General features: G+C 55.5%; 54 protein-coding genes (1 of these 54 running past the window's edge). 28 read left to right on the top strand and 26 right to left on the bottom strand.

The annotated features are described in order from the left end of the window. Positions 1-170, bottom strand: the beginning of a protein-coding gene (locus EV681_RS09120; protein ID WP_128394409.1) for a hypothetical protein. It extends 367 nt beyond the left edge of the window; the window shows 170 of its 537 coding nt (coding positions 1-170); the start codon lies at positions 168-170; its stop codon lies off the left edge, out of view. 205 nt (positions 171-375) lie between these two features. Then, positions 376-939 carry a carboxypeptidase regulatory-like domain-containing protein gene (locus EV681_RS09115; protein WP_130303772.1) on the bottom strand — a complete coding sequence of 188 codons (564 nt, stop codon included), beginning with the start codon at positions 937-939 and terminating at the stop codon, positions 376-378. A 134-nt stretch (positions 940-1,073) separates the two neighbouring features. Between EV681_RS09115 and EV681_RS09110 the strand changes: the two genes are divergently transcribed. After that, positions 1,074-1,763, top strand: coding sequence for a cytochrome b/b6 domain-containing protein (locus EV681_RS09110; RefSeq protein ID WP_130303771.1), 690 nt, complete (start codon positions 1,074-1,076; stop codon positions 1,761-1,763). Between the two features lie 204 nt (positions 1,764-1,967). Here the strand turns inward: EV681_RS09110 and EV681_RS09105 are convergent, their stop codons facing one another. From EV681_RS09105 to EV681_RS09065, 9 genes are all read right to left on the bottom strand, one after another. Then, complete coding sequence (locus EV681_RS09105) at positions 1,968-2,414, bottom strand: c-type cytochrome (RefSeq protein ID WP_165392983.1); 447 nt, start codon at positions 2,412-2,414, stop codon at positions 1,968-1,970. 231 nt (positions 2,415-2,645) lie between these two features. Continuing rightward, positions 2,646-4,022: an adenylosuccinate lyase gene (gene purB / locus EV681_RS09100; protein ID WP_130303770.1), complete on the bottom strand. Its 1,377-nt coding sequence runs from the start codon at positions 4,020-4,022 to the stop codon at positions 2,646-2,648. A gap of 63 nt (positions 4,023-4,085) precedes the next feature. Next, complete coding sequence (mnmA, locus tag EV681_RS09095) at positions 4,086-5,204, bottom strand: tRNA 2-thiouridine(34) synthase MnmA (protein ID WP_130303769.1); 1,119 nt, start codon at positions 5,202-5,204, stop codon at positions 4,086-4,088. Between the two features lie 49 nt (positions 5,205-5,253). Further along, a complete protein-coding gene (gene glcF / locus EV681_RS09090; protein WP_130303768.1) occupies positions 5,254-6,480 on the bottom strand; it encodes a glycolate oxidase subunit GlcF in 1,227 nt (408 codons plus the stop codon). A 6-nt stretch (positions 6,481-6,486) separates the two neighbouring features. Then, on the bottom strand, positions 6,487-7,584 hold the full coding sequence (glcE, locus tag EV681_RS09085; protein WP_128394416.1) for a glycolate oxidase subunit GlcE: 1,098 nt from the start codon (positions 7,582-7,584) through the stop codon (positions 6,487-6,489). Between the two features lie 7 nt (positions 7,585-7,591). Beyond that, positions 7,592-9,097, bottom strand: coding sequence for an FAD-linked oxidase C-terminal domain-containing protein (locus EV681_RS09080; protein ID WP_130303767.1), 1,506 nt, complete (start codon positions 9,095-9,097; stop codon positions 7,592-7,594). A gap of 197 nt (positions 9,098-9,294) precedes the next feature. Further along, positions 9,295-10,368, bottom strand: a complete 1,074-nt coding sequence (aroG, locus tag EV681_RS09075; protein WP_128394418.1) for a 3-deoxy-7-phosphoheptulonate synthase AroG — start codon at positions 10,366-10,368, stop codon at positions 9,295-9,297. Between the two features lie 477 nt (positions 10,369-10,845). Continuing rightward, entirely contained in the window at positions 10,846-12,303 is a 1,458-nt protein-coding gene (gene tldD, locus EV681_RS09070; RefSeq protein WP_130303766.1) for a metalloprotease TldD, read from the bottom strand. Positions 12,304-12,316: 13 nt separating this feature from the next. After that, positions 12,317-13,009: a DUF4136 domain-containing protein gene (locus EV681_RS09065; RefSeq protein ID WP_130303765.1), complete on the bottom strand. Its 693-nt coding sequence runs from the start codon at positions 13,007-13,009 to the stop codon at positions 12,317-12,319. Positions 13,010-13,246: 237 nt separating this feature from the next. Between EV681_RS09065 and pepN the strand changes: the two genes are divergently transcribed. Both pepN and EV681_RS09055 read left to right on the top strand, forming a co-directional pair. Next, complete coding sequence (gene pepN / locus EV681_RS09060; protein ID WP_130304054.1) at positions 13,247-15,973, top strand: aminopeptidase N; 2,727 nt, start codon at positions 13,247-13,249, stop codon at positions 15,971-15,973. 18 nt (positions 15,974-15,991) lie between these two features. Then, positions 15,992-17,005, top strand: a complete 1,014-nt coding sequence (locus tag EV681_RS09055) for a class 1 fructose-bisphosphatase (protein WP_128394421.1) — start codon at positions 15,992-15,994, stop codon at positions 17,003-17,005. Here the strand turns inward: EV681_RS09055 and EV681_RS09050 are convergent. Next, a complete protein-coding gene (locus EV681_RS09050; RefSeq protein ID WP_130303764.1) occupies positions 16,984-18,048 on the bottom strand; it encodes an aldo/keto reductase in 1,065 nt (354 codons plus the stop codon). The two genes, EV681_RS09055 and EV681_RS09050, sit on opposite strands and share 22 nt — an antisense overlap. Positions 18,049-18,153: 105 nt before the next feature. On the opposite strand from EV681_RS09050, the gene EV681_RS09045 reads away from it, so the two are divergent. Beyond that, positions 18,154-19,101 (top strand): LysR family transcriptional regulator, encoded by a 948-nt coding sequence (locus EV681_RS09045; RefSeq protein ID WP_128394423.1) that lies wholly within the window; start codon positions 18,154-18,156, stop codon positions 19,099-19,101. Between the two features lie 72 nt (positions 19,102-19,173). Here the strand turns inward: EV681_RS09045 and EV681_RS09040 are convergent, their stop codons facing one another. Further along, positions 19,174-20,154: a quinone oxidoreductase family protein gene (locus tag EV681_RS09040; protein WP_128394424.1), complete on the bottom strand. Its 981-nt coding sequence runs from the start codon at positions 20,152-20,154 to the stop codon at positions 19,174-19,176. A gap of 145 nt (positions 20,155-20,299) precedes the next feature. Here EV681_RS09040 and EV681_RS09035 point away from each other — a divergent pair, with 145 nt between their 5' ends. Continuing rightward, positions 20,300-20,914: a MarR family winged helix-turn-helix transcriptional regulator gene (locus tag EV681_RS09035; protein WP_242612177.1), complete on the top strand. Its 615-nt coding sequence runs from the start codon at positions 20,300-20,302 to the stop codon at positions 20,912-20,914. 339 nt (positions 20,915-21,253) lie between these two features. Here EV681_RS09035 and EV681_RS09030 read toward each other — a convergent pair whose 3' ends face one another. Beyond that, the gene (locus tag EV681_RS09030; protein ID WP_130303763.1) at positions 21,254-22,747 is read right to left on the bottom strand and encodes a helicase HerA-like domain-containing protein; all 1,494 of its coding nucleotides are present in this window, start codon (positions 22,745-22,747) and stop codon (positions 21,254-21,256) included. A gap of 251 nt (positions 22,748-22,998) precedes the next feature. Here EV681_RS09030 and EV681_RS09025 point away from each other — a divergent pair, with 251 nt between their 5' ends. The 6 genes from EV681_RS09025 to EV681_RS09000 all read left to right on the top strand — a co-directional run bounded on the left by EV681_RS09025 (position 22,999) and on the right by EV681_RS09000 (position 27,252). Next, positions 22,999-23,736, top strand: a complete 738-nt coding sequence (locus EV681_RS09025; protein WP_128394426.1) for a YebC/PmpR family DNA-binding transcriptional regulator — start codon at positions 22,999-23,001, stop codon at positions 23,734-23,736. 8 nt (positions 23,737-23,744) lie between these two features. After that, positions 23,745-25,028, top strand: a complete 1,284-nt coding sequence (gene purD / locus EV681_RS09020) for a phosphoribosylamine--glycine ligase (RefSeq protein ID WP_128394427.1) — start codon at positions 23,745-23,747, stop codon at positions 25,026-25,028. After that, positions 25,025-25,612, top strand: coding sequence for a nicotinate-nucleotide adenylyltransferase (gene nadD / locus EV681_RS09015; RefSeq protein ID WP_130303762.1), 588 nt, complete (start codon positions 25,025-25,027; stop codon positions 25,610-25,612). Before purD ends, nadD begins: the two co-directional genes overlap by 4 nt. Before the next feature lie 50 nt (positions 25,613-25,662). Further along, positions 25,663-26,070, top strand: coding sequence for a ribosome silencing factor (rsfS, locus tag EV681_RS09010; RefSeq protein WP_128394429.1), 408 nt, complete (start codon positions 25,663-25,665; stop codon positions 26,068-26,070). Between the two features lie 8 nt (positions 26,071-26,078). After that, positions 26,079-26,549, top strand: coding sequence for a 23S rRNA (pseudouridine(1915)-N(3))-methyltransferase RlmH (rlmH, locus tag EV681_RS09005; RefSeq protein ID WP_130303761.1), 471 nt, complete (start codon positions 26,079-26,081; stop codon positions 26,547-26,549). A gap of 91 nt (positions 26,550-26,640) precedes the next feature. After that, on the top strand, positions 26,641-27,252 hold the full coding sequence (locus EV681_RS09000) for a Maf family protein (protein WP_165393029.1): 612 nt from the start codon (positions 26,641-26,643) through the stop codon (positions 27,250-27,252). Here the strand turns inward: EV681_RS09000 and maiA are convergent. Genes maiA through EV681_RS08985 form a run of 3 tightly spaced genes read right to left on the bottom strand, consistent with a single transcriptional unit; the run spans position 27,234 to position 29,292 of the window. Further along, positions 27,234-27,878 (bottom strand): maleylacetoacetate isomerase, encoded by a 645-nt coding sequence (gene maiA / locus EV681_RS08995; protein WP_128394585.1) that lies wholly within the window; start codon positions 27,876-27,878, stop codon positions 27,234-27,236. The genes EV681_RS09000 and maiA overlap by 19 nt on opposite strands. Before the next feature lie 5 nt (positions 27,879-27,883). After that, positions 27,884-28,837, bottom strand: coding sequence for a 4-hydroxy-3-methylbut-2-enyl diphosphate reductase (gene ispH, locus EV681_RS08990; protein WP_130303760.1), 954 nt, complete (start codon positions 28,835-28,837; stop codon positions 27,884-27,886). Continuing rightward, a complete protein-coding gene (locus EV681_RS08985; protein WP_128394587.1) occupies positions 28,837-29,292 on the bottom strand; it encodes an FKBP-type peptidyl-prolyl cis-trans isomerase in 456 nt (151 codons plus the stop codon). The genes ispH and EV681_RS08985 overlap by 1 nt, the downstream gene beginning before the upstream one ends. 69 nt (positions 29,293-29,361) lie before the next feature. Here EV681_RS08985 and radC point away from each other — a divergent pair, with 69 nt between their 5' ends. The 11 genes from radC (at position 29,362) to rpmG (ending at position 40,457) form a co-directional block, all read left to right on the top strand. Next, positions 29,362-30,087 (top strand): RadC family protein, encoded by a 726-nt coding sequence (gene radC, locus EV681_RS08980; RefSeq protein ID WP_242612176.1) that lies wholly within the window; start codon positions 29,362-29,364, stop codon positions 30,085-30,087. Between the two features lie 92 nt (positions 30,088-30,179). Beyond that, a complete protein-coding gene (gene kynB / locus EV681_RS08975) occupies positions 30,180-30,812 on the top strand; it encodes an arylformamidase (protein WP_128394432.1) in 633 nt (210 codons plus the stop codon). A gap of 142 nt (positions 30,813-30,954) precedes the next feature. Then, positions 30,955-32,211 (top strand): kynureninase, encoded by a 1,257-nt coding sequence (gene kynU / locus EV681_RS08970; RefSeq protein WP_130303759.1) that lies wholly within the window; start codon positions 30,955-30,957, stop codon positions 32,209-32,211. A gap of 257 nt (positions 32,212-32,468) precedes the next feature. Next, on the top strand, positions 32,469-33,323 hold the full coding sequence (kynA, locus tag EV681_RS08965) for a tryptophan 2,3-dioxygenase (RefSeq protein ID WP_130303758.1): 855 nt from the start codon (positions 32,469-32,471) through the stop codon (positions 33,321-33,323). A 404-nt stretch (positions 33,324-33,727) separates the two neighbouring features. Next, on the top strand, positions 33,728-33,985 hold the full coding sequence (locus tag EV681_RS08960) for a hypothetical protein (protein WP_242612175.1): 258 nt from the start codon (positions 33,728-33,730) through the stop codon (positions 33,983-33,985). A 339-nt stretch (positions 33,986-34,324) separates the two neighbouring features. Further along, on the top strand, positions 34,325-34,591 hold the full coding sequence (locus tag EV681_RS08955; protein ID WP_014750401.1) for a type B 50S ribosomal protein L31: 267 nt from the start codon (positions 34,325-34,327) through the stop codon (positions 34,589-34,591). 738 nt (positions 34,592-35,329) lie between these two features. Then, entirely contained in the window at positions 35,330-37,072 is a 1,743-nt protein-coding gene (locus EV681_RS08950; RefSeq protein ID WP_128394436.1) for an ArnT family glycosyltransferase, read from the top strand. 6 nt (positions 37,073-37,078) lie between these two features. Next, positions 37,079-38,476, top strand: a complete 1,398-nt coding sequence (locus tag EV681_RS08945) for an MATE family efflux transporter (protein WP_128394437.1) — start codon at positions 37,079-37,081, stop codon at positions 38,474-38,476. Continuing rightward, the gene (locus EV681_RS08940) at positions 38,460-39,698 is read left to right on the top strand and encodes a Bcr/CflA family multidrug efflux MFS transporter (protein WP_128394438.1); all 1,239 of its coding nucleotides are present in this window, start codon (positions 38,460-38,462) and stop codon (positions 39,696-39,698) included. Before EV681_RS08945 ends, EV681_RS08940 begins: the two co-directional genes overlap by 17 nt. Before the next feature lie 318 nt (positions 39,699-40,016). Beyond that, positions 40,017-40,253, top strand: coding sequence for a 50S ribosomal protein L28 (gene rpmB, locus EV681_RS08935; protein ID WP_128394439.1), 237 nt, complete (start codon positions 40,017-40,019; stop codon positions 40,251-40,253). A gap of 36 nt (positions 40,254-40,289) precedes the next feature. Further along, positions 40,290-40,457: a 50S ribosomal protein L33 gene (rpmG, locus tag EV681_RS08930; protein ID WP_014750397.1), complete on the top strand. Its 168-nt coding sequence runs from the start codon at positions 40,290-40,292 to the stop codon at positions 40,455-40,457. Positions 40,458-40,544: 87 nt separating this feature from the next. On the opposite strand, the gene EV681_RS08925 is transcribed toward rpmG, so the two are convergent. Further along, complete coding sequence (locus EV681_RS08925; RefSeq protein ID WP_128394440.1) at positions 40,545-41,444, bottom strand: LysR substrate-binding domain-containing protein; 900 nt, start codon at positions 41,442-41,444, stop codon at positions 40,545-40,547. 105 nt (positions 41,445-41,549) lie between these two features. On the opposite strand from EV681_RS08925, the gene EV681_RS08920 reads away from it, so the two are divergent. After that, a complete protein-coding gene (locus EV681_RS08920) occupies positions 41,550-42,638 on the top strand; it encodes a YeiH family protein (protein WP_130303757.1) in 1,089 nt (362 codons plus the stop codon). 166 nt (positions 42,639-42,804) lie between these two features. On the opposite strand, the gene EV681_RS08915 is transcribed toward EV681_RS08920, so the two are convergent. After that, a complete protein-coding gene (locus tag EV681_RS08915) occupies positions 42,805-44,592 on the bottom strand; it encodes an aminopeptidase P family protein (RefSeq protein ID WP_128394442.1) in 1,788 nt (595 codons plus the stop codon). 137 nt (positions 44,593-44,729) lie between these two features. Between EV681_RS08915 and EV681_RS08910 the strand changes: the two genes are divergently transcribed. Then, positions 44,730-45,113: a DUF423 domain-containing protein gene (locus tag EV681_RS08910; RefSeq protein WP_130303756.1), complete on the top strand. Its 384-nt coding sequence runs from the start codon at positions 44,730-44,732 to the stop codon at positions 45,111-45,113. A 172-nt stretch (positions 45,114-45,285) separates the two neighbouring features. Here EV681_RS08910 and EV681_RS08905 read toward each other — a convergent pair whose 3' ends face one another. Together EV681_RS08905 and EV681_RS08900 are read right to left on the bottom strand one after the other, a co-directional pair. Beyond that, positions 45,286-46,527 (bottom strand): MFS transporter, encoded by a 1,242-nt coding sequence (locus tag EV681_RS08905; RefSeq protein WP_242612174.1) that lies wholly within the window; start codon positions 46,525-46,527, stop codon positions 45,286-45,288. Position 46,528: 1 nt separating this feature from the next. Next, entirely contained in the window at positions 46,529-47,935 is a 1,407-nt protein-coding gene (locus tag EV681_RS08900) for an amidase (RefSeq protein WP_130303755.1), read from the bottom strand. Between the two features lie 157 nt (positions 47,936-48,092). Between EV681_RS08900 and gcvA the strand changes: the two genes are divergently transcribed. Next, positions 48,093-48,980, top strand: a complete 888-nt coding sequence (gene gcvA, locus EV681_RS08895) for a transcriptional regulator GcvA (RefSeq protein WP_128394445.1) — start codon at positions 48,093-48,095, stop codon at positions 48,978-48,980. Positions 48,981-49,035: 55 nt separating this feature from the next. Here gcvA and EV681_RS08890 read toward each other — a convergent pair whose 3' ends face one another. Then, positions 49,036-50,292 (bottom strand): MFS transporter, encoded by a 1,257-nt coding sequence (locus tag EV681_RS08890; protein WP_242612173.1) that lies wholly within the window; start codon positions 50,290-50,292, stop codon positions 49,036-49,038. Between the two features lie 118 nt (positions 50,293-50,410). Here EV681_RS08890 and EV681_RS08885 point away from each other — a divergent pair, with 118 nt between their 5' ends. Continuing rightward, positions 50,411-50,860 (top strand): winged helix-turn-helix transcriptional regulator, encoded by a 450-nt coding sequence (locus EV681_RS08885; RefSeq protein WP_130303754.1) that lies wholly within the window; start codon positions 50,411-50,413, stop codon positions 50,858-50,860. Positions 50,861-51,099: 239 nt separating this feature from the next. Here the strand turns inward: EV681_RS08885 and EV681_RS08880 are convergent, their stop codons facing one another. Genes EV681_RS08880 through EV681_RS08870 form a run of 3 tightly spaced genes read right to left on the bottom strand, consistent with a single transcriptional unit; the run spans position 51,100 to position 52,990 of the window. Continuing rightward, on the bottom strand, positions 51,100-51,753 hold the full coding sequence (locus EV681_RS08880; RefSeq protein WP_128394447.1) for a CoA transferase subunit B: 654 nt from the start codon (positions 51,751-51,753) through the stop codon (positions 51,100-51,102). A gap of 2 nt (positions 51,754-51,755) precedes the next feature. After that, complete coding sequence (locus tag EV681_RS08875; RefSeq protein ID WP_130303753.1) at positions 51,756-52,463, bottom strand: CoA transferase subunit A; 708 nt, start codon at positions 52,461-52,463, stop codon at positions 51,756-51,758. A 56-nt stretch (positions 52,464-52,519) separates the two neighbouring features. Continuing rightward, complete coding sequence (locus tag EV681_RS08870; protein ID WP_128394449.1) at positions 52,520-52,990, bottom strand: acyl-CoA thioesterase; 471 nt, start codon at positions 52,988-52,990, stop codon at positions 52,520-52,522. A gap of 550 nt (positions 52,991-53,540) precedes the next feature. Between EV681_RS08870 and EV681_RS08865 the strand changes: the two genes are divergently transcribed. Together EV681_RS08865 and EV681_RS08860 are read left to right on the top strand one after the other, a co-directional pair. After that, complete coding sequence (locus EV681_RS08865) at positions 53,541-55,187, top strand: electron transfer flavoprotein-ubiquinone oxidoreductase (RefSeq protein WP_165392982.1); 1,647 nt, start codon at positions 53,541-53,543, stop codon at positions 55,185-55,187. 120 nt (positions 55,188-55,307) lie between these two features. Then, complete coding sequence (locus tag EV681_RS08860) at positions 55,308-55,544, top strand: hypothetical protein (protein WP_130303752.1); 237 nt, start codon at positions 55,308-55,310, stop codon at positions 55,542-55,544. A gap of 106 nt (positions 55,545-55,650) precedes the next feature. Here EV681_RS08860 and acs read toward each other — a convergent pair whose 3' ends face one another. Further along, positions 55,651-57,630: an acetate--CoA ligase gene (gene acs, locus EV681_RS08855; RefSeq protein ID WP_128394450.1), complete on the bottom strand. Its 1,980-nt coding sequence runs from the start codon at positions 57,628-57,630 to the stop codon at positions 55,651-55,653. Positions 57,631-57,671: the final 41 nt, after the last annotated feature.

Below are 57,671 nucleotides of genomic sequence, written 5' to 3'. Positions count from 1 at the left end.
GAACCAACGTAAACTTCCAGATTACCGGCGCCGGTCGTCTGGACGGCAGTCGCTGAGGAGCCAGGACCCATTGGTGCTACGGTTGCGGATGTGGCCTTTTTCTCGAAAAAACTGCATCCGGCAACAGCGGTCGTCACTGCAACGACCGTAACAAGCGTAATTAATTTCATAGTTTGCCTTTCTAATAAAATGAAAAAAATGCTGCAAGAACACAAAACAGAACTTTTGCCTGCCTGAAATTTAATCATTAAAGCCGGGTAAATTCATTACATAATGTGAAATGAAGCAAGTTGTATGTGGAGAAAAAAGGGAAAAGCGTCGGATAACATGGACGATCCCGTCCGTTGCCACAGATCAGCCGGAAACCCCGCATGATCAATGAAAATAGCCCCGGCATTTGTCGCTGTCAGACAGATTGATCGTATTTGTTCCCGGAATAAGCCGTACTTTTTTGGCCAGCAATCCGCCATACTGGACGGCACCCGAGAAGGGTTTGGTATCCATCCAGTAGAGCCGCGTGGTAAGGTAATACTCGCCCGACGGCACGTTGGTGAAGGCAAACTGACCGAAAGAGTTGGTTTTGGACGCATAGGCCCTGGCGGCATAGCGCGGATCTGCTTTGCCCGCCAGCACATTACCACGACGACACACCTCGTTGAACCATTGGTCGCTCATGGCCGAAACGGGATTGAGCACGACATCGACATTTCCGCCGCTGCGTTCTCCGCCATTGATGGCATCGTAAATGAACGCGCGCCCCACCAGCATGGTAGGCTGCCCTATCGGCAGAGCGTAGGCGCTTTCGTCATACCCGATTCGCACCACTTGGTCTCGTGGAGAATGGCTGATCGAACGGTCCTTGCCTGTTTTGGTAGAGGAACACCCTGCCAGCACGGCCGCTGCAATGATCGCAAGAAGGACTTTGGTTGAACGCGACATGAGTACCTGTAAGCTGATTTGAATAGTTCGCTTATCATAGACTAACTCCGGGGCAAATACACTGCAAATGTTAAAATAACGGTAAAGTCGGGCAACGGAAATCAGCCTGAAAGCAACCTGCTGGAAAATGACAAATGAATAACATCAGAGTCTGGGATCTGCCTTTGCGACTGTTTCACTGGTTATTGGTTGTCTGCGTGTCGGGCGCTTATTTTTGCGTCAAGTCTGCCGGCATTACCGAGGGCTGGTTGTCGGAAACCGGCCTGGACTGGATGACCTGGCATTCGCGTTTCGGCTATGCCGTGCTGACCCTCATTCTTTTCCGTCTCGTCTGGGGCGTCATCGGCCCCTATTACGCGCGGTTTACACAGTTTGTCGTGGGTCCACGGAAAATTGCCGCCTATTTACGTACAACACAATGGACAGCGGGCCACAACCCACTGGGCGCCTGGTCTGTCATTGCCATGTTGCTGGCCTTTGGCGTGCAGGCAGCCAGCGGGCTCTTTGCCAGTGATGACATCCTTTTCGAAGGCCCGCTAAGCAGACTCAATCCGGTGGCCAGCGGCTTTCTCAACAGCGTTCACCACGCCAGCGAATGGGTGCTGGTCGCATTGGTAGCGCTGCATCTGTGTGCAATTGCCTATTACAGTGTGTTTCACCGTCAGCCCCTGATACGCGCCATGGTGACCGGCGACGCTCCGGCCCAGGGGCACGCGGATGCAAAAGCGCCAGTACGCAGCCAGGATAATGCAGCTACCGCCGTCCGCGCGTGCATCGTATTGCTAATCTGCGCCGCTTTGGTATTCTGGCTCTCGCAATGGTGAACTGGCCAGATCACGCATCACTGCCAGCGTGAACCGTTGACGGCGCCAGTCAGGCTGTCTGTGACGTTCCTTTACATCTGGAATATCCGTTTACGCCCAATGTGATCCGTCTGCCGGATGGGTGTTCCTTTAGCGCAACAATATACTATCGGCAGTGTGCCGGCAGCCGGAATCGCCAGCGGGCCGGCACAACCGTTTGACACTTTAATCGTCCTTGCGGTAATTGTCATGACAGGCCTTGCAGCTTTGGCCAACTCCGCCGAACGCCACCTTGATTTTTTTCATATCGCCAGATGGCGCTTCGGCGGCAAGCCGATCTACCGCAACCAGCATTTTATCTTTGGCCTTGTTAAAGCCCTCAGGGTCTGAAAACACCTCATCTTTTGCATCCCCGCCCTCGGTGCCTTTGTAGAAAGCTTCAAAAGGCAACGGCGCAAGCGTCTTGAGCAGATTCGCATATTTGATGAACGCTTCCTTGTCGTAAGGCTGCTCGCCCTTGACCATATGGCCCATGCGCTTGAAATTATCTCCAATAAATTCCATGCCGTGATGACGATAATCCTGCGCTTCCTTGGTTTTGAGAAACTGAGCATTTGCTGTCAGGGACAGCAAGGTCAAACAGGTAGCAGCAACTATAACCGATGTTTTCATTACATTGACTCCCGGATAAATGACTCGCCTATGATAGCGCAAATGCGTCATTGCTTGCCATCGCCAAAAAGCACAAGGGGCAGTCGAACATTCTGTCGACTGCCCCTTGCTGGCCCGCCTGATACGGATGTCCGGCCTGTCATCCAGCTGTCACGTCACATCATGCCTCGCCAGACCGGAACCAGTATCGGTTCAGTAACAGCTCACTGATGTAGCCATCTGATGTGGTGTTCAGATTTTGGCGGCCAGTTCTGCTGCCAGGCCGATGTAGCTGCGCGGCGTCATCTGCAGCAATCGCTGCTTTGCATCCTCAGGCAATTGCAGCCCCTGGACAAACGAGCGCAATGCTTCTTCGGTAATCCCGCGACCGCGCGTCAGTGCTTTCAACTGCTCGTAGGGTTCCGGCAGGCCATGACGACGCATCACGGTCTGCACCGGCTCAGCCAGCACTTCCCAGCATTGGTCAATATCGCGATCAATGACCTGCGGATTGAGTTCCAGTTTTCCCAGCCCCTTGCTGCATGAGTCCCAGGCAACCATGCAATAACCCAGGGCCACGCCCAGATTGCGCAACACGGTGGAATCGGTCAAGTCACGCTGCCAGCGGGACACCGGTAGTTTCTCGGACAAGTGTTTCAGGACCGCATTGGCAAGCCCGATATTGCCCTCGGAGTTCTCAAAGTCAATGGGGTTGACCTTGTGCGGCATGGTGGACGATCCGACTTCTCCTTCGCGCAAACGCTGTTTGAAATAGCCCAGCGCGATGTAACCCCAGATGTCGCGGTTCAAGTCAAGCAAAATGGTGTTGGCGCGCGCAATGGCATCAAACAGCGCAGCCATCCAGTCATGTGGTTCGATCTGGATGGTATAGGGATTCTGTGTGAGGGACAAATCGGCCAGCACTTTTTTGCTCAGCGCAGGCCAGTCCAGTTCCGGATAGGCCGAGTAGTGCGCGTTGTAGTTGCCGGTTGCGCCGTTAAGCTTGGCCAGAGGTTTAACCGCGCATATAGCGGCAATCGCTGTCTCCAGGCGCGCAGCCACATTGGCAAATTCCTTGCCCATGGTTGTGGGGCTGGCTGGCTGACCGTGCGTGCGAGCCAGCATGGGTTGCTGTGCAAACTGACGGGCATCATCCTTCAACATCGACAGCAGATTGCGCAACGCGGGCACAATAACCTGATCACGAGCACGTGTCAGCATCAGGGCGTGCGACGTATTATTGATATCTTCGGAAGTGCAGGCAAAATGGATGAACTCGGCAGCGACCGACAGTTCTTCATTACCCGCCGCTTTCTCTTTGAGCCAGTACTCCACGGCCTTGACGTCATGGTTGGTTTTTTTCTCGATATCCTTGATGCGCTGGGCATCGGCTTCGCTAAAATCCTGCACCCAGCTGCGCAAGGCGTTTTCGGCATCGGCAGAAAACGCCGGCAGCTCGCTCAGGCCAGCCTGCGACAGCGCGATAAGCCACGACACCTCGACTTCCACACGATGCGCCATGAAGCCGGCCTCTGACAGAAAGGGCCGCAAGGCGGCTGCACGAGAGGCATAACGACCGTCCAGCGGAGATAACGCATTGAGCGGAGTAATCGAATCTGAAATATTCATAATGAAATAAAAAAATAAAAGTGAGAATTACCGGCAGACGGTCGTTGCCCTGCCGGACGAACTTCAGGCAATAATGCCGCCACCCAGGCAAATATCGCCGTCGTATAAAACGCTGGACTGACCGGGTGTAACAGCCCATTGCGCCTGGGAAAATTTCAAATGTAATAGGCCCGGATCGCTGCCCGGGAGCAATTCGCACGGCGCGTCTGCCTGCCGATAACGTGTCTTGGCCCCGTACAGTCCTGCCACAGGCGCATGTCCGGCCACCCAGCTGACATCGTCGGCACGCACCTCGTGCTGCAGCAGCCACGGATGATCATGACCCGACACCACATACAGGGTATTGTTTTGCAAATCCTTGCGGGCCACATACCAGGCGTCGGCGATGCCGTCGTCATTTTGACGGCCCTTAATGCCGCCTATGCCCAATCCCTTGCGCTGGCCCAGGGTGTAGAAGGCAAGCCCGTGATGCTGCCCTACCTGCTGCCCATCATCAGTAAGAATCGGGCCGGGATTGGTAGGCAGATAACGATTCAGAAATTCCCGAAAGGGGCGCTCGCCGATAAAGCAAATACCTGTGGAATCCTTTTTCGCCGCATTGGGCAGTCCCAGCTTATGGGCCATCTGACGCACTTCGGTTTTGTCTATTTCACCCAGGGGAAACAAGGCCTTGGACAATTGCGCCTGATTAAGCCGGTGCAGGAAATAGCTCTGGTCCTTGCTGGCGTCCAGCCCCTTGAGCAGTTCATATTCAGTGGCGCCATCCCGTTGCACCGCCCGCACGCGAGCATAATGCCCGGTCGCGATGTAATCGGCTCCCAGGGTTAATGCGTGGTCCAAAAACGCCTTGAACTTGATCTCGGCATTGCACAGGACATCGGGATTGGGCGTGCGTCCGGCCGAATATTCCCGCAGGAACTCCGAAAATACGCGATCCTTATAGTCGGCGGAAAAATTGACCGCTTCGATGTCCACGCCGACCAGATCGGCAACGCTGGCCGCATCGAGCCAGTCCTGACGGGTTGAGCAGTATTCAGAATCATCGTCATCTTCCCAGTTTTTCATGAAAAGCCCGATGACTTCATAACCCTGCTCTTTGAGCAGCCAGGCGCTGACCGACGAATCTACGCCGCCGGACATGCCCACCACTACACGAGGTTTTACAGAGGTTTGTTCAGTCATGGACGATATTTTACCGTCCTGGCTGCCCAAACGGGGAAATCAGCGTCTTCTAAGCACTTAAGGCAGCATCAACCACTTCGACCCAATGGCGTACCGGTGTCTGCGTTCCGGTTTGCAAATGGGACATACAGCCCATATTGGAGGTAATGATGACTTCAGGCGAGGTCTTGCCGATGGCTTCCAGCTTGCGATCGCGCAGGCCAGTAGCAATTTCCGGCTGAAGCACCGAATACGTCCCTGCAGAACCGCAACACAGATTGGCCTCGCCAAAGGCCTTGAGGTCAAATCCCAGATCTGCCAGTAACGACTCGGTCAGTGGGCGCAGTCCCTGCCAGTGTTGAAGCGTACAGGGTGGATGAAATGCGGCTGAGGCCGGTAGCGGTTTTTTGAATTTGGCCTTCAGTGTCGCCGCTTCGGGCGCAATCACTTCGGCAATATCCTTTACATGCTGAACCAGGTAGCGCGCTTTTTCCACATACCCCGGTTCGTTACGAAGATAAAATGGATACTCTTTGACGAACGCACCGCAACCGGACGCGTTCATGATGACGGCCTCTACCTGGCCAGACTCCAGCAACGGCACCCAGGCGTCGATATTGCTTTTCATCTGGGCGATGCTGCTGTTTACTTTATCCAGGTGAAAATTGACGGCGCCGCAACATGTATTGCGACTGACATCCACAGATGAAATTCCCGCGGCATCCAGCACCCTTATGGTCGCCGCATCAATCGAAGGCATCAGCGCAGGCTGAACACACCCCAGCGGCACCAGCACCTGCCGTTGGTGGCGGCCGACCGGCAGCGCCCCGGCCGGGCGGGCCTCCGGCAGCTTGGCCGCCAGTGTGGCCGGCATGAAGGAGCGCAACATGCGGCCCAGTTTCACCGCAGGTGCAAAGGCTTGGGAGTTCAGCCCGGCCGCCAGCAGGGTGCGCCGAAAACGGTCGGTCGGCGTACGGGTAACGCGTTCTGCGACCAGTTCGCGGCCGATATCAACCAGATGGCCGTACTGCACACCCGACGGACAAGTGGTTTCGCAGTTGTGGCAAGTAAGGCACTGGTCCAGGTGCTTCTGGGTAATGCTGGTGGGCTCCTTGCCTTCGACGATTTCCTTGATCAGGTAAATGCGCCCACGCGGACTGTCGCGCTCATCGCCAAGTATCTGATAGCTGGGACAGGTGGCAGAACAGAAGCCGCAATGCACGCATTTGCGCAAGATTGCATCCACTTCTTCGCCATAGCTGCTGTTTTTTGCCCAGTCGGCAAGATTGGTCTGCATGATACGTTAGATATTCCTGAGTAACCGGCCTGAGTAAAATGTGCCCAACGGGTCAAGATTGCTCTTGAGACGGCGGGTAATGGCGGCAATCCCGCTGCTGAGCGGCTGGAACACACCATCGACGGGCTGACTGACACCTGCGCCGGCGCGAAACAATGTCGCATGACCACCGCGTTGCGCAGCGGCGTGACGAATGTTGGTCACATCGCTGACCTGTCGCAGCCAGCGCTGCGCGCCGCCCCACTCCAGTAGCGGCACCGATTCGTTCACCGTGTCGGCCAAAGGCGGCACCGATACGCGCCAGACAGTATCACCAAAAAACGGATGAGTATGCTCTCTGAGCGACAGCCATAAATCTTTAGCCGTCTGCTCATCTACCCGCTCGCCGCCCAGGACGCCGCATGCCTGTTTGACAGCAGGCTGCGCACCGGATACGCGCAGATAGAGCACGCCTTGCTGTGTATCGCCCTCCGGGATCCAGGCCGAGGCACTGATACCCAGCGCCTTGGCCTGCCACTGGCGGAAGCATTCGAACGCTTCCTTCAGGGTACATTGCCGCTGCAGTGTGACTTCGCAAATCGGCTTGGGCAGCACCTTGAACGAGACTTCCAGAATAGGGCCGAACACGCCCATGGATCCGGTGAGCAGCCGCGACATATCGTAGCCGGCCACATTCTTCATCACCGTGCCGCCAAAATGCAATTGCTGCCCTTCTGCATTGAGCAACACGGTGCCCAGCACAAAGTCACTGGCTCCGCCGGCAGCCATGCGTCCAGGACCGGCCAGCCCTGTGGCAATGGCCCCGCCAATGGTTGCCTGCTGGCCAAAATGCGGCGGCTCCCATGCCAGGCGTTGATTCTCCTGATCCAGTGCCGCTTCGATGTCGCGCAGCGGCGTACCGCAACGGGCAGTCATGACCAGCTCTGACGGTTCATAACTGCTGATCCCGGTGTACGGTGTCACGTCCAGTTCCACCAATTGTTCGGTTTCGGCAATCGCGTTGCCGTAGAAGCTTTTGGTGCCGCCACCGCGAATGACAATCTGCTTGCGGCCTGCCACAGCGGCTGCAACCTGTTCTGCCAGATCTTCTTTAATGAATTTCATAAGATGTTTAGAAACGTTCGATATCGGGAAAAGCGATCTGACCGCCGTGCACATGCATGCGACCATATTCGGCGCAACGATTCAGTGTCGGAATCTGCTTGGTCGGATTGAGCAACATATCGGGGTCGAACGCTTTTTTCAGCGCGGTGAAGGCATCGAGTTCTTCGCGAGTAAACTGCGAACACATCTGGTTGATTTTCTCCAGACCCACGCCATGCTCACCGGTAACCGTACCGCCCACCTTGATGCACAGCTCCAGGATATCGGCGCCGAAATCTTCAGCGCGTCGCACTGAGTCCGGATCGTTCGCATCGAACAAAATCAGTGGATGCAAATTGCCATCGCCCGCATGGAACACATTGGCGCAACCCAATTGATACTTCGCTTCCATCTTCACCATTTCATTGAGCACATAGGCCAACTGGCTTTTGGGAATCGTGCCGTCCATGCAGTAATAATCAGGTGATATGCGGCCGGCGGCAGGAAATGCATTCTTGCGGCCGGCCCAGAAACGCAAGCGTTCCTCTTCGGAACTGGACGTTTGCAAACGCGTTGCACCGCAATCGGAAAATACTTTTTCCATGCGTACGATTTCGTCTTCAACCTCGGCCTCGGTGCCGTCCGATTCACACAGCAGAATCGCCTCGGCATCCAGGTCATAACCGGCATTCACAAAGGGCTCGACCATGCGGGTTGCGCGCTTGTCCATCATTTCAAGACCGGCAGGAATGATGCCCGATCCGATAATATTCTTGACCGCCTCGCCCGCCGCCTCAACAGAAGCGAAGCTTGCCATGATGACGCGAGCCAGTTGCGGCTTGGGAATGAGTTTGACCTTGACTTCGGTCACAATGCCCAGCATGCCTTCCGAACCGATGAAGACCGGCAGCAGATTCAGACCCGGTGCGTCGGGTGCGTCAGCGCCCAATTCGACAATGTCGCCATCAATCGTCACAATCCGCAGGCGGATGACATTATGAACCGTCAGTCCATATTTAAGGCAATGCACACCACCCGCATTCTCGGCAATATTGCCGCCGATTGAACAGGCAATCTGACTGGATGGGTCAGGCGCATAATACAGACCATATGCTGCAGCCGCCTCGGACACCGCCAGATTGCGCACGCCTGGTTCAACGATAGCGGTCGCTGCCTGCGCGTCGATATGTCTGATTTTGTTGAGTTTGGATACGCCCAGCAACACACCCTGCGAATGCGGCGTCGCGCCGCCCGACAGGCCTGTACCTGCGCCACGCGGCACCACAGGCACCCCCATTTTTTTACAGGTTTTCAGAACGTGAATGATTTGCTCCTCGTTTTCCGGAAGCACAACCACGCCTGGCATTTCCTTGAAAAGCGTCAGCCCATCACATTCAAACGGTTTTTTTTCTTCAACACGGGATAGCACACAATGCGCCGGCAAACCGCGATGCAATTGAGCGATCAATTCAGAAAAATCCGGTCCGCTTTCAGCGTCCTGCGGCGCATGTCGCAGCTGCGCACTCACATCCATGACAACCCTTTTTTATGACAACTGGTATAAACGTCAAAGTATACCCTGCCCGGCCACGAACCAAAACGTGATTAACCCTAATGATTGTTCACTCCCGCGGCAAAGCGAAATGACTTCGGGGCATATAATGCCCCGAAACAGATAGCGGCAGCGAAGCGTCAGTTGGTGCTGTTGCCGCTGCATCCAGCATGCAAAACTCAGGTGTTGATATCTGTTTTCTGCTCACGGCGCGTACGCACTGCCTGGGCCAGACGCTCCAGCACCTGGACCGATGCGTCCCAGCCGATGCAGCCGTCCGTAATACTCTGCCCGTAAGTGAGTTCGACACCTTCTTTGAGATCCTGACGACCAGCAACCAGGTGGCTCTCGACCATGACACCGAAAATGCGGTGGTCGCCGGTTTCGATCTGCTGGGCCACATCGTCGATCACCTGCGGCTGATTCTCATATTTCTTGTTGCTGTTGGCATGGCTGGCATCGATCATGATACGGCTGGCCAGACCCGCCTTGGACAATTGCTCGGACATCAGGTTGATGTTTTCGGCGTCATAATTGGGCGCCTTGCCGCCGCGCAGAATGACATGACAATCGTCATTACCAACGGTAGAGACGATTGCCGAATGGCCGCCCTTGGTTACCGACAGAAAATGATGAGGCTGCGACGCAGCATTGATGGCATCGATGGCAATTTTGATATTGCCGTCGGTCCCGTTTTTGAACCCGACCGGGCACGACAGGCCCGAAGCCAGTTCACGGTGCACCTGGCTTTCTGTCGTACGCGCACCGATCGCGCCCCAGGACACCAGGTCGGCAATATATTGCGGAGTGATCATATCCAGGAATTCGCAGCCCGCAGGCACACCGCTTTCATTGACTTCCAGCAGCAATTCACGCGCCAGTCGCACGCCCTTGTTGATATTGAAACTGCCGTCCAGATCCGGATCGTTAATCAGGCCTTTCCAGCCCACTGTCGTGCGGGGCTTTTCGAAATACACGCGCATGACGATTTCCAGATCGTCGCCAAAGCGGTCACGCTGTTCCTTCAGGCGCTTTACATATTCGCGCGCCGCAGCCGGATCGTGAATTGAGCACGGGCCAATAATGACAACCAGCCGGTCATCTTTGGCATGCAAAATGCGATGGATTGCCTCGCGCGTATCGTGCACCAGGCTGGACACCTGAGCGGAACAGGTAAATTCGCGCATCAGATGGGACGGCGGGCTAAGCTCTTTAATTTCGCGGATACGTAAATCGTCGGTATTGTAGGACACGGAAAACTCCAGATATATCGTTAATCAATCAATCGAATCGGTTATAAGTTCGCCCAGCCAGGCAGTGCATCGCCCAAAACAAAAAAGGCCACCAGATATTCTGGCGGCCTTTTGGTGTCTTGTAGCTTGTTTCTGCTTTCGCTAAGTACGCAACGTCCTTTCCTCCGCCTATCGCGTCGAAAATGTAAAATAAAAAAAGAAAAAGACGTGGCTAACTTGTTTCATAAGAGCAATCCTAGCACAGGTTTTCGCTCATTGGCACATCAATCTGCCGTCAGGCCGAAAATATAGCGGGACTGTACCCGCCGGACCACAAAATGCGCCATTTTCGGAGGGATCAACCGGATATCGCGAAAAAAGCCGGTTTACCCGACCATGATCATCACATAACCCCAAGGTTCTTCCACAACGCCCTGGCTCGGCCAGGCAGCCTGCAAAGCCCGGCGCCGCAAGCGGACGTCGGGCCGATCAAAAAGCTCAGGCCGTTCCACCGACCGTCAGTCCGTCCATGCGAATGGTGGGCATGCCAACCCCTACCGGCACACTTTGACCTTCCTTACCGCAAGTGCCCACACCCGAATCGAGCGACAGATCGTTGCCGATCATCGACACCCGGTTCATGGCGTCGGGGCCGTTGCCGATCAGTGTCGCACCCTTGACTGGATAGGTGATGCGGCCATTTTCGATCATATAGGCTTCACTGGCCGAAAACACGAATTTGCCGCTGGTGATATCGACCTGCCCACCGCCAAAATTGACGGCATACAGGCCCTTCTTGACCGAGGCAACAATATCCTGCGGGTTGTGGTCTCCGCCCAGCATAAAGGTATTGGTCATACGAGGCATGGGCAGATGGGCATAAGATTCACGGCGACCGTTGCCAGTGACTTTAGTCTTCATCAGGCGTGCATTCAGTGAATCCTGCATGTAACCACGCAAAATACCGTCTTCGATCAGCACATTGCGCTGTGTCGGATTGCCTTCGTCGTCCACATTCAGCGAGCCGCGGCGATCCTTGATCGTGCCGTCATCAATGACGGTAACCCCCTTGGAGGCAACGCGCTCACCGATACGATCCGAGAAAATGCTGGAGCCCTTGCGGTTAAAATCACCTTCAAGACCGTGGCCGACGGCTTCGTGCAGCAAAATACCCGGCCAGCCGGAACCCAGCACAACTGTCATTTCCCCAGCCGGCGCGTCCCTGGCATCCAGATTCGTCAGCGCTTCGTGTACCGCTTTATCTACATATTCATGCAGCAGCGCATCCGAGAAATAGTTCAGGCCCAGACGGCCACCGCCACCGCCATGCCCCATTTCACGCCGGCCATTGCGCTCGACGATCACGGTGACAGACAGTCGCACCAGCGGTCGGATATCAGCAGCCAGACGGCCGTCGCTGCCGACAATCATCACCACGTCATATTCCGAACCCAGCCCGGCCATGACCTGAATCACATGAGGGTCTTTGGCGCGGGCAATGGTTTCAACCCGTCCCAGCAGCGCCACTTTTTCAGTGGCTGGCATGGCGGCAATCGGGTCATCCTGGCCGTACAGATCGTGCGCCTTGCTTTTGCCGTTGCCGACCACCTTCATGTGCCCTTCGCCCTGCCGCGCAATCGCCTTGACTGTCGTTGCCGACTCCATAAGGGCCTCGGGCGAGAGTTTGTCTGAATAGGCAAAGGCGGTTTTCTCGCCCGCCAGCGCCCGCACGCCTACGCCCTGGGAGATGGAGAAACTGCCGGTCTTGACGATACCCTCTTCCAGACTCCAGCTTTCGCTGCGTGTATATTGAAAGTACAGGTCGGCGTAATCGACCTTATGGGTAAAAATCTCGGCCAGCGCGGCGGCCATGTGGTTTTCGTTCAGGTCCCAGGGATCCAGCAGCAGGGATTTTGCCGTTGCGACTGCCTGGAGATCGGATTCAATAGGTTTCATGTAAGGGTGTCTTCTAAGGTTTCTTTACTGTAATGGGAGGCGCTGTACCTGCGACGCCTGCCTTGTTGCGTTCAAACTCAACGGTGCGAACCTGACCGTTATGGCCGGGGAACTGGTCAAACACCGACGCGGCCAGATAAGGCATGACTTCGGGCAGGCTGCGCTCGCGTGAATCTGCCACGGCACTGGAGCGAAATACCTCATTGCCATTTTGCTGCCTGTCACGAATATACACAGTAAGCGAATAGCGATGGTAAGGCACCGGAACTAACTGATAGCGTGGCGTCATGGCAAAGCCGAAGCTACTGTAGAACGGGTTGCCATAATAACCATAGGGAAAGCCCATGCCCAGCCCCAGTGTCGGATACAAATCATAATTGCCGGTGTCCCGCTGGACCATTTGCTGCCGCACTTCGGTCCCGGTAGTAAAGCCAACTTCAAAACGGGCGCTCTGGCGGCCCATTGCTTCGATCAGGCCGGTGCGGAACATGTTATTGCGAATATAGCCGGTATAGGCAGCCTGCTCCAGATTCTGCTGTTTGCTGTCGACAAAGCGGTAGTGCTGTCCTGCAACGGCAGCAGGCCATTGCTGAAACGAGGTCACCTGGGTCGTAAATTCACTGGTTGTCGAGCAGGCGGTCAATCCCGCCAAAAACAACCCAGCCAAAACGAGGTTCCAGATACGGGGCACTTGCAGATGTCGCATGCTTCTTTCTCCTGCCAATCACACGCCAATATCATAGACGGCCTGCCGCGCCCGACACGCGCCGCAAACTGTACTTCAATTTTGACACAAAACGTCTTTTAAGGTTCCAATTCAGGGCAAGCCCCTATAATTAGGACAAATAGCTACGAATCGCTTTTTTTCAAGTGAACCCTGCCGTTTGTACCGCAATTTCACTTTCCGTTCACCAGCACCACAGTGACCATCATGCCTACAGAATTGATCGAAGAAACCAGTCCAACCGTCTATCGCAGCGACTATCAGCCCTATCCATTTACGCTTGATGCGGTGGCGCTCAATTTCGACCTGGACGAAAACCGCACTGTCGTCACCTCTACCCTGACATTCACCGCAAAAGACAAGACGCCGGCCGATCTGGTGCTCAACGCCGAAGACATCAGCCTGGATGCCCTGTATCTGAATGGCCAGGCGCTGGACGCAGACGCCTATGAATTGGACCAGAACCAACTGGTCATTGCGCAACTGTCCGGTTCATTTGAACTGCGTGTATGCACCACACTGGATCCGGCAGCCAACTCCCTGTTCATGGGTTTGTATAAGTCGGGGAGCGGCTTTTTCACTCAGTGCGAGGCCGAAGGCTTTCGCCGCATTACCTACTTCCCGGATCGCCCGGACGTGATGAGCATTTATACCGTCACGCTCGCCGCCGACAAGGAAAAATATCCCTATCTGCTGTCCAACGGCAATTTGCTGTCGTCCACTGATCTTCCCGACGGCCGCCACCAGGCAGTCTGGCATGATCCCTTTCATAAGCCCAGTTATCTTTTCGCACTGGTCGCCGGCGACTTCGACGTTCGCGAAAAAACCGTCAAAACCCATAATGGCCGCGACGTGCTGTTGCAGATATACAGCGACAAGGGAAGCCGCGACAAGACCGAATGGGCACTGGCTTCGCTTGAGCGCTCCCTGGTCTGGGACGAAAAGCGCTTTGGCCTGGAACTGGATCTGGATCGCTTCATGATTGTGGCCGTGCGCGACTTCAATATGGGCGCCATGGAAAACAAGGGGTTGAACATTTTCAATTCCGGATATGTGCTGGCCGATCCCGATACCGCCACCGATGCCAATTTTTCTGCCGTCGAAGCCGTGATCGGTCACGAATATTTTCACAACTGGACCGGCAATCGCGTCACTTGCCGCGACTGGTTTCAGCTCAGCCTCAAGGAAGGCCTGACCGTCTTTCGCGATCAGGAATTTACAGCCGACATGATGGCCGCCGGCCTGGATGATCAGGCAGCCGCCAGTGCCCGCGCGGTCAAGCGCATTGACGACGTAAGCGTATTGCGCGCCGGTCAGTTTCCCGAGGATGCAGGCCCCATGGCGCATCCCATCCGTCCCGACAGCTACGAATCCATTGGCAACTTCTACACCGCAACCGTTTATGAAAAAGGCGCCGAAGTGATCCGCATGCAGCACACGCTGCTGGGCGCGCCCGGTTTTCGCGATGGCATGGACGAATACTTCCGCCGCCATGACGGGCAGGCCGTCACTTGCGATGATTTTGTCAATGCCATGGAATACGTATACACAAAATCCCATCCGCAACGCGATCTGTCCGTCTTCAGGCGCTGGTATTCGCAGGCAGGCACGCCGCGAGTGCAGGTGACCATGAGCCACGATGCAGGGCAGCAAACGGTGACCTTGACCCTGTCGCAACAAACACCGCTGGTGGGGGTTGAAAAAATCCGCAAGGATTTTGTGAAAAAACCTTTTCATATTCCCTTTGCTGTCGGTCTGCTCTCGGCTGACGGACAACCGCTGGCGCTCAGCGAGATCAACGACAGTGCGAGCCACGACGCTGCCCCCGACCTGGCCGGCGAACACACACGCCTGCTTGAACTCACAGAGCAAAGTCAGTCCTGGACCTTTACCGGCATCGCCGCCAAGCCTGTGCCTTCGCTGTTGCGCGATTTTTCCGCGCCAGTCACTGTGCACTATGACTGGACAGCAGAGGAACTGGCGGTCCTGGCCCAGTCTGATCCCAATCCATTTGCCCGCTGGGAAGCGGGCCAGGCGCTGGCAACCCGCGAAATTCTGGGCCTTGCCGAAGCACTGCAAAAAGGTGAGCAAGCGGCCCTGTCCGAGACATTTGTGCAAGTCTGGAAGAACAATCTGCAAGATGCAGGCCTGGACGCCGGTTATCGCGCCCGCCTGCTGACACTGCCTTCGGAAAAATTCCTGGCAGAGCAAATGGATCCGATAGAACCGATATGGCTGGCCAAGGCCCGCCACGCTGTCCGGGAAAATCTGGGCAAAGCGGCTGCGTCCGAATGGAACGCAACCCTGCAGGGCAACGACACGCCTGGGCCTTATAGCCCCGATCCGATCAGCGCCGGCCGTCGCAGTCTGAAAAATCTGGCACTGGCCTACCTCATGGCGGCAGGCGATCTGGCAGCATGCCAGCAAGCGCTGGTCCAGTACCAGGCAGCGCAGAACATGACCGATTGCATGGGTGCGCTTGGCGCCATCGTCAACTATCACCACGGGGATAAACGCCAGGAAGCCATCGTTGATTTCTACGAGAAATGGCAGCACAATCCGCTGGTCATCGACAAATGGTTTGCCCTGCAGGCCACTGCCGCCGACACCCGCACGGAAACAATCCGCGGGCTGATGGCGCATCCGGCATTTGCATTGCGCAACCCCAATCGCGCCCGCTCCCTGATCTTCCAGTTCTGCATGAACAATGCACAAGGATTCCATAACCAGGATGGTTCCGGCTATGCCTTGTGGACCGAAGCCGTGCTGGCGCTCGATGCCATCAATCCTGAAGTCGCATCGCGTCTGGCGCGTGTCATGGATAACTGGGCGCGCTATACTCCTGCACTGCAATCACAAATGAAATCATCGCTTGAGCAGGTCCGCGATCACGAGGGTCTGTCCAGCAATGTGAGCGAGATTGTTTCCAAAGCTTTGCGTATTTAATTATTTTCCGGAGACCTTATGTCACGAAAAACCCTTACCCAGTATCTGGTAGAGCAGCAGCGCAACAATAATGCCATCGAGGCAGAAGTGCGCCTGTTGGTAGAAGTAGTCTCACGCGCCTGCAAGGCCATCAGCCATGCTGTCAGCAAAGGTGCGCTGGGCGGCGTACTGGGAAGCCTGGAAAGCGAAAACGTTCAGGGCGAAGTGCAAAAAAAGCTTGACGTAATGTCAAATGAAATTCTGCTGGAGGCCAACGAATGGGGCGGCCATCTGGCGGGCATGGCGTCCGAAGAGATGGAAACCATCCATCACATTCCCAATCGCTATCCCAAGGGCGAATACCTGTTGTTGTTCGACCCCCTGGATGGCTCATCCAATATCGATGTGAATGTGTCCATCGGCACGATTTTCTCTGTGCTGAAGGCGCCGGCCGATATTTCAGGCCGCGAAGTGACCGAAAAGGATTTTCTGCAACCGGGCAGCCGGCAAGTTGTGGCCGGCTATGCGGTGTACGGTCCGCAAACCATGCTTGTGCTCACGATCGGCAATGGCGTGATGGGCTTTACGCTGGATCGCGAACTGGGCAGTTGGGTACTGACGCACGAGAATATGCGTGTTCCGGAAGATACCAAGGAATTTTCCATCAATATGTCCAATATGCGCCACTGGGCGCCACCGATGCGCCAGTACATCGAAGACTGCCTGGCAGGCACCACCGGACCGCTGGAAAAAGACTACAACATGCGCTGGATCGCCTCGATGGTAGCCGATGTACACCGTATCATGACACGCGGCGGCATTTTCATGTATCCCTGGGATGCGCGTGATCCGAAAAAACCGGGCAAGCTGCGCCTGATGTATGAGGCCAACCCGATGAGCTTTATCATCGAGCAGGCTGGCGGCATGGCCACCGACTCGGTCAACCGCATCATGGATATCCAGCCGACCGAGTTGCACCAGCGCGTAGGCGTGGTGCTGGGCTCCAAAAACGAAGTGGCCCGGGTTAAGGACTACTGCGCCGGATCGAAGTGATTTAACCGGATTGCATCTATTTCCTGCATGATCTGGCTGTCCAGCTTAAATCCGCTGACAGCCAGATTTTCTTTAAGCTGCTCCGTTGTCCGGACCCCGATAATGGTGCTGGCCACCTGCCATTTGGTATTACAGAACCCCAGCGCCAGCTGTACCGGTGTTAACTGATGCTTGCGGGCCAGCGCATTATATACACGCGCTGCCTCCAGCGAAGCCGGGCGGCCCCACCGTTGCTTGCGCACCGACTCGTACAGAGTGATCCTGGCCTCTTTGGGGGCCTGCTCGCCGGTCGTACCAGACTCATCATATTTTCCGGTCAGCAAGCCATAACCCAGTGGTGAATAGGCCAGCAGCGACACATCTTGATGATGGCACGTCTCGTCCAGTCCGTTTTCGTAGGAACGATTCAGCAAGCAGAACGGGTTTTGTATGGTGGCCACTCTGGGCAGATTTTCAGCCTGGGCAATACGGATGAACTCGCTGACCCCGTAAGGCGTTTCATTGGACAGGCCAACATAGCGGATTTTTCCCTCTCGCACCAGCCTGTCCATGGCCTGCAGTTGTTCTTCGATACTGCTTTGGTCAGGATTGGTTTTGTCCGGGTCGAAATAGCGATTGCCAAACGCCGGCACAGGCCGGGCTGGCCAGTGAATCTGATACAGGTCAATGTAATCGGTCTGCAGCCGTTTCAGACTCCCTTCGCAGGAACGAATGATATCGGCCGCTGTCAGACCTTCACCGTCGCGCACCCAGGGCATGCCGCGCGACGGCCCGGCAACCTTGCTGGCCAGAACGACTGTCTGGCGCACTTGCGGGCGGCGGCTGAACCAGTTGCCGATAATTGTCTCGGTCGCACCATAGGTTTGTTCACGAGTTGGCACGGCGTACATTTCGGCCGTATCCAGAAAATTGACACCCTGGTCAACAGCCAGGTCCATTATTTCAAATGCAATAGACTCGCTGACCTGCTCGCCGAACGTCATCGTGCCCAGGCAGATATCGGTCACCTCCAGATCACTTTTACCCAACTTTACTTTCTGCATAACCATCCTTCGCAATTAAGAGAACTTATCCGATTGTAATGCGACTTCGGTGCAGCAAAAATTTTGAACTTATAATCAGAATATCTATCTTCCAGCGAAAGCGACATGAATACGCCCCCCACCAGAGAAATCCACCAGGTTCTGACGCCGGAAACCATCCAGATGCTTGTGCTTATCGCGGAAAAAGGCAGTTTTGCCGCAGCCGCTCGCGAATTGAATCTGGTGCCCAGCGCCCTGACCTATCGCGTCAGGCAGGTTGAAGATGCGCTGGACGTCCTGCTGTTTGATCGCAAGTCCCGCCATGCGGCGCTCACGCCCGCAGGCAGGGAATTGATCGACGAAGGACGGCAGTTGCTGAACACGGTGGAACAGATTGCCCACCGCGTCAAGCGCATTGCCACCGGCTGGGAACCGCTGCTGACCATCAGCGCGGATACGATTGTGTCGCGCAAGGTGCTGTTTGAATTGTGTGAAAAATTTTTCGCACTCAATGTACCTACGCAATTGCGTATTCGCGAAGAGGTACTGGATGGCACCTGGGAAACCTTGATCGCCGGCCATTCGGATCTGGCCATTGGCGTGAGCAGCACTTTGCAAAGCTCGGATATTCTTTCGCTGCCGCTTAACAAAATTTCATTTGTGTTTGTCGTGTCGCCCCAGCATCCCCTTGCCACGGCACCGGAACCACTGGAGGAACAACTAATTGCCCAATACCAGTCTGTGGCGGCCGCAGATTCGGCAAGATATGCGCGCCGTATTTCCTATGGCGTGCAGGCGATGCAAAGAGTCTTTACCGTACCCAATCTGCATGCCAAGGTGCTGGCCCATCGAATGGGCCTGGGTTGCGGTTTTCTACCCTATTCTCACGCCAAGCCTTACCTGGAAACCGGTGAGCTGATTATCAAAAAAGTGGCCGCCTGCCCGCGAGTCGTACAAAGCAATTATGCATGGCGCAAACCTGCTCATGGCCGCGCTGTCGGCAAAGGCCTGCAATGGTGGCTGACCGAACTGGAGAGCGAAGCAACCCGTCAGGCGTTGATGGGCGATGAGTAAGAAAGAAAGCGGGCCTGGTTACCCCGGGCCCGCTGCCAGAAACCTGCCCCGCCTGATTCAGCCTTATACAGCTTAGTCCAGCGTAATAACTGTTGCGCCGGTCGTTTTACGTGAGGCCAGCGCCTGATGCGCTTCTCCCACGTCTTCCAGGCTGTAGCGCTGATCGATCTGCACCTTGATTTTCTTGCTGCGAATCATATCAAACAACTCATCGGAAGCGGCTTTGAGTTTTTCTGCGGTGTCTACGTGTGGGCCAAGGGTCGGCCGGGTTACGTACAAGGCACCCTTGCTGGCCAGAATGCCCAGATTGACGCCGGTAACCGCCCCCGATGCGTTGCCGAAACTGACCATCAGGCCACGCGGCTGCAGGCAGTCCAGAGAACGCTCCCAGGTATCTTTGCCCACGCCATCGTAGACCACCGGCACTTTCTTGCCGTTGGTCAGCGACAGCACGCGTTCGACCACGTCTTCCTTGCTGTAGTCGATGGTTGCCCATGCGCCGTGCGCCAGGGCAAGATCCGATTTTTCGGGACTGGAAACCGTACCGATCAGCTTTACACCCAGGGCCCGGGCCCACTGGCAGGCAATCAGGCCGACGCCCCCTGCTGCTGCGTGAAACAGAATCGTTTCATGTCCCTGTAACCGATATGTTTGCCGGAACAGATATTGCACGGTCAGCCCCTTGAGCATCACGGCCGCCGCTTCATCGAACGACAGAAAGTCCGGAATCTTAAGCACGTTGACAGCAGGCACATTGCGCAGTTCGGCATACGCACCGATAGGGCTTTGCCCGTATGCGACGCGATCGCCCTTTTTCAGATGCGTAACGCGGCTGCCGACGGCCTCGACGATACCGGCGGCTTCAAAACCCAGTCCGTGCGGCAGTGGCTGCGCATAAAGACCTGTTCGAAAATAAATATCGATAAAATTAAGGCCGATCGCCTTTTGCGCGATCTGCACTTCATTATCGGCCGGAGCGCCGACCTCTTCAGTAATCACTTTCATGACACTGACATCACCGTGTTCGCTGATCTCTACTTTTCTTGAAGACATTGCCACCCTACCCTCCTGAGTTTTCTATTAGCCACAATGGATGAAACAGATTAGTGTATTTAAGACGATACGCTGTATTAAATCAACGGAGTCAGTTAAAATAATTATTATGATACAGTCAAAATCTGCTTAGGCAGCAATTAAAATGAACAAAGGCATGCACCCCGTCTCTCCGGAAGTCGCCAAACAGGATCCTGCGCTCGAATCCAACGCGGTCAGCGAGGCTTGTGGCCCTTTTTACACCCACGCGGCGAACAATAAAGGGCTCAAGAACATCGGTTATCTGATCAAACTGAATTTTCATTCCATATCGCAAATGATTGAAGCTGAAATGGAACCCCTGGGCCTGACGGCCTCGCAATGGCACCCCATTGCCATTATCGGGATGGAAAAAGCCAATACCCCGGCCAGCGTCGCGCGCACTGCAGAGGTCGACACCGGGGCCATGACGCGTACCCTGGATCGCCTGGAAAAAAAAGGGTTTCTCAAACGCCGCCGCTCTACGAATGATCGTCGTGTCGTGGAACTGGAACTGACGGAAAAAGGCCATACGGTCACAGAAAAGCTGATGCCCGCTGTCTCGCGTGCCCTTAATGCCCACCTAAAGGGCTTTACCAACGAAGAAACGACGCTGCTTATCAGCTTTTTGCAACGAATGCAGCAAAATGGCAACACCGAGACCTACGAGCACCTGCTCAAAGAACTCGAAAATGATGAAGGCTGCGTCCTGTCCTGTAACAACAACCCGTCTGCGACCTGATTCATACATGGCCAGTAGCAGACGCAATGGGGACAGTCTCACGAATCGCAGCGGCACGGGCATGCTCCCGGCCGCGCATAGCGCGACGGCCTTCAAAGAAAAACATGCACTGTGTGAGAGGCTGCCAGTCCATGCATAAGCCAGTCAACTTAAGCCTATAACTTAAGCCCATCACTTAAAACCCATCATTTCCAGCTCGCCATTGCCAGACCCATCATTGGCGCCATGCTCAAAACGCCATGCCTGGCTAACGCAAGAGCCCATTCTGATGGGCACGCCGCGCAAGCGCGCCCAAAAGCAGGCGCCGCGCAGGACCGGCGGCGCCCTGCCGCCGATGACTTACCGTTTTTTACCGACCAGCGACCCCAGCACGCCGCGGATTAATTGCCGTGCAGCGCCGCGCACATAGCTTTTGGCCACTTGCTGGACCACGCCGTCGCGACGACCGCCGCGCGGACCGGTGGAACCGATCATCAAGTCCTTGACCATACCCAGAATCCCGTCATCTTGTCCGCCTGCTGCCGGTTTGGCTGACCCCTGTTCCGTATTTTTCTCGTCGGTTCGCTTGGCCAGCACTTCGAATGCAGACTCCCGATCGACCGTCTTATCGTATTTGCCCCCGAATTGCGACTGACTGCGTAACGCCTGGCGTTCGGCGTCGGTCGCTGGGCCGATGCGACTGGCTGGTGGCAAAACCCAGCCGCGCTGCGTAATGCCCGGGCTACCCTTGGCATCCAGAAAGGACAGCAGGGCCTCACCGACGCCCAGTTGCGCAATGGCCTGGGTAATATCCAGATCTGGATTGGGACGCATGGTTTCGGCCGCTGTTTTCACTGCGCGCTGATCCCGTGGCGTAAAGGCGCGCAGCGCATGCTGCACCCGGTTACCCAGTTGCCCCAGTACCGTATCGGGTATGTCCAGCGGGTTCTGGGTCACAAAAAACACGCCTACACCCTTGGAACGCACCAGCCGCACAATCTGCTCGATTTTCTGCAGCAGCGCCTCGGGGGCATCGGTAAACAGCAAATGGGCTTCGTCAAAGAAAAACACCAGGCGGGGTTTCTCCGGGTCGCCAATTTCCGGCAGCGCTTCGTATATCTCGGCCAGCAACCATAACAAAAATACCGCATACAGCTTGGGCGACTGCATCAGCTTGTCGGCTGCCAGGATATTGACAATGCCTTGACCGCTGGCATCGGTGCGAAGCAGATCATGGATATCGAGCATCGGTTCACCGAAAAAATGATCGGCGCCCTGCGACTCCAGTTGTAGCAATGCGCGCTGAATGGCGCCCACCGAAGCGGCTGACACGTTGCCATAGTTCTGCCGCAGTTCGCTGGCGCGGTCCGCCACGTTTTGCAGCATGGCCCGCAGGTCCTTGAGATCGAGCAGTAATTGCCCTTCATCATCGGCCACCTTGAACACCAGGTTCAACACGCCTGCCTGGGTATCGTTCAAATCCAGCATGCGGGAAAGCAACAGTGGCCCCATGTCTGAGATCGTGGCCCGTACCGGATGCCCCTGCTCGCCGAACACATCCCACAAGACGGTGGGCGCGGCCCCCCACTGCGGCGTTGGCAGGCCGTATTTCTGCAGGCGCTCCTGCAATTTGGGGCTGTCCGCACCGGCCTGGGAGATCCCGGTAAGGTCACCCTTGACGTCTGCCATGAATACCGGCGCTCCCAGGCGGGAAAACGACTGAGCCAGCACCTGAAGCGTGACCGTTTTGCCGGTGCCGGTCGCCCCCGTGATACAACCGTGACGATTGGCCATCTGTGGCAGGATGACGACATCTGTCTGACCACTTTTTGCAATAAGTACCGGATCTGCCATGAGTTTCCCTTTGTATCAATTAACGTGCTGATGACGCTTTCCAAACCCGGTTCAGTACCCGATGCACTATACCGGCGCCAGCTGCGCGATCAAGCGTGTACGATGAAGCCTGGAGGCGACGCGGCACTGCCGTGGAGCAGCCATCCCGCCCGAATGTCGGTAAAACGACGTAAACAAGCCGTATTCTATAAAAGTTTATGACTGTTCAGGGTAAAATTCTTTATTTTGCTACTTCAAGAGTTAATCAAACCATGGCAGGTCACAGTAAATGGGCAAATATCCAGCACCGCAAAGGTCGCCAGGATGCCAAGCGTGGAAAAATCTGGACAAAAATCATTCGTGAGGTCACGGTCGCCGCGCGTGCCGGCGGCCCCGACCCGGATACCAACCCGGCCTTGCGCCTGGCGTGGGACAAAGCCACTGCTGCCAATATGCCAAAAGACAACATCCAGCGCGCCATTACGCGCGGCGCTGGCGGGGCCGATGGCGAAAACTACGAATCCATACGCTATGAAGGCTATGGCATCAGCGGCGCTGCGGTCATCATCGACTGCATGACCGATAACCGGACCCGTACGGTATCCGATGTGCGCCATGCGCTCACCAAGCATGGCGGCAATCTGGGCCAGGACGGCTCAGTAGCCTTCATGTTCAAGCATTGCGGCCAGTTTATTTTCAGCCCCGACTACTCCGAAGACCAGATCATTGAAGTGGCGCTGGAAGCCGGCGCCGAAGATGTGGTGACCGACGAGGAAGGCCTGATCGAAGTGCTGTGCGAACCCCCGCTCTTTTCCGATGTGCGCGCCGCTTTTGAAAAAGCCGGCCTGAAACCGGAAATGGAAGGCGTCATCATGAAGCCGCTGAACGAAACGGAACTGACCGGCGACGACGCCAAAAAAATGCAAAAAATTCTTGATCAGCTCGAAAGCCTGGATGACGTGCAGGAGGTGTACACCACCGCGGTCTTCAATGAAACGGAAGAAGGATAAGACACCCCATGAAGGCACTTGTTATTGGTAACGGTGGCCGCGAACACGCCATCGCCTGGCGGCTTGCGCAGTCGCCACGTATTTCAACTGTATTTGTCGCTCCCGGCAATGGCGGCACTGCCACCGATCCGGCCCTGACCAGCCTGCCCATTTCCGATTTGCAGCAACTGGCGCAATTTGCGCTGGACGAACAGATCGCACTCACCGTAGTCGGCCCCGAAGCGCCGCTGGCCGCCGGTGCAGTAGACCTGTTTCGCAGCAAAGGCCTGGCGGTTTTCGGCCCCACCCAGGCTGCCGCGCAACTGGAAAGCTCCAAGGACTTTGCCAAAGCTTTCATGCTGCGACATCACATTCCCACGGCGGCCTATGCGACCTTTACCGACCCGCAAGCCGCGCATCAGTATGTACGTGATCAGGGTGCACCCATTGTGGTCAAAGCCGATGGGCTGGCTGCAGGCAAAGGCGTGGTTGTGGCGCAAACTGAAGATGAAGCGCATGCAGCCATCGACAGCATGCTGGGCGATGGCTCTCTGGGCAGCGCCGGCGCTCGCGTGGTGATCGAAGCCTGCCTGGAAGGCGAAGAGGCCAGTTTTATCGTTATGTGCGACGGCAGACACGTGTTGCCCATGGCCAGCAGCCAGGACCACAAGCGCCAGCTTGACGGCGACAAGGGTCCAAACACAGGCGGCATGGGTGCCTACTCGCCCGCTCCGGTTGTCAGCGAAGTACTGCATCAGCGCATCATGAACGAAGTCATATGGCCGACCATCAACGGCATGGCCAGCGACGGGATTGAATATACCGGCTTTCTGTATGCAGGCGTGATGATTGGCGACGGCCCGGACGCGACCCGCCCCATTAAAGTACTGGAATTCAACTGCCGCATGGGCGACCCGGAAACCCAGCCCATCATGATGCGCATCCGGAACGACTTTTCCGAAGTCGTGGAGCACGCCATCGCCGGCACGCTGGACCAGGCACAGATTGATTGGGATCCACGCACGGCCCTGGGCGTCGTCATGGCATCGCACAATTATCCAGGCACACCCCGTACGGGCGATGCTATTGCCAGCATCCCCGGCGCCAGTGCCGACTGCGTCACCTTTCATGCCGGCACCCGCCTGCAAGACGGTGTGCTGCAAACCTCGGGCGGTCGGGTGCTATGCGTGACGGCACTAGGCGACACGCCTGCGGCTGCCCGCGACATTGCCTATGCGGCCCTTGAGCAGATCCGTTTTGACGGCAGCCAGTACCGCAAGGATATCGGCTGGCGTGCCCTGAAGTCCGCATGAAAAAAATCGGACTCCTGGGCGGCAGCTTCAATCCGGTACATCTGGCCCACCTGGCCATGGCCAGGACAGCATTGCGCGCGTTGAATCTGGACGAGGTGCAGTTGATTCCTGCCGGCAATCCCTGGCAGAAACAGCCGCTACGGATCAGCGGCGCCCAGCGTCTGGAAATGCTGACGCTGGCGATTGCCGATGAACCCGGCATTGTGATCAACGATATTGAAATCAACCGGGAAGGGGCAACCTACACCATCGATACGCTGCGCAACCTGCCGCGCAACGCAAAATACTATTGGCTATTGGGCACCGACCAGCTCAACAATTTCTGCACCTGGCAGAACTGGCAGGAAATTACCGACTACGTCACGCTGACGGTGGCCTGGCGCACCGGTTACCCCTTGCATATCCCGCCGGAACTTGACACCCTGTTGCGACGCGACGGCAAGGGCCTGATTACCCTTCCCTTCAAGGCCATGGATGTGTCCTCAACCGAGATCCGCTCACGCATCCAGCAGGGGCAGGATGCCTCGGCGTTTGTTCCTGCGCCCGTTCTGGATTACATTAACACTCACGGACTTTACCGATAGCAGATTGTCTTGCTGCCCCTTACCCCGAAAACCGGAAAACCTTAATACCTATGAATATACAAAAATTGCAACGTCTGGTCATCAATGCGCTGGAGGACGTCAAAGCCCAGGATATCCGGGTGTTCAACACCAGCCATCTGACCAGCCTGTTTGACCGGGTCGTTATCGCCAGCGGTACTTCCAACCGCCAGACTCGTGCCCTGGCAAGCAGCGTTGTCAATGCAGCCCGAGCGCAAAAAATACCTATTATCGCCCTCGAAGGACAGGAATCCGGTGAATGGGTACTGGTCGATATCGGCGATATTGTCATCCATTGCATGCAACCGACCATTCGTCAATACTACAATCTGGAAGCGGTGTGGGGCGATAAGCCAGTTCGCGTCCGGCTGCTGGAGCAATCCAAGGGCCATGTCATGCAGGGCTTTGCCGATGATGAAGATGACAACATGGAAGAATAAAACGTCCTATGAAGCTCATTGTTATCGCTGTCGGCAACAGAATGCCCGATTGGGTCACTACCGCATGGAAAGACTATGCGAAACGGATGCCTGCCGATTGCACGATTGAGCTGCGGGAAATCAAGCCTGAACCCAGAACCTCCGGAAAAACGCCATCCCAAATGATGGAGGCAGAAGGCCGTCGCATTCAGGCCGCGCTCTCTGCTGACACGCTGGTCATTGCACTGGATGAACATGGTCGCGATCTGACCACGATGGACCTGTCACGGCAACTGGACGGCTGGCGCGGCAATAGCCAGGACGTCACCTTTCTGATCGGCGGCCCGGACGGGCTGGATGCAGACCTCAAAAAGCGTTGCGCCAGCCTCATCCGCCTGTCATCGCTGACATTGCCGCATCCGATGGTGCGCATCGTACTGGCCGAACAGCTGTATCGCGCCTGGGCTATTCTGACCAATCATCCCTATCATCGGGCCTGAACGCGCTGGTGCCGGCACAACCTATTCGATAATGACCGCATTGAACAACACTATATCGGGCTCCGGCCCTGCCCCGGCAGAATCTCTGCAGATGACGCAGGTGCTAACGCAACCCATTTTCCTGGCCTCGGCCAGCCCGCGTCGCCACCAATTACTCACCCAAATGGGCATCGTGCATGACATTCTGCAGGTGCCGGCGCCACCAGGCGAGGACGAGCCATTGCTACCCGGCGAACATCCTGCCAGCTATGTGAAACGCACCGCCAGAGAGAAGGCCGAGCGCGCCGTGGCGCACCTGCACAGCAGCGGCCTGTCGCCGCGCCCCATTCTGACTGCCGATACAACCGTGATGATGGGCCCGCTTCTTCTGGGAAAAGCCAATACCGACAATGACGTGCGCGATGCGCTAGCAGCCCTGTCCGGGCAGACGCACCAGGTGCATACCGCCATCGTACTGGCCTGGCGTGAGCGCCTGTACGAAGACGTATCGATTACAAGTGTGATAATGAAGCCCCTTACTGCCCACGAGATAGACTGGTATGTGCGCTCGGGCGAGGGCATCGGCAAGGCCGGCGCCTATGGTATACAGGGCCTGGCCTCCGCCTTTGTGGAATCGATCAGCGGCAGCTATAGCGGCGTCATGGGACTGCCGCTATTTGAAACCTGCCGGCTGCTGGGGCGTGCCTATTCAGCGTCGGACTGATTGTCCGGCGCCGCATTAATGAACGCCTCTTCCTTGTTGCAGGCGGCATCGATGCGAACAATCGTAGGATACGGATTCAGATCCAGTTTGAAACGGCGGGCATTGGCCACCTGCGGCACCAGGCAGAAATCAGCAATGGTAGGTGTATCGCCATGGCAGTAGACCCCGGTATCGATCGAAGACGCCAGCATTTTTTCGAGCGAATCAAACCCCTGACGGATCCAGTGCAGATACCACTCGTTTTTGACTTCGTCGGTTACACCCAGCTCACGCTTAAGGTACTTGAGCACCCGCAAGTTATTCAGCGGATGAATGTCACATGCAATAAACTGCGCCAGTGAACGCACGCGCGCCCTGCCCGCCTGCGTTGCAGGAAGAATGGGCACCTGCGGATACGCCTCTTCAAGATATTCCATAATGGCAATGGATTGCCCAATGCTCACATTCTGGTCGATAAAGGTGGGCACCAGGGCAGTTGGATTGAGTTCGCGGTAAGTTTGCGCCAGTTGCTGGCCGCCGTCACGAATAAGGTGCACAGGCACTGACTCGTATCCCAACTGCTTGACGTTCAGCGCAATTCTGACTCGATAGGCCGCTGAACTTCTGAAATACCCATATAGCTTCATCTGCATTATCTCCCTGCCTGTTGTTTGCGGGACAGTTCCTTTGGTAAGGGGAACGTCACGTTCTCTTTTGTTCCATCCATTCTGCGAACCGAAATGGCGCCCAACTCCTTCAACCGCTCAACCACCTCCTGAACCAATACTTCGGGAGCAGAGGCGCCGGCAGTAATGCCTATTTTTTTGGCATTTTGCACCCACTCAGGCCGAATAGCCTGGGCATTGTCGATCAGATATGCCTCGCAATCGAGCCGTTCAGCCACTTCACGCAACCGGTTCGAGTTGGAACTGTTGGTACTACCCACCACGAAAAACACATCGCAATCCGGCGCAAGCACCTTGACCGCATCCTGGCGGTTCTGGGTCGCATAGCAAATATCGCTTTTCTTGGGTTCGACAATGTTCGGAAATTTTGCCCTGAGCGCGTCGGCCACCCGCCTTGCGTCATCAATAGAAAGTGTCGTCTGGGTAACAAACGCCGTATTTTCGGGATTATCGACCTGCAATGCTGCCACATCCTCCGGGGTTTCCACCAGATGCATGCGACCGACTGCCTGCCCAAGCGTACCCTCCACTTCCGGATGCCCCTTGTGACCGATCATGACGATCTCAAGGCCCGCGGCGTGCATTTTTGCCACTTCGATGTGTACCTTGGTCACTAGCGGACAGGTTGCGTCGAAAATGCGCAGATCGCGCAATTGCGCTTCTGCACGCACTGCACGCGAGACGCCATGGGCGGAAAACACCACGATGGCGCCTGCCGGCGCCTGATCCAGCTCGTCAATAAAAATCGCGCCCTTGCTACGCAGGCTCTCGACCACAAATTTGTTATGCACGATTTCATGACGCACATAGATCGGCGCGCCATGCAGTTCCAGCGCACGCTCCACAATATCGATGGCGCGGTCGACCCCCGCGCAAAAGCCACGCGGTTCAGCCAGAATCACTTCGCTGTCTTGAGCCATTACAAAACTCCGAGCAATTTGACGTCGATACGCAAATCGACGCCTGCCAGTGGATGATTGAAATCAAAGTGCGCAGTGTCGTTATCCCACTCGCGGAAAATACCGGAATAACGCCCCCCGTTGGGCGCCGTAAACTCGACCATGTCGCCAGGCTCAAATTGCGCATCGGGGCCGGCGTCACGATCCAGCATCTGGCGGGTAACCCGCTGCAACAGTTCCGGATTGCGCTCTCCGTATGCCTGTTGCGCAGGCAAATCATAACTGAATGATTCACCTTCGGCATGGCCGATCAGTGGCGCTTCCATGGAAGGAGACCATTGCCCGGTGCTCAACTGCAGCGTGCCTGGCTTGCCGGTAAAGGTATCAATAAAGACCGACCCGGCGCCCGGCCCGGACATCAGCGTAATGCGATAGTGCAGGGTCAGGTAGGATTGGGCATGGACAATTGGATTCATGGACTGGGAATTCGCGGTCAAAATCTGTCACCGTAGTGCGTTTTTTGTAAAACCTCATTTTAACTGACAATGAACCCGTACACCGCCATTTACCCTGATTCTGCCAAGGACACCGCTCACTCTGCGCCAGCAATGCCTGATGACCAGTTGCGACCACGCGAAAAACTGCTGGCCCGGGGCGCCGCCGCGCTATCCAATACCGAATTGCTGGCCATTTTGCTGCGTACCGGCTCGGCCCAGATGAATATCATGCAATTTTCCCAATATGTGCTGGATCAGGCTGGCGGCCCGCGTAATCTGGTGCTAAGCAACTATGAATCCCTGAGAAAAATAAAAGGGCTGGGCGACGCCAAAATCTGCTCGTTTCTGGCCGCAGTCGAATTTGCCCGGCGCCATATGCAGGACACCTTGCAATTTCATACGGAACTGAACCGTCCGGCAGTGGTGCGCGATTTTTGCATCAGCCTGCTGTCACATGAAGTAGTGGAAAAATGCCTGTTGCTGCTGGTCAATACGCGCCATCAACTGATTCACCACGAAGAAGCCTCACGCGGCACGCTGAACCAGACGGCAGTCTATCCGCGCGAAATTGCCGCCACGGCGCTACGCCACAATGCCTGGGGCGTGATTCTGGCGCACAATCATCCTTCGGGGCTGGCTCAGCCCAGCCTGGCCGATATCCAGCTTACGCAGCAATTGCGACGCGGCCTAGCGCTGCTAGAGATTCGCCTGGTGGACCATATCATCGTCGCCGGTGCAACGGCCATTTCGCTGGCTGAACTGGGCAAGCTGTAAGCAATGACAACTGCTATACTGCCTATCAGCCCAGCGCGTTCTGGTTGTTTCAGCACATCGCCCTTCTCAGTTGACTCTGCAGGCCCCACATCATGAGTAACGAACAAATATGGGATATTTCCGCAGCCGTGGATGCGCAGTCCCCCGTCTTTCCGGGAGACACGCCGTACACCCAGAAATGGAGCTGGACCCTGTCCGCCGACTGCCCAGTCAATGTCAGTGAAATTACGCTCAGCCCGCATGTAGGTACCCATGCCGACGCACCCCTGCATTACGACAGCGATGGCCGTGCCGCAGGTCATTTGTCGCTCACGCCCTTTATGGGTCCATGCCGCGTCCTGCATATCTTGCGCGACGACGGCCTGATCTATCCCGACGATCTTGCAGGTGCCATGGCCGGGTGTCCGCCCCGGCTGCTGGTGCGCAGTTGCCAGCGGGCGCGCACCAGAGACTGGTCGGAAACCTTTGCCAGCTTTGCCCCAGAAACGCTGGATTTACTGCATCAGCATGGCATTGTTCTGATTGGCATCGACACGCCCAGCATTGATCCGGCCGCCAGCAAATCACTCGAGAGCCATCAGCGCATACGCCAGTACGACATGCGCGTACTGGAAAATCTGGTGCTGGATCTCGTTCCCGTGGGCGACTATGAACTGATCGCCCTGCCGCTCAAATGGACCAGCGCCGACGCCAGCCCAGTTAGAGCGGTATTGCGATCGCTATAATTGCAAGCATCATGATTACAAGTGTAATGAACCCTATTGCCGATAGACGTAACTCCCTTTACCAAAGCAGTAACACCATTGCCATAACCATAGTTGCAGACAATGTGACGATAATTGCGATTGCCATCTATCTGGAACCACAATGACCAACCGCGCTTTCTACGAAAATCTTGACACCATCGATCCGCTCAACCCTTTGCGCAGCGAATTTCACCTGCCGCCGGACACGATTTACCTGGACGGCAACTCATTGGGAATCATGCCCCTGGCCGCACCGGTCAGGGCCAAACAGGTCATGCTGCAGGAATGGGGTGATGACCTGATTGCCAGTTGGAACAAGGCCGACTGGATCAACCTGCCCATGCGACTGGGCAACAAAATTGCACCGCTGGTTGGCGCGGGGCAGGACGAGATTGTGGTGTGCGACTCCACTTCCCTGAATCTGTACAAAGTGCTATATAGCGCCATTCAGATCGCCCGCAAGCGCCATCCGGCCCGGCGAAAAATTGTCAGCGAAAAAACCAATTTTCCGACCGATCTTTATATTGCACAAAGTCTGTGCGCACAATTTGACATGTCGCTGGAGCTGGTCGACGGCAGGCAGATCGACTCGATCATCAATGATGATCTGGCTGTATTGTTGCTCACACACGTGAACTACCGCAGCGGTGCGATTTACGATATGGCGCAGATCACGAGTCAGGCACACGCCCACGACGCGCTGGTGATCTGGGATCTATGCCATTCTGCCGGTTCCGTTCCGGTCGACTTGAGCGGCTGCCAAGCCGATTTCGCAGTGGGATGTACTTATAAATTTCTCAATGGCGGCCCGGGCTCTCCCGCCTTTGTCTGGGTCCATCCGCAACATGTCGATCAGATCACTCAACCGCTGACCGGCTGGATGGGGCATGCAGCACCCTTTGCATTCGAGACGGATTATCAGCCGGCTACCGGCATCCGCAGTTATCTTTGCGGCACGCCCTCGATATTAGCCATGTCCGTGCTCGAGAGCAGCCTGGATGTATTTTTGAAAGCGCAGGGCTATGGCGGCATGCCGGCAATCTACAAAAAGGCACAGACACTGACCAGCCTGTTCATTCAACTGGTCGAAAAAGAATGTGCCGGGTATGGGCTGTCGCTCGTATCGCCACGCGATCCCGAAAAACGCGCCAGCCAGGTCAGCCTGACCCATCCCGAAGGTGCTTACGCTATTATCCAGGCATTGATTGCGCAGGGCGTAGTTGGCGACTATCGCGAACCCGGCGTGCTGCGTTTCGGCTTTACGCCACTATATCTGCGTTATACCGACGTGTGGGATGCAGTAATGCAATTGAAATCGGTATTGCAAAGCGAGGCCTGGCGGTCCGACGCATTTTCGGCAAAGCAGACAGTCACCTGACTCATTGCGCATATCGGGCGTTATCACAATTAACATAATGCCGGTCTCGCGCGCAGCATTGCTGTCTGCCTGGCCCTGCGCCGGGCAGGTATTTATTTGCCGCCGGACCGGCGATCAGGTTGGTGCATGCCGGCCGGTTGGGTAAACTGAAACGATAGCTGCAAAGTCCTGAACCGGTAACCGCAACGTTGCACACGCCCCTATGGACAATGTCAGGCCCAGACCTGGCATGCCGGCCTGTTCAAAGGAATCCAAGCATGAAAGAACCAACACCCCCCACCTCTGCAGAAGCAATGGCCAGTGAAAACGCCAAACTGGATTTCTCGCGCGATATGAGCTACGGTGATTACCTGCATCTGGATGAACTGCTGGGCGCGCAGCATCCGCTGTCCCCCGAACACAATGAAATGCTGTTCATCATCCAGCACCAGACCAGTGAACTGTGGATCAAGCTAATGCTGCACGAACTGAATGCGGCCATTGGCAGCCTGCGCAATGACCAGTTGAACCCGGCGTTCAAAATGCTGGCACGGGTCGGACGCATCATGGAGCAACTGGTTCATGCCTGGGACGTGCTGGCCACAATGACACCGCCGGAATATACCGCGTTGCGGCCGTGGCTGGCCGCCTCCAGCGGCTTTCAAAGCTTTCAGTATCGACAAATCGAATTTTTACTTGGCAACAAGAACGCCGCCATGCTCAGGCCCCATGAGCATCACCCGGATCGTTACGCGCAGGTATTGCAGGCCTATGAACAGCCATCGCTCTATGACGAGGCATTGCAACTGCTGGCGCGTCGCGGCATTGCGGTCCCCCGGGATCATCTTGAACGAGACTGGACCCAGCCTTATGCAGCCAGTGACGGCGTTATGGATGCCTGGCTGCAGGTATACCGAGAGCCCGAGCAGCACTGGGATCTGTACCAATTGGGCGAAAAACTAACCGATATCGAAGACGCCTTCCGCTTGTGGCGCTTTCGCCATGTCACCACCGTAGAGCGCATTATCGGCTTCAAGCGCGGCACCGGCGGCACATCGGGCGTTAACTATTTGCGCAAAATGCTGGATGTCGTTCTATTTCCCGAAATATGGACATTACGCACCCATCTGTAATTCGCAACGCCGGCCCCGACGGCACCGCGTATCGGCTCGAACGCGCGCTGCGCCACGCGCGGCTGCTCGACCCTGCCGCATGATTGATGCAATAAGCGTATCCCAGTGTGCTGCTAAGCCACGGTCATGTCGATGCATCATCGCCGATTACAAAAAACCCGGTATAGGCATTGTTATCGTTATCCAGCATCGGCTGGCTGTATCATCCCGAATTGCTGAATATATTCACGTTAATGGCGAGCAGTGCACGATCACCGCGACATTGTCATGATCGTGACAGTATTTTTTCGTCATTTTTTCTACAGTGCAACTTGTGCGCTTTTGCCATCACGCCCGGAGGTCCCATGCGCTGCGACGTCAACTTTATTTTTACCCCGACCCAGACTCTACAGGTTCAGCTTAATATGGAACCGACCGCGGCGCTTGCGGCGCAATCGCAGCAATGGCTGGTTGAAAAATGGGAAGAACTCGAATGCGAGCCGCTGCGCCCCAGTGGCAAAGTGCTGGTGCTAGACCGGATTATGGGCGTCACCGATGCCATGGGCTACGACTTTTTAGAAAACCACCCCGATCAGCGAGAATTGCTGGCGCGTCACTGCATCAATGCACTGGGCTCGCCCAGCATTACCGTCGATTTACCAGGGCTGACAGTCAACGCTTGAGCTGGACACGGGGCAAGCTGCCTGTCGTTGCTGGTTGCAGACAGACAATGGGCCGGCGTCAATCGCTGGAAACCAGCCAGCAGACCCACCCGAAAACGCCTGGGCAACAGGGTGGACCATACGCCGATAAAACGCCCGTTCCAACGAAAACAGCCGCAGGATCCTTAGCTGTTCGTGAAAAAATGGCATCCGCCTGTCGTTTTTTCACCGAATATGCTATGTATTCAATGACTTCTGTGCTAGAATACCGGATTAAATTTTTGGATACGTTGCTTTTTGCACCTGTTATTTGGACAGCGGCACAAGGCTGGCGACCCGTCAAACCCTCAGGACTTAATCATGAAAGATAGTATTCACCCAGAATACCGCGAAGTCGTGTTTCTGGACCAGCAAACTGGTTCAAAAATCATCAGCCGCTCTACGCTGAACTCACGCGAAACCATCGAACTGGATGGCAAAACCTACCCACTTTTCAAATGTGATGTGACTGCCGAGTCCCATCCTTTCTATACTGGTGCGCAAACGCGTATCGTTGAAACAGGTCGCGTTGAGAAATTCCGCGCCCGGTTCGCCACCACTGCCGGCACACGCAAAAAAGCTTCCTAATTTCAGTGCACCGGGCCCGCGGCAACATCGGGGTTCGACAAGCACTGCCATTAGCCAACTTGCGTGGGCCAGCTCGCATTAGCCAGCTTACATTGGGCATAAACTGAACAGCGCATACCGCTCAGTTTATGCCCAATGTGCTTTTGGCTTTTGGCTTTTGGCTTTTGGCTTTTGGCTTTTGGCTTTTACCATTATCATTCCCTTGCTGTTTTTTCCTGCCTGCACTGCCCTATAAAGCTTGCGCCTTTAGCTTGTACCTGTATTTAGCTTGTGTCTTAATTAATTATTCAGTATTAATAATGCCATAGTCAGGTTTTAGCTTTCTCCCTCCAGCCCCCCCCTTCCGCGCAGGTTTTCGCTTTTCTCCATCCGCATTCGCCTTGCTGCCAGCCCGGCGCCCCGTCATAGCCATTCTGCCAATATAGCGCCCTGGCCAAGATCATACTGGCGCTCCACGACCCCACCAACCTCACATTGCTCGCCGCAGTAGCCCCCCCCCTTTGCATGCGCTAAGAAACATGGGCGTGACGTTCAATCGCGCCCCAGCCCAATCCGGATTGAGCCCACAGCGTGCCACAGCCTCTTGCGCCCTGTCATCGCAGCACCGCGGTGTTAACAGAAGCGCCGTGACATACTTTTGTAGCCCTGGCGGGAAACAAAAACATCAGCAGGGTTTTTAGCCCGGCTTTTTCAGCTAAAATGCGGGGAATCCATTAGTTGTACATCCAATACTTATACATGCAACGCACCACGCCCTCCCGCCTGACCGAAATCGCCACCCGCAAACTTTCCCGCACAGCATTGCTGGTGGTCGGCGTGCTGTATATTTTTGCCGGGCTGTTCTATCGCGATCCATGGAAAACGGATGACCTGACCGGCCTTGCCACCATGCTGACCGCATTTCGCGGACAGGAGCATGCCTGGTTGCTGCCGCAGATCGGCAATTACGCCTATGCCCAGGAAGGTCCGCTACTGACCTGGATAGGAACACTATTCATTCAGGTATTCAGCCCTGTCTTTATGCTATTCCAGGCGCCGCTGGAAGCGCAGATCACCGCCGCCCGCCTGCCCATCTTCATTTATTTTTTCGTGATCATCTGGGCGACGTGGTACGGAACCTACCTTCTGGCACGGCGCAAGGAATGCCAGCCGCTGGCGCTGCCATTTGGCGGAGAACCCAACCCCCAGGACTACGGCAGGATGATTGCCGACGCTGCGGTGCTGTTTATCATCGCGACGATCGGCATCGTCATCCGCATGCACGAGACCTCCAATTTCCCCTTGATCATGATGTGCCAGGCCGTGGCGTTCTACGGTATGGCGCGCATGCTTGATCACCCCGTGCAGGGGAGCACGCTGGCCGGCCTTGGCCTGGGTGCCGCTTTTCTGACGCGCGGCGCAATCGGCGGCGTCCCCGTGTTGCTAGCCTTGATCGCGCTATTATTTTTTCGCAACTTCGGCCGGCAACAAAAGCTGTGGCTCCTATGGAGCGTCGCATTGGCCGCCGCCTGCTGCCTGGTCTGGCTGGCTGCTGCCAACAATACCAGCAGTTACTGGGCCAATAGTTACATTTTCTGGAACAACTCGCTATTCAGCCTGCCCTCGCCCACCGAGATTTTTTCCACACTACGCGACCTATCTTGGTTCCTGTGGCCGACCTGGCCATTTATGATTATTGCCTTGTGGAACTGGCGCAAATGGATGGATGCGCCGCATATCTTCATTCCCGCATTGTTGCTCGGCGCAGCCGTACTCACGGTTGTTTTTCAGAAAGACGCGTTCGAATCCGAGTATGCCATGCTTGCCGTGCCATGCGCGATTCTTGCCTCGCTGTCATTGCCAACCCTGCGTCGTTCATTCGTCAACACGCTCGACTGGTTCTCGATCATGATCATGTCGCTGGCCATGGTCGCCACCTGGCTGGGCTGGGTCGCGCTCAATTTTGGCTGGCCCCCGAAAATCCACCACAATATCACGCGGCTGTTGACCGGTTTTGAGCCCCATATCTCCGCGATTACGCTAATTCTGGCCCTCGTAGTCTGCCTGGCCTGGATCTGGACGGTGTCCTGGCGCCTGCGCAGCAACCCTGCCGTCCTCTGGCGCGGCATCGTTTTGTCGGCAACCGGCCTGACCCTCACCTGGATGCTGCTGGCGTTGTTGTGGCTGCCATCGATCAATTACAACCGCAGTTATAAAGCGGTATCCGAAGAACTGGCTACGGTCATTGACGAAAACAATATCCCGGCCGACTGCATTCGCCAGCATGGCGTGGGCCTGGGGCAGCGCGCCGCCTTCTATGTGTTCGAGGGACTACAGTTTTCCTTCGATGCCCAGTGTCAATATGTATTGCTGCAGACGACTTTTGAAAAAATAGAGGACGAGGCCGAGCCTTACCCGGATAATGCGACACTGATCTGGCAGGGAAAACGCCGTCCCGACCGACATGAAGTCTTTCGCCTGATTCAGCTGCCTGCCAGATAACCGACCATGTCATTACGCCCCAACCTGACGGACGGACATGGCCCTGTTCGCAAGATTGTGCGCCTGGCCTGGCCGATGCTGATCAGCCAGTGGGCGGGGATCGCTTTCGCCGTTCTGGACAGCACCATGCTTGGCCATACCAATCCGGTGTCACTGCAGGCCATGGCGCTCTCGGTATCGATTTTCATGACGATCCATATCGGGTTGATGGGTGTCGTTCATGCGCTGGTGCCCATTTGCGCGCAACTGTTCGGCGCCCAGCGACACGCCGAAATCGGCCGCTTCATTGGCCAGGGGATCTGGCTCTCACTGTTTCTATCCGCGCTGGGCGGCTCCCTGCTCCTGTTTCCTGATATATGGCTCAGTTTCTCGGGCGATTTGCCCTTGCAGGTCCGGCAGGAAGTGGCTGTTTACCTGCGCATTTGCTGCATTGCGCTGCCGGCGGCATTGATGTTCCGCTGCGTCTATGCCCTTGCGACCGCAGTACAGCGCCCGCGCCTGCTGATGTATGTCAGCCTGGCTTCCGTACTGGTCAAACTGCTTTTTAACTGGCTGCTTATTTTCGGATACGGCGGCTTTCCTGCCCTGGGCAGCGCCGGCGCCGCCACCTCTACCGCCATTGTGTCCTGGCTCGCGCTAACAGTGGGCATCGTGGCTATCCTGCGCGAGCCGTTCTACAGGCAGTTTCAACTCAGGCTGGGCAAACCAGCCTGGCCGGCGCAAAAAGAAATTTTGCAACTGGGCCTGCCTATGGGAGGCTCTTATCTGGCTGAAGTCAGTTCCTTTACCTTTATGGCTTTACTGGCAGCACGCGAGGGTACCTTTGTCTCCGGGGGACACCAGATCCTGGCCAATCTGGTCTCATTGCTGTATATGTTCCCCCTGGCCATCGGCATTGCCACCTCATCGCTGGTGGCACAGTCCCTGGGAGCACAGCAATCTGAACAGGCCAGGCGTCTGGCACGCATCGGCATCGGGCTGGGCCTGACCGGCGTCGCACTGAGCCTGTTGGTGGTCATGGCGGCCAGGCCACAGATCATTCAGATCTACACCTCCGATCCGGCGATCGCTGCCATGGCCTACGCATTGCTGACAATACTTCCCCTGTTGCATACCAGCGATGCGTTACAATGCATGCTCTCCTATATATTGCGAGCGCACAAAATAGCGACCATGCCATTTTTGATTCAGACCGGATCACTCTTTGGTATTGGCCTACTGGGCGGCTGGTATTTCGGTTTCGGCCCAGGCTACCGCCTGCTGGACGGCCTTGCCGCAGTGCTCACACCGGGCGCTCCGCCAGGCGTAGCCTCTCTGTGGATCATGTGCAGTTTCAGCATGCTGCTCTGCGCCATCACACTTGCCATTTGGTACTGGAAGTCAGTCAATGTCCAAAAACGATAGCGTGCACAACACGAAGTCAAAATCAATCGATAAAAAGGTACCCCTCTGGTTGTGGCTGTTGGGTCTGATGACCGCCATCGGCCCGCTTACCATTGATATGTATCTGCCCTCTTTTCCTGCAATTTCTGCTGATTTGCAGGTCCCGCAACACCGGGTCGAACTGACCGTGTCCACGTATCTGCTGGGACTGGCGCTATCACAGTTGTTTTATGGTCCGATCGCCGACCGCTACGGGCGGAAAAAACCGTTACTGGGCGGCCTGATGATTTACATGCTGGCCACCATTGGCTGCGCACTGGCAAGCAGCGTCGAGTATTTGCTATTTTTCCGCTGCATCCAGGCCTGCGGCGCTGCTGCTGCCATGGTAATCCCGCGCGCCGTCATTCGCGACCAGCTCAATACCCGGGATTCAGCCATGGCCATGTCCATGATGATGCTGATCATGGGTGTTGCACCCATTTTGGCACCGCTGATGGGTGGCTACCTGTCACCGGTCACGGGCTGGCGCGGCCTGTTTGCCGTGATGTTGTTCTATAGCGCCATCATGTTCGTTCTGGCGATTTTCCGACTAAGGGAAACCATGCCACCGGAGAAGGCAGTACCGCTGCATTTGCGCACCATCGCAAAAAACTATGCCAGCCTGCTGCGCGATCGCAATTACATGGGCTTCTCGCTGGCCGGCGGCATTGGCATGTCGGGCCTGTTTGCCTATATTTCGGTCTCTCCGACTGTTTTTATTAATATGTATGGCGTGCCGCAACAGCATTTTGGTCTGTTTTTTGGCTTGAATGCATTCGGTCTGATTGTCGGCTCCCAGATCGGCGCCCGCCTGCTGCGCGTTCACTCGCCCCTGGGCATTTTGCGCACCGCCCTCACCTGCGGGTGCCTCAGCATTCTTATTGGCCTTGGACTGGCCCTGGCCGGCATGCTAAACCTCACATTGCTCACGCTCACGCTACTGGGCTTTACTACCAGCCTGGGCTTTATTTTGCCCAACGCAACGGCATTGGCACTAAGGGACCAGGGACATCGATTGGGTGTTGCCTCTGCGTTAATGGGCTGCCTGCAGTTTCTGTTCGGCACCCTCAGCAGCAGTATCGTCAGCAGCAGCCTGGCCGACTCTCCCGTGCCGCTTTTCGTCGGTCTGGCCATTTGCACCGTGCTGGCACTGCTGTGTGGCAAGGTGCTGGCCAAGCCGGCAGATCGCTATTTTGGCGGCTGAACCGCGCCGTAGTCGCAAAATCGGTACGCAGCGTGGGCACAATCCCACGGTTTGGCAATAAATACTTGAATTTATTTCGTTTTTCGTCTTATAATCTATGGCTAACCTTGATCCGAGCGCCGTTGATTAAAACGCCGTTCACTAAATGCCAGTAACAAGATGAACATCAGCATCATAAATGTCAAGTCTTGTGGCAAAACGTTTTCAGGGTAACTTTTTTTCAGTTTCTGCCTTCAGGGTTCACCTGCGGCCAGAAACCCCCACAGAAGGCTGGCCTGGGCCAAAAATCAGGTCTTCAAACTTAACGAGGTCACGATCATGGCAAAAGTATGCCAAGTCACCGGCAAACGCCCAATGTCCGGTAATAATGTTTCACACGCAAACAATAGAACAAAACGCCGTTTCCTGCCTAACCTGCAGAGCCGTCGTTTCTGGGTTGAAAGCGAAAATCGCTGGGTTCGTCTGCGCGTTTCTACAAACGCCCTGCGCACAATCGACAAGAAAGGCATTGATGTCATTCTTGCTGAAATGCGCGCCAACGGCCAAAGCGTTTAATTCATTCCTACTAACGATTAACTCCAGGAGCCCATCATGGCAAAAGGCATTCGCGAAAAAATCAAGCTGGAATCCACAGCTGGTACTGGTCACTTCTACACAACGACCAAAAACAAACGCAACACCCCAGAAAAAATGCTGATCAAAAAATTTGATCCTGTTGCGCGCAAACACGTAGATTACAAAGAAACAAAACTGAAGTAATCTGCTGGTTACCCAACACCAGGCCCCGCAGCCGCCTGCTTTTCACAAAAGCAGCGCAAATGCGGGGCTTTTTTTGTGTGGACTGTCTTACCGCTCGGGCCGGGCCGAAGATTTCACTGAATCCAGAAAACTGCGCATCAGTCTACCCTGATAGCGCGACCGATGATAAATAATCGACAGTTGCCGCGTCAGATTCAAAAAAGGCGTGTGAAGCAAAGCCAGCCGACCGGAACTGACCGCGTGGGTTACAGCCACTTGCGGTAAAAATGCAATACCCAGTCCGGCAATCACTGCCTGCTTAATGGCCTCGATCTGCCCCAGTTCCATCACCACCTTGGCCTGTGGTAATTTATCCAGCTCCACATCACTGACCGCCCGCGTAGCTGACCCTCGTTCACGCAAAATCCAACGCGCATCTATAAAATCAGCCGGCTGCAGATTGGCGATTGCCGCCAGCGGGTGATCCGGCCGGGTACATACGCACAGGGAGTCGTCCATCCAATGCACCGACTCGATCGCTTCGTGATGCACCGCGCCCTCGACACAGGCCACATCTATGCTGTGGTCGACGATCTGCCGGACAATTTCATCAGTATTTGCAACATTCAGATAAATCGTAACCCTGTCATTATTGAGCACAAAACCGCTCAACAGATCACCAACCCGATAATTGCCAACAGTGTTGCTGGCGCCAATCCGAAATTCCCCTGTCAGGACGTCTGCCTGATCATCGGCACGCTGGCGAAATTCAATCATTCTTTCTATGATTTCCTGGGCCAGGGGCAACAATCGTCTGCCCTTTTCATTCAAGTACAGTCTGCCTTTGTCACGATCAAACAACGGACCACTCAGTTGCTTTTCCAGTTCAGCCAGTGCCATGCTGGCAGCAGGTTGAGTCAAATGCAAAGAATCGGCAGCAGCCTTGACGCTGCCCAGACGCGCGATGCTGATAAAAACATCAAGCTGTTTCGGACTGAATGAAGCCATCAGCTTTCCTTATTCTACTTATAAACTATTGTAACTTTACTTATACCATATCCAGGACTATCATCAATACCAATCAGTAATAAGCTAATGGATATTTGATATATTATGACACTCACAGCCACGTCCTCCCACGCTTTGTCAGCGACTGTCACACCTGCTGCGAGCAGCGTGCATCCCGCCAAAGGCAGCAGCGCAGCCCGGCCACGTAAAAATTCCCTCTGGCCAGGACTGTTTTTATCGGTGGCGATTGCCCTGGTTGCTGAGTTTGCCGGGCGTGCCTTGCCCATTATTGGTGGACCTGTTTTCGGCATCCTGTTAGGGATAGTGTACCGAAGCACATTCGGCCTGCATGCCACATTGCAACCTGGCATCAGCTTTTCTTCCAAGAAGATTTTGCAAGTCTCTATTGTCCTGCTGGGTTTCGGCCTGAGTTTTACCCAGATCATGGCAACAGGTGGAGAATCGTTGGCGGTCACGCTGGTGACCGTGACGGTGGCGTTTGTGAGCGCCTGGTTGCTCGGGCGCCTACTGCGCACGCCGTCCGACCTAACGACACTGATCGGCGTGGGCACCGCCATTTGTGGTGGGTCGGCCATTGCCGCTGTCACCCCCATTTTGAAGCCTTCGGAGCACGACACGGCCTTTGCCATCTCCACCATTTTTCTGTTCAATATTGTCGCAGTACTCACCTTTCCGGCTTTGGGGCATATGCTGGGATTGAGTAACTACGGTTTCGGCATGTGGGCTGGCACCGCCATTAACGATACCTCTTCTGTCGTAGCTGCAGGTTATGCCTATAGTCATGCGGCCGGAGATTTCGCCACGATTGTCAAACTGACCCGCGCGACGCTCATTATCCCGATCTGTCTGTTTCTAGTCGTTCTGGTCGGCATGCGCAATCGTCGCCAGGGCAATCAGTCTGTCAGCCTGGCAAAAATATTTCCATGGTTTATCGTCTGGTTTCTGCTCGCTTCGCTCACGCGCAGCACCGGTGTTTTGCCCGAGATCATGCTTGACTGGATCAATGTCGCCGCCAAATTCCTGATCGTGGTCGCGCTGGTCGCCGTTGGGTTGTCGGCCGATATGCGCAAGATCTTTGCGACCGGCCCGCGCCCTATCCTGCTGGGTTTTCTGGTATGGATGGCCGTATCGGTCAGCAGCCTGATTGTGCAATACGCCATGGGTCAGATGTAGAAGCGTTGCCATCTGTCTGGGCCTGTAAAAAGGACCGCGCCGGTTTTATCGGAGGCGGTCTTTTTTTCGACACTTAAATTGCCAACAGGTAGATGCAAGGGATAAACATACACTGTGCCTGGCCTCAGCAGCAGCCTGGTTGTGCCTTCCTTGCCGCCGGCCAGAATCAGATCGCTGCCGTTCTGGCCTGCAGCCACGCCAATGCAGGGCCGGATACTCGCGGTGCAAGCCGGCGATAAACCTCTTCATGATAGGCGTTCAACCAAGACAGTTCCTGCTCACTCAGCAATTGCCGTTCAATACAGCGCGTATCGATCGGGCATAACGTCAACGTTTCAAACTTAAGGTAATGGCCAAATTCTGACTGGCCCGCCGGTACTGCGCAGATCAGGTTTTCAATACGAATGCCCCACTGACCCGGACGATACAGGCCGGGCTCATCCGAAGTAATCATGCCGGCTTTCATCTCGGTGTCGGGAAAACGGTAGGCGCGATGCGAGATCATTTGCGGACCTTCATGCACATTCATAAAGTACCCGACTCCATGCCCGGTCCCGTGACCGAAATCGAGCAACTGGGCCCATAACGGCGCACGCGCCAGCGTATCGAGCAAAGGCGCCGGATAATCTTCCGGAAAAACGGCTGCTGCCAAGCCTATCATACCCTTGAGCACCAGCGTAAAATCGCGACGATGGTCAGCGCCAATCGTACCGACGGGGACCACCCGTGTGATATCGGTGGTGCCGTTCAGATACTGCCCACCTGAATCGATCAGCAACAAGCCATCGCCTTCAATAACGGAAAATGATTCGGGCGTTGCCATGTAATGTGGCATAGCGCCATTGGCGTTGAAACCGGCAATGGTAGAAAAACTGGGCGAGACAAAATGCGGCTGGCGAGCACGGGCTGCGGTGATCTGTTCATCAATAGTTAGCTCTGTTACTACCTCGCCTTTTTCCATGGCCGCCTCGAACCAGGCAAAAAATTCACACAGTGCCGCGCCGTCCTGCTCCATAGCCTGCCTGACGTTCGCAATCTCGGCCTGGTTTTTGACGGACTTGAAGCGTTGCGAGGGATTGAGTTTTTCTATCAATGATGCCGAACGGGCATGAGCAAGCAGCCCAACCGTCGTCCGGGCCGGGTCAACCAGCAGCGCCTCGTGAGGCAATGCCGTTAATGCGCCTTGAATATCATCGTATCCCTCTACAGTGACACCATCGGCTGCCAGCCGGGCGATCAATTCGGGACCCATTTTTGTTTTATCGACGAAAAGTACAGCACTGTCTGGTCCGATCAACAAATGCGACAGAAAGACCGGATTGTAGGAAACGTCGGAACCACGCAGATTCAACACCCAGGCAATATCGTCCAGCGCGCTGATTAAATGCCATTGCGCGCCAGCCTGGGTCATGGCCTGGCGCACCGCCTGCAAATTCTGCTGGCGGCTGCGTGTGGCAAAGGGTGCACTATGTTCAACAACGGGCGCTGCCGGTAAACCCGGCCTGTCTGGCCAGATTGCGGCCAGCAGGTCACTGTCGGTTTTCAATATGCTGTCGCTGCGCGTCAGAGACTGGCGCAATTCCTGCGCCGCTTTCAGGCTGAGCACGTGGCCGTCCACGCCAACGATCTGCCGGTTTGCAAGGTGCGCCTCCAGCCATGCATTAACACTGGGCACATCGGCCTGGCCCTGTTTCATCAGCCTCATGCCACTGTGGCCTAGTTGTTTTTCCGCCTGCTCCCAATAGCGCGAATCGACCCAGAGCCCGGCAAAATCACTGGTAACGACGATGGTCCCAACAGAGCCGGTGAAGCCGCTGAGCCAGCGTCGTCCCTGCCAGTACCCCGGAAGATACTCAGACTGGTGGGGATCTGCAGACAGAATAAGGTAGGCATCAATATGCTGGGCGGCCATCGCAATACGCAATTGCTGCAGGCGTTCAGAAGCGGTTGACATAATAAACTGGAACTCCGGGAAACAATCATATATGCATCACCGCAACAGACATCACAGTGGTGCGCAAACATTTACAATACACCATCACCGCAAAAAAAACATGCGGTCGGCCCAGATACTTTCCAACACGTTGCCCTATGACTACCTTCTCTGCTTTAATTCGCGGCGCCGCCATCAGCGGTTTTATCGGTGTGGCTGCCGGCGCATTCGGTGCCCATGGCCTGAAAAACCATGTGGATCCGGCGCTGCTGCCCGTCTGGCATACCGCCGTACTCTATCAACTCATCCATACACTGGCGCTGTTGATGCTGGTGGGTCTGGCTGCTCATATCAACCGGCATGCGCTGCGCTGGACCAGCAGGTTATTTACAGCGGGTATTGTGATATTTAGTGGCAGCCTGTACGTGCTGGTACTGAGCAATGTGAAGTGGCTGGGCGCCATCACTCCGATCGGAGGTCTGTGCTTTCTGGCAGGCTGGCTATGCCTGGCGTTATCGGTCGGCAAAACAGACAGCAAATAACCGTCCTCGCTTATATCCGGGACCAAGCGCCTGATTGGGTCACCGCCATGGATCCCAATAGGATCATGTCCGGAGCGCATCAGGACAGACCTGCCATCGGCCAGCACGGTTGCAACCCACTGTTGTGATTGCCTGGCCTAGCCGTTGCCCTATGCAGCGCTTTCTATTCGCATTAACCAGGCACGCCCCTTTGCGTGGGGCTTCTTAAAGCCAGTGCCGCAATGCCGGTTGCGACCAGATTGGCGATGGTGCTGGTCAGAATAGGTACGGTATAGCTGTCGCTTGCATCGAAGATAAAGCCGGCTGCTGCAGGACCGATGAGCGTGCCAATCGCAACACTGGTATAAAGAATGCCGATAATGCTGCCCACATGACGCCCGCCAAAGCAATCCATGACAACCGCAGGTAATATCGCCACCCATCCCCCATAAAAGACACCAAATATCAATGCGAAAGCGGCAAGCGACCAAAAGTCTGTCGCTATAGCCCAGATCGCAAGCGCCAACGCCATACCCGCAAACATCATCAGAAGAAAAACCTGTCGACCGATCCGATCTGCAAGATCGGCCAGAAAGAACCGGCCCAGCGTACTACCAACCCCAATAGCACCAAGAAGCAATACAGCGGCAGAATGATCAATGCCATGATCCAGAGCATATGGGACCAGGTGAACAAACGGGACGAACACACCGAATGAACAGATCAGGCATGCGACATACAGCCCAATAAATTGCCGCGACCGTATCGCCTGCCCTGTCGAAACGCCAGCGGCAATGGCCACGGCATCACCGATTGCCAGTGGCGCCCCATCCGGTCCGGTTCCCTTGCTGCGGGGATCGTTGACAATGAAACACGCCATCCCGATGCCTATCGAAGTAACGATCGCGGCAAGCACCGAATAAGCGCCGCGCCATCCCAGAATATCGATCAACCAGGACGCGAACGGCGGCATCACCAGGGTCCCCACACCAATCCCACTGACCGCAATACCTGAAGCAAAACCGCGACGCTTCACAAACCAGCGCTGCACGGCGCCGATGACTGGCACATAAGCGCATCCGACACCCAGACCGATACCCAGCCCATAAGCCAGATAAACCTCAACAATGGTGCGCGCAACGCTGGCCAGCGCCAGTCCTGCACCCACCAGCAACATGCCAAGTATGACCAGGCTGCGTGCGCCCCATCGGTCTGCCAGCGGCCCACTAACAACACCCAGAGCAAAGTAGAGAAACCCGGCCAGAGAAAAAACAAGCGAGACAGCGCCACGTGACGCACCAAAATCATATTGCAATGACGGCACAAATACACTGAATGTATAGGCGCTGCCAAAACCCACAAAGGTGACAGCAAACGCAGCAGCGACAACCACCCAACCGTAAAACCACTGACCTTTCATCGTTTTCTGAATCATCTTATGCCACCGGATGTCGATGATGCCAGTCTGTGATGCCTTGAAACGCCGCAGCAGCACGAACCAGAATGGGTTCCTCCAGATGTCCGGCAACCAGTTGAATGCCTATCGGCATGCCCGCCTGCGTAAAACCCGCGGGCATGGCCAGCGTCGGATGACCGGACATATCGAACGGACAGGTGTAGCGCTGTAGCATCGCCACCAAGCCAGGTTGTTCGCCCAGGGTATTGACCTGAACAAGCGTCAAGGGTGCGAACGGCTGGACTGGCGTCAGAAGGACATCGATCGAGTCAAACAGATGCGCGACACGGCCACGAAATGCCATCCGCCTGAGCAGGATTTGCTGATACTCTGATGCCGACAGTGCAAGCCCGGCTTCAATGACCGAGGCCAGAATACTGCCGTATGCTTGCTTGCGTGCCGAGTACATTGTTTTGTGCGCAACAGCGGCCTCGATCGCACAATTGGGTATCCAGTCGGCGACAATTTGTGCAACATCAGGAAAGTCGATCGGGATAATTTGCGCGCCCAGTCCTGCAAATGTCCGGGTTGCCTCTGCAAGTACAGCCTGGGTAACGCTGTCCACGCCTTCACTGTTCCAGGCACGGTCAACGCCAAGGCGCAGGCCCCGCAGGTTACCTTTGATAGCCGCAAGATAATCCGGCACCGGCGCCAGCAGGGTCGTTGGATCTTTCGGATCGCTACCGGCAATCACTCCAAGCAATATGCCGGCATCCACCGCGCTGCGCGCCATCGTCCCCACGTGATCCAGCGAAGCTGCCAGTTCAATCACGCCGTGGCGACTGACCCGGCCCCAGGTCGGTTTCAGGCCGGTCACGCCATTAGCCGCAGCGGGCCAGCGAATAGAGCCGCCAGTGTCTGATGCGAGTGAGCCGTACCCCAGGCCGGCCGCTATTGCCACACCGGAGCCGCTAGAGGAAATGCCGGGCCAATAACTGGCATTCCAGGGATTTCGAGGTGGCGTGATCGATGGATGATGGTCCGAATACGCGCCTTCAGTCAGCTGCGATTTGCCCAGCAGAACCGCACCGGCTTCTTTCAAACGATGCACCACCGTCGCGTCTTCGGCAGCCACCGGGTACATGCCTGCCTGCATTCCCGCACCCGTAGGAAAACCCTGAATTTGGCACAGGTCTTTAACAAGGATTGGCACTCCGTGCACCGGCCCGCGTACATATCCTGAACACATTTCTGCATCAGCCGCCGCTGCCTGCTCCAGGGCAGTCTCAGCCATGACCAGCGCATAGCTGCGTAACTGGCCGTCAAGCCCGCCAATGCGATCCAGGAGCAATTGCGTTACTTCCCGCGACGAGACCTCCCGGTTGCGAATGAGGGCTGCGGTTTGCGCAAGCCCGAGATAATGTACAGCGGTCGTTTTGCCGGTCAATTCACGTCCCCATGCAGATCTTAAAAATAGTTTAGTTTATAGATATTAAAAATATGCCTGAATAATCATCTGCTGATGCTATTTGTTGCTAATATACTCGTTAGATGCTGCCATAAACAAACCATATTTTTTATCAATTTAATTTAGATAATCTAAAATGAATTATCGCCAACTTCCACCCTTGAATGCGCTGCGTGCGTTCGAATGTGCGGCGCGCCATCTCTCGGTAAAGATTGCAGCCGAAGAGCTGTGCGTCACTTCAGGCGCGGTCAGTCAGATGATCAAGCTGCTGGAGGAACATTTGGGCGTAAAGCTTTTTAAGCGGATGAACCGGCGCATTCTACTGACCCAGGCAGGACAAGACTATCTGCCAGTCATCCGCAATGCTTTTCGTCAGATTGCCGAAGCATCAAGGCACGCCACCATGTCCGCAAGCACCGGCATCCTGACGTTGAGCGTTACGCCATTTTTTGCCTCGGCTTGGTTGATTCCACGACTCAATTCATTTGGCCAGACCCACCCCGATATCAATCTGCAGGTGCTCACTGGCAACGCGCTTGTGGATTTTTCCCATGACAATGTTGATATCGCGGTGCGCCACGGCGTCGGACGATATCCTGGTTTACGAAGCCATCATCTTGTCTCGGTCCAAATGGTGCCGGTTGCCGCTCCGTCCCTGGTGGCACGGCTCGGCATGCCGGCCTCAGCCGCCGAACTGCTGGCATGGCCCAAGGTAAACGATGCCGATCGTCAGGGCTGGCGTCTTTGGTTTCAGGCCCAAGGGGTTGAACATATCGAGCCGGCACGAGGCACCTCGGTTGACAATACAGGCCTGCTGCTCAACGCAGTTATCGCAGGTCATGGAGCCGGCTTGCTGCCCGCCGCGATGGTAGCGCCTGACGTTGAACAGGGCCGGCTGGTTCAGTTGGCAAACCCTACGCATATGGAAACGTTTGCCTATTATCTGGTCTATCCGCAAATCCATGACGACAATCCCAAAATAGCTGCATTCAGGGACTGGATTCTAGGTGAAGCGTCGACTTGACATTACGATCAGTTATCACGGCACAAGCGTCAGCGAATGCGCGCTCACGATACGGTTAACCCGTTGCGCGACAAGATTGAGCCTGCCGAACGCATGCGGGCGCACTATGCGGCATATAGCGCAAAGTCAGCGCCCAGAATGCCAGAGCCAACCCACTCATGCCTGCCCCCAGCAAACAGACGCCCTGCCAGCCAGAGGCCGCATACACAGCGGTCGAGGCAATGGCGCCCAGGCCGCTGCCGACTGAATAAAAAAGCATATAACACCCCACCAGGCGACTATGCGCCTGCCCTTGTGTACTGAAAAGCATACTTTGGTTTGTCACATGAATGGCCTGGCCACCCAGATCCAACGCAATGATGCCGACAATCAGCCACCAAAGGGAATGAGATAACATCGACAGGGGCAACCACGAAACGAGCAGCAGCATGAGCGCCAGCGCACTGGTCTTTTGACCAAAACCCTGGTCTGCCCAGTGACCTGCGCGGGCTGCGCCCAAGGCACCCACCACACCCACCAGCCCGAATGCGCCGATAGCAGTATGCGACAAGGAGTACGGTGGCGCACTCAACGGCAAGACCAGCGCACTCCAGAAAATGCTAAATGCGGCAAACATCAGCAATGCGATCACGCCGCGAATCTGCAATACCCGCTCCTGGCGCAGCAGCGTAAACATCGATAGCATCAGTTGCCCATAGGACAGCCGCCGTACAGGCGCCGCTTGTGCCGGCAGCGCGCGCAGCAACATCAGTCCCAGCACGAGCATCAGCAGGGCCGAAAACAAATACACTCCGCGCCAGCTCGCAAGATCAGCGACCACCCCTGCCAGCACCCGTGCCGACAACAACCCGATGACCACACCGCTCTGGGTTGCGCCGACCACCCGCCCCCGCTCGCCTGGCGCGGCTGCCGTGGCGGCGTATGCAATCAACCCCTGTGTCATTGCCGTGCCCAGCAAACCGACCATCAACATGCCGAACATCAAAGCCGTGGAAGATCTCGCCAGGCCAACCCCAAGCAACGCGGCAAACAGCGCGACCAACTGGATCAGTATCAGACGGCGCCGATCCATTTGGTCACCCAACGGCACCAACAGCAATAAGGCTATCGCACAGCCGATCTGAGTAAACGTGATGACGCCGCCGACAGCCGCATGACTAATGGAAAAGTCGGCTGCCAACGCGTCCAGCAGCGGCTGGGCGTAATAGACGTTAGCCACACTCAAGCCACTAGCGCCAGCAAATAGAACGACCAGCGCACGGGGCATCCGACGCTGCGCCGGGTAGTCGTTTGCCTCTTGATATGCATGCATAAAATTTCCTCAATCAAACCAGTCTCAAATAAAGACCAGTTTGATTGTAGAGCAACTGGTATTAAAATGATACTGATTTGTTTTTTTCAACCACTCAGGCAACAGACCAGGAGTCAGCATGGCCAGACATCACGAAAAACAGCACGAGCCTTGTCCCGTGGCACGTTCAGTCAATCTGGTTGGGGACCGGTGGTCGTTGCTGCTGCTGCGGGACGCTTTCGATGGCACACGCCGATTCAGCGATTTTCAACGCGGCCTGGGAATTGCTCGCAGTATTCTGGCCGATCGCCTGCGCAACCTGGTCGACGCTGGTATTTTTGAGGTGCGACCGGCATCCGATGGCACCGCCTATCAGGAATACGTTCTGACGCTGAAGGGCGAGACGCTTTTTCCGGTCGTTGTGGCACTTCGACAATGGGGGGAACAGCATTTGTTCGCACCCGAAGAGCCGCGCTCACATCTTATCGATATTCAGTCGGGCAAACCATTGCGTCTGATGCAACCACTCACTCAGGATGATCACGTGGTTGCCGCAAGCGCGACGCGTGTCATCAAGGTTGCACCATGAGTGTTACCCGGCCAAATACGTAATGGAGCATAGCCGACATGTCAGCAATGGCTGGGCGATCCAGGGTATGCCATTGTCGATACGGTGCCGTACACGCCTAAGCGTTTAGCCGACTCGAACACAGGTTATGTTTTATTTGGCAAACAAAAAGCGCCTCGCATTGAAGACACAGACAGGTGCAATAAGACCGTGAATGAGTCAGACCGTGCGGGGCGCTTGTTCGGCAGACTACAAGCCGATCAGGCAAGAGCAGAGATGTCCAGTTTTGCCTTGGTTTTTTCCTGCACTTCTTCAATGGTTACGTCAGGCGCAAGTTCGATGACTTTCAAACCATTGTCCGTCACTTCCATGACGCACAGATCGGTAATGATCACATCAACAACACCCACACCTGTCAATGGCAGGTTGCATTCGGGCAACAGTTTGATGTCGGTTGTGCCGTCTTTTTTGCGTGCAATATGCTCCATCAGCACAATAACACGGCCCACGCCGGCCACCAGATCCATTGCGCCACCCATGCCCTTGACCATCTTGCCCGGAATCATCCAGTTTGCCAGATCGCCCTTTTCCGAGACCTGCATGGCCCCCAGAATGGCCAGATTGATTTTGCCGCCGCGAATCATGGCAAATGAATCTGCAGAGGAAAAAATGGACGAACCGGGCAGTGTTGTGACAGTCTGCTTGCCGGCATTGATCATATCCGGATCAATTTCCTCTTCTGTAGGAAAAGGGCCAATGCCCAGCAGGCCATTTTCCGATTGCAGCCACACTTCCACTCCTGGCGGTACGTGGTTGGCCACCAGCGTGGGCAGGCCAATACCCAGATTCACATAGAATCCATCCTGCAGTTCTTTTGCTGCACGCGCAGCCATTTGATCGCGATTCCAAGCCATGTTTATTCTCCTTTGGACGGACGTGTGGTGCGTTGTTCAATCCGTTTCTCAGGATTCTCGTTCAATACGATGCGCTGCACGTAAATGCCGGGAAGGTGAATCTGATCGGGGTCCAGTTCGCCTATTTCAACGATTTTTTCCACTTCGGCCACGGTGATTTTGCCGGCCATCGCAACGTTGGGATTGAAGTTGCGCGCTGTCTTGCGGAAAATCAGATTGCCGCTGCGATCGGCAATATAGGCCTTGACGAGGGACACATCAGGCGCCAGCGAACGCTCCATCACATATTCGTGCCCGTCGAACTCGCGAATTTCCTTGCCATCGGCGACAATGGTGCCCACCCCGGTGCGCGTAAAGAAAGCAGGTATACCCGCCCCTCCGGCGCGCAGTTTTTCTGCCAGCGTTCCCTGCGGCGTAAATTCCAGCTCCAGCTCTCCGTTCAGATACTGCCGCTCGAACTCCTTGTTCTCACCCACATAGGATGCGATCATTTTCTTGACCTGCCGCGTATTGAGCAACTGACCAAGCCCGAACCCGTCGACGCCCGCATTATTGCTCACGCAAGTCAGGTCTTTAACGCCGGAATCCCGAAGGGCAGCAATCAACGCCTCGGGAATGCCACAAAGGCCGAACCCACCAACGCCGATCATCTGCCCGTCGGCTACGATGCCTTCGAGCGCCAGATTGGCATTTGCAAATACCTTATCCATTTACTCTTCCTTTACTGATAATGAAACATGAACCACAAGCCGGTTTGCCTTTCGGCTTACACACTAGCTTGTGATGTGGCTGACGCAAACTGTTTTTGCAACTGCTCAAGCAGCGCTGCCGGCCATGGGCTTGACTTTCCCGATGCCAGATCACTGAGAACCACGACGGCACGCGAACGCGCATAGAGCGTATCGGAGTCGCCTTGCTTGCATATATGAATATTGCAATCAAGACTGGAACGACCAATTCTTACAAGGCGGTGCACGATTTCAATATTACCCGGCCAGCTCATGGGTTTGAGAAAGTCACATTCCGCACGCGCCAGCACAACGCCCGTGCCGGGCGCGAACAGAGGCCGCAACGGACCGAAAATCTGCATGCGGGCCTCTTCAATGGCACGGAAATACACAGTATTGTTCACGTGTTGCAACATATCCATGTCGGCCCAGCGCAGGGCAAACACATGGCGGTGTTCGCCTTGCGTGGGACCGTCTTGCGAGGGCGCCGACAATACACTATCGGGCATGAACGATCTCCTTTAATGACCTTGTTTTCACTGGAGATACTGTAGCAGATTTCTGTTACACCCACCCGGCACACGCCTGCCTTATTGGTACTTGTCCTAGGTACGGCGGCACGACTTGAATATCAGCTCAATACGGTTCTTTTTTCGCACTGCAGCATGAACCACCAGAACCAAGTCGCAGGACCGCTCATTCGCCGGCGCCCCTGGTGACGCCCCTTTTTTCTGCATGTCAACAACGTAACCCACCGAACACCACCGAAAGTTTTCTTCGCCCCTTCTTCCTTACACTTGTCTTGCTGCCTGCCCCCGACCCTTCTGCCCTGCCCTGTGCCAAACAACAGATGCCGACCCTGCGCCTTGCTCCCATCGTCGATGACTGATTTTTACCCCAATCTTCAAACGTCTGATGTCGTCTGTTCCGCCAGTCAGATCATTCCGCCGTTTCGCCGCAGTTAACAACGACTTCAGCTATAAACAACTGCAATTGCGCCCTCATTGCAATACAATCGACATTAAATACAGAATTACACTATCTCAGGAGCTAGCGCGAATGTCAGAACGCGAATCAATGGAATATGACGTTGTCATCGTCGGAGGCGGGCCGGCCGGTCTGGCTGCGGCGATCAAGTTCAAACAACTCTGTCAGGAAAAGGGACAGGATTACTCAGTCTGCGTACTTGAAAAAGGCGGCGAAATTGGCGCGCATATTCTTTCAGGTGCGGTCATGGATCCGCAGGCGCTGACCGAACTCATTCCCGACTGGAAAGAAAAAGGCGCGCCGCTGGGCGTCGAAGTGACTGAAGACCAGTTTTTGTTCCTGAACGAAACCGGACAAAAAGCCACACCAAAGTGGGCGCTACCACCCTGTTTTCATAATGAAGGCAACTATATCGTGCGCCTGGGCTATGTAACGCGCTGGCTGGGCGAACAGGCCGAAGCGCTGGGCGTTGACATCTTCCCTGGCTTTGCAGCCACCGAATTGCTGTACAACGAGGCTGGTGGTATTCGCGGCGTGGCTACCGGCGATATGGGCCTGGACCGTGACGGCAACCAGACTGCGCACTATCAGCCCGGCATGGAGCTGCACGCCAAATATACCTTATTCGCCGAAGGGTCACGCGGTCAGCTGGGACGTCAGCTGATCGACAAATTCAAGCTTGACCAGGGGCGTGACCCGCAAAGCTATGGCATCGGCATCAAAGAAATGTGGGAAATTGATCCGGCAAAATTCAAAAAAGGCCTGGTGGTACACACCGCTGGCTGGCCTCTGGATTCCGATACCTACGGTGGTTCTTTCCTATATCACCTGGAAGACAATCTTGTCATGGTCGGCATGGTGGTTGGCCTGGACTACGCCAACCCCTGGCTGTCGCCCTTCGACGAATTCCAGCGTTATAAAACCCACCCGAGTATCCGGCCCTATTTTGAAAACGGCAAGCGCATCGCGTATGGCGCTCGCGCCATTACCGCCGGCGGTCTGCTGTCCCTGCCCAAACTGGTTTTCCCGGGTGGCGCACTTATCGGTTGCGAGGCGGGCTTTCTCAATGCCAGCCGCATCAAGGGTAGCCATGCCGCCATCAAGACCGGATCACTGGCAGCCGAAGCAGCCTTCGACGCACTCACCGCCGAACGCAGTCAGGACATTCTGTCGGCTTACCCCATTGCCTTTGAACAGAGCTGGCTGTATGAAGAGCTGAACAAGGCTCGCAACTTCAAGCAGTGGTTCAAAAAAGGACGACTGATCGCTACCCTCATGACCGGTATCGAGCAACTGGTATTCAAGGGTAAAATGCCCTGGACGATTCATCGCACCAAAGCTGATCACGAGTGCCTGAAACCGGCCGCCGAATGCGCAAAGATAGACTATCCCAAACCGGATGGAAAGCTCACCTTTGATCGGTTGACTTCGGTTTTTATATCGAACACCAACCATGAAGAAAACGAGCCGGTGCACCTGACACTGAAAGATGCCTCGATTCCGGTCGACACCAATCTGCGAGTTTATGCCGGTCCCGAGCAGCGCTACTGCCCTGCCGGCGTCTATGAGTTTGTCAAGGATGATCAGGATCAGGATCGCCTGCAAATCAATGCGCAAAACTGCGTACACTGCAAGACCTGTGACATCAAGGACCCCACGCAGAACATCGTTTGGGTTGCGCCTCAGGGCGGAGAAGGTCCCGTTTACAACGGCCTGTAATTTGCGCTCTGCCTTGCTGGCCAGCCAGCAACACTGGGGCCAGCCATTGCTCCTCTGCAGACCAGCTCTAAAAAAACCTGCCAGCGCAGTAAACATGCTGGCAGGTTTTTTATTAGTGCTGTGGTAGCAGCCAATAGCAGCTGCAGCAGCAGCAACAACAACAACAACAACAACAACAACAACAACAACAACAACAACAACAACAACAACAACAACAAAGAACAAAGAACAAAGAACAAAGAACAAAGAACAAAGAACAACCGCAATGAGATACAGCAGGGCCTTGGCGTACCGATACGCTATCTCTGCTCGCCAATAGCCGCAAGCCCGACTGGTGCACACAAAAAAAAGAGCTGAAACCCGTTTTCAAGGATTTCAGCTCAGTTCGTTGCCGGCGTTCATTGTCGGCATCCATTGAACACGGCTCCAGCCAGGTTCAATGTACCCAACAATTCTGGCCTGTTCAGACAGACTCAGTCAGTTGCTCAAGAATAGCCGGATTTTCAAGCGTGGAGACGTCCTGTGTGATCTCTTCACCCTTGGCCACCACACGCAGCAAGCGCCGCATGATTTTGCCCGAACGTGTTTTGGGAAGATTGTCACCAAAGCGGATGTCCTTGGGCTTGGCAATCGGGCCGATTTCTTTGGCAACCCAGTCCCGCAGCTGTTTGGCGATCTCTTTGGCTTCGTCTCCATGAGGACGCTCGCGCTTGAGCACCACAAAGGCGACCACGGCTTCACCGGTCGTGGCGTCAGGCCGGCCTACAACAGCCGCTTCGGCAACCAGCTCATGCGATACCAATGCCGACTCTACTTCCATGGTGCCCAGGCGGTGACCGGAGACGTTCAGCACATCATCGATGCGCCCCATGATCCAGAAATAGCCGTCCGCATCACGTTGTGCGCCATCACCAGCCAAATAGTATCCTCGGAATTCAGGCGGGAAATAACTATTCTTATAACGCTCCTGATCTCCCCACACGTTACGAATCATGGCCGGCCACGGCTTTTTGATAACAAGGAAGCCGCCGCTGCCGTTGGGCACGTCTTCACCGGTTTCATCAACGATGGCGGCAAAAATGCCAGGTAGCGGCAATGTGCAGGAACCGGGCTTGAGCGGTGTTGCCCCGGGCAATGGCGTGATCATCTGGCCGCCGGTTTCTGTTTGCCACCAGGTATCAACAATGGGGCAGCGCTCTTTGCCCACATTTTTGTAGTACCAAATCCAGGCTTCGGGATTGATGGGCTCGCCTACAGAACCAATGATACGCAAGCTGGATAAATCGAAACTGTTCGGATGCACCTTGGCGTCCGCATCAGCGGCCTTGATCAGTGAACGAATCGCGGTGGGAGCCGTGTAAAATGTGGTGACCTTGTGACGGGCGATCATGTCCCAGAAACGGCCGGCATTCGGGTACGTTGGCACGCCTTCGAATACCACCTGAGTCAGGCCAGCCGCCAGCGGGCCATATGTTACATACGTGTGCCCGGTGATCCAACCAACGTCGGCAGTGCACCAGAAAACATCGCCCGGTTTCTGATCGAATGTCCACTTTACAGTGAGCTGCGCCCATAGCAGATAGCCAGCAGAAGAGTGTTGCACGCCTTTTGGCTTGCCGGTGGAGCCCGATGTATAGAGGATGAATAGTGGGTCTTCCGCATTCATGGCGACAGGCTCGCAGACATCAGACTGCTTGTCTTCGAAGTCGCTCCACCAAATGTCGCGGCCTTCAGTCCAGCCGGTTGCTACGCCCGTACGGCGATAAACGATGACTGAGCGCACCTTCTCGGTGTTGCTCTGTGCCAGCGCTTCATCAACGGCAGGTTTCAGCGGCAGTGCCTTGCCGCCGCGATATTGGCCATCTGCGGTAATGACCAGCGATGCGCCTACATCGACAATACGTTCATGCAGGCTCTTGGCCGAGAACCCGCCAAACACCACAGAGTGAATAATGCCCAGACGCGCACACGCCTGCATGGCCACGACAGCCTCGATGGACATGGGCAGATAAATGATGGCGGTGTCGCCCTTCTTGTATCCTGCCTGCTTAAGTCCATTGGCAAAGCGACTGACCCGGGCCAGCAACTCGGTATAGGTGACCGGTGTGACCGCCCCATCGTCGGCTTCGAAAATGATGGCAGTCTGGTCTCCACGGCCCTCGACGACGTGCTTATCCAGGCAGTTATACGAAACGTTCAGCTCGCCATCGGCGAACCACTTGTAAAACGGCGCCCCTGACGCATCCAGAACCTGGGTGAACGGCCTGATCCAGCGAAGGTGTTCGTTTGCCTGACGCTTCCAGAATCCCTCGAAGTCATCTTCGGCTTCTTTATAGAGTGCTTTATAAGCATCCATCCCCGATACCACAGCATTCCGGACAAAATCTTCATCGGGCGGAAATACGCGGTTTTCGACGAGTACGGACTCAATTGAAGTGGACATATAAGCGGTCTCCTGTACGTATAGTGTGAAATAGTTAAAGC

It is taken from the genome of Advenella incenata, assembly GCF_004217095.1.
Classification (GTDB): domain Bacteria; phylum Pseudomonadota; class Gammaproteobacteria; order Burkholderiales; family Burkholderiaceae_B; genus Advenella; species Advenella incenata.
Note: the sequence above shows the minus strand (reverse complement) of the source record. Positions and strands in the feature narration are given on the sequence as shown.

Bases quoted from the DNA above. Each gene is read 5' to 3' on its own strand.
- EV681_RS09115 (WP_130303772.1), bottom strand. From the start codon at position 939: ATGTCGCGTTCAACCAAAGTCCTTCTTGCGATCATTGCAGCGGCCGTG.
- EV681_RS09110 (WP_130303771.1), top strand. From the start codon at position 1,074: ATGAATAACATCAGAGTCTGGGATCTGCCTTTGCGACTGTTTCACTGG.
- EV681_RS09105 (WP_165392983.1), bottom strand. From the start codon at position 2,414: ATGAAAACATCGGTTATAGTTGCTGCTACCTGTTTGACCTTGCTGTCC.
- purB (WP_130303770.1), bottom strand. From the start codon at position 4,022: ATGAATATTTCAGATTCGATTACTCCGCTCAATGCGTTATCTCCGCTG.
- mnmA (WP_130303769.1), bottom strand. From the start codon at position 5,204: ATGACTGAACAAACCTCTGTAAAACCTCGTGTAGTGGTGGGCATGTCC.
- glcF (WP_130303768.1), bottom strand. From the start codon at position 6,480: ATGCAGACCAATCTTGCCGACTGGGCAAAAAACAGCAGCTATGGCGAA.
- glcE (WP_128394416.1), bottom strand. From the start codon at position 7,584: ATGAAATTCATTAAAGAAGATCTGGCAGAACAGGTTGCAGCCGCTGTG.
- EV681_RS09080 (WP_130303767.1), bottom strand. From the start codon at position 9,097: ATGGATGTGAGTGCGCAGCTGCGACATGCGCCGCAGGACGCTGAAAGC.
- tldD (WP_130303766.1), bottom strand. From the start codon at position 12,303: ATGAAACCTATTGAATCCGATCTCCAGGCAGTCGCAACGGCAAAATCC.
- EV681_RS09065 (WP_130303765.1), bottom strand. From the start codon at position 13,009: ATGCGACATCTGCAAGTGCCCCGTATCTGGAACCTCGTTTTGGCTGGG.
- EV681_RS09055 (WP_128394421.1), top strand. From the start codon at position 15,992: ATGTCACGAAAAACCCTTACCCAGTATCTGGTAGAGCAGCAGCGCAAC.
- EV681_RS09050 (WP_130303764.1), bottom strand. From the start codon at position 18,048: ATGCAGAAAGTAAAGTTGGGTAAAAGTGATCTGGAGGTGACCGATATC.
- EV681_RS09045 (WP_128394423.1), top strand. From the start codon at position 18,154: ATGAATACGCCCCCCACCAGAGAAATCCACCAGGTTCTGACGCCGGAA.
- EV681_RS09040 (WP_128394424.1), bottom strand. From the start codon at position 20,154: ATGTCTTCAAGAAAAGTAGAGATCAGCGAACACGGTGATGTCAGTGTC.
- EV681_RS09035 (WP_242612177.1), top strand. From the start codon at position 20,300: ATGAACAAAGGCATGCACCCCGTCTCTCCGGAAGTCGCCAAACAGGAT.
- EV681_RS09030 (WP_130303763.1), bottom strand. From the start codon at position 22,747: ATGGCAGATCCGGTACTTATTGCAAAAAGTGGTCAGACAGATGTCGTC.
- EV681_RS09025 (WP_128394426.1), top strand. From the start codon at position 22,999: ATGGCAGGTCACAGTAAATGGGCAAATATCCAGCACCGCAAAGGTCGC.
- purD (WP_128394427.1), top strand. From the start codon at position 23,745: ATGAAGGCACTTGTTATTGGTAACGGTGGCCGCGAACACGCCATCGCC.
- nadD (WP_130303762.1), top strand. From the start codon at position 25,025: ATGAAAAAAATCGGACTCCTGGGCGGCAGCTTCAATCCGGTACATCTG.
- rsfS (WP_128394429.1), top strand. From the start codon at position 25,663: ATGAATATACAAAAATTGCAACGTCTGGTCATCAATGCGCTGGAGGAC.
- rlmH (WP_130303761.1), top strand. From the start codon at position 26,079: ATGAAGCTCATTGTTATCGCTGTCGGCAACAGAATGCCCGATTGGGTC.
- EV681_RS09000 (WP_165393029.1), top strand. From the start codon at position 26,641: ATGACGCAGGTGCTAACGCAACCCATTTTCCTGGCCTCGGCCAGCCCG.
- maiA (WP_128394585.1), bottom strand. From the start codon at position 27,878: ATGAAGCTATATGGGTATTTCAGAAGTTCAGCGGCCTATCGAGTCAGA.
- ispH (WP_130303760.1), bottom strand. From the start codon at position 28,837: ATGGCTCAAGACAGCGAAGTGATTCTGGCTGAACCGCGTGGCTTTTGC.
- EV681_RS08985 (WP_128394587.1), bottom strand. From the start codon at position 29,292: ATGAATCCAATTGTCCATGCCCAATCCTACCTGACCCTGCACTATCGC.
- radC (WP_242612176.1), top strand. From the start codon at position 29,362: ATGAACCCGTACACCGCCATTTACCCTGATTCTGCCAAGGACACCGCT.
- kynB (WP_128394432.1), top strand. From the start codon at position 30,180: ATGAGTAACGAACAAATATGGGATATTTCCGCAGCCGTGGATGCGCAG.
- kynU (WP_130303759.1), top strand. From the start codon at position 30,955: ATGACCAACCGCGCTTTCTACGAAAATCTTGACACCATCGATCCGCTC.
- kynA (WP_130303758.1), top strand. From the start codon at position 32,469: ATGAAAGAACCAACACCCCCCACCTCTGCAGAAGCAATGGCCAGTGAA.
- EV681_RS08960 (WP_242612175.1), top strand. From the start codon at position 33,728: ATGGAACCGACCGCGGCGCTTGCGGCGCAATCGCAGCAATGGCTGGTT.
- EV681_RS08955 (WP_014750401.1), top strand. From the start codon at position 34,325: ATGAAAGATAGTATTCACCCAGAATACCGCGAAGTCGTGTTTCTGGAC.
- EV681_RS08950 (WP_128394436.1), top strand. From the start codon at position 35,330: ATGCAACGCACCACGCCCTCCCGCCTGACCGAAATCGCCACCCGCAAA.
- EV681_RS08945 (WP_128394437.1), top strand. From the start codon at position 37,079: ATGTCATTACGCCCCAACCTGACGGACGGACATGGCCCTGTTCGCAAG.
- EV681_RS08940 (WP_128394438.1), top strand. From the start codon at position 38,460: ATGTCCAAAAACGATAGCGTGCACAACACGAAGTCAAAATCAATCGAT.
- rpmB (WP_128394439.1), top strand. From the start codon at position 40,017: ATGGCAAAAGTATGCCAAGTCACCGGCAAACGCCCAATGTCCGGTAAT.
- rpmG (WP_014750397.1), top strand. From the start codon at position 40,290: ATGGCAAAAGGCATTCGCGAAAAAATCAAGCTGGAATCCACAGCTGGT.
- EV681_RS08925 (WP_128394440.1), bottom strand. From the start codon at position 41,444: ATGGCTTCATTCAGTCCGAAACAGCTTGATGTTTTTATCAGCATCGCG.
- EV681_RS08920 (WP_130303757.1), top strand. From the start codon at position 41,550: ATGACACTCACAGCCACGTCCTCCCACGCTTTGTCAGCGACTGTCACA.
- EV681_RS08915 (WP_128394442.1), bottom strand. From the start codon at position 44,592: ATGTCAACCGCTTCTGAACGCCTGCAGCAATTGCGTATTGCGATGGCC.
- EV681_RS08910 (WP_130303756.1), top strand. From the start codon at position 44,730: ATGACTACCTTCTCTGCTTTAATTCGCGGCGCCGCCATCAGCGGTTTT.
- EV681_RS08905 (WP_242612174.1), bottom strand. From the start codon at position 46,527: ATGATTCAGAAAACGATGAAAGGTCAGTGGTTTTACGGTTGGGTGGTT.
- gcvA (WP_128394445.1), top strand. From the start codon at position 48,093: ATGAATTATCGCCAACTTCCACCCTTGAATGCGCTGCGTGCGTTCGAA.
- EV681_RS08890 (WP_242612173.1), bottom strand. From the start codon at position 50,292: ATGCATGCATATCAAGAGGCAAACGACTACCCGGCGCAGCGTCGGATG.
- EV681_RS08885 (WP_130303754.1), top strand. From the start codon at position 50,411: ATGGCCAGACATCACGAAAAACAGCACGAGCCTTGTCCCGTGGCACGT.
- EV681_RS08880 (WP_128394447.1), bottom strand. From the start codon at position 51,753: ATGGCTTGGAATCGCGATCAAATGGCTGCGCGTGCAGCAAAAGAACTG.
- EV681_RS08875 (WP_130303753.1), bottom strand. From the start codon at position 52,463: ATGGATAAGGTATTTGCAAATGCCAATCTGGCGCTCGAAGGCATCGTA.
- EV681_RS08870 (WP_128394449.1), bottom strand. From the start codon at position 52,990: ATGCCCGATAGTGTATTGTCGGCGCCCTCGCAAGACGGTCCCACGCAA.
- EV681_RS08865 (WP_165392982.1), top strand. From the start codon at position 53,541: ATGTCAGAACGCGAATCAATGGAATATGACGTTGTCATCGTCGGAGGC.
- acs (WP_128394450.1), bottom strand. From the start codon at position 57,630: ATGTCCACTTCAATTGAGTCCGTACTCGTCGAAAACCGCGTATTTCCG.